Genomic DNA, 57671 nt, shown 5'->3' with positions numbered 1-57671 from the left:
GCTACCCGGCTGACGTGCTGACGGCCACGCTGGATGTGGCCCAACGCTGCGCATTCAGTCTGGATGAACTGAAGTACGAATACCCCGACGAAGTCGTGCCGGACGGTCTCACCGCTGCCGAACACCTCTGCCAGCAAGCCCACGAAGGACTGGCCCGGCGCTACCCCGCCGGCATTCCTGCCGAGGTGCAAATGCAGTTGCACAAGGAGTTGGCGCTGATTGCCGAGTTGCGGTACGAAAAGTACTTCCTCACGGTGTATGACATCGTGGCCTTTGCCCGCTCACGTCACATCCTCTGTCAGGGGCGAGGCAGTGCGGCCAACTCGGTGGTTTGTTATGCGCTGGGTATCACCGAGGTCAATCCTCAGGAAGGGCATCTGCTTTTCGAACGCTTCATCTCGAAAGAGCGCAACGAACCGCCCGACATCGATGTGGATTTCGAGCATGAGCGCCGCGAAGAAGTCATCCAGTACCTCTATGCCAAATATGGCCGAGATCGTGCGGCATTGACCGCCACCGTCATCACATACCGCACCCGCAGTGCCTTGCGCGACGTGGGCAAGGCACTGGGATTCAGTCTGGACGACATTGAACGCGCCAGTGGCAACCTGCAATGGTGGGACAGCCGAGAAGCACTGGCCCAGCGACTGGCAGAAGTCGGCCTGGCCCCGCAAGACCAGCGCGTGCAGCAGTGGATGGAGCTGACCCGCAACCTGATCGGCTTTCCCCGACACCTGAGCCAGCACACGGGCGGTTTTGTCATCTCGCGCGGCCCCTTGTGTCGCATGGTGCCCATTGAAAACGCCGCCATGCCCGAGCGCAGTGTCATCCAGTGGGACAAAGACGACCTGGACGCACTGGGTTTGCTCAAGGTGGACGTGCTGGCGCTCGGCATGCTCACGGCCTTGCGCAAGACCATGGACTTCGTCAGCGATTGGCGGGGCGGCGCGTTCACGCTGCAAGACATCCCTCGCGACGATCACCCGACTTACGAGATGCTCACCCGCGCCGACACCATGGGTGTCTTCCAGGTAGAAAGCCGCGCACAGATGAGCATGTTGCCGCGACTGCGCCCCAAGAACTTCTACGACCTGGTGGTGGAGGTGGCGCTGGTTCGTCCGGGACCGATCCAAGGGGGCATGGTCCACCCCTATCTGAAACGACGACAGGGTCTGGAGCCCATCTCCTACCCGCGCGGCTTGTCTGCGGCACTGGAGCGGACGCTGGGCATCCCCATTTTCCAGGAACAGGTCATGCAGATCGCCATGATTGCGGCAGGTTTCACCGCCGGAGAGGCCGACGATTTGCGACGCTCCATGGCGGCATGGCGACGCAAAGGCGATGTGCACAAATTCAAGGATCGCATCCGCGCAGGCATGCGGGCCAATCAATACCCCGCCGAATTTGCCGAACAGATCTGCCAACAGATCGAAGGCTTTGGCTCATACGGCTTCCCCGAATCTCACGCTGCCAGCTTTGCCATCCTGGTGTATGCCAGCGCCTGGCTCAAATGCCATGAGCCGGCGGCCTTCCTGGCCGGATTGCTCAATGCCCAGCCCTTGGGCTTCTATTCACCCAGCCAATTGGTGCAAGACGCCAGGCGCCATCAGGTCGAAGTGCGCCCTGCCGATGTCATGCACAGCACGTGGGATTGCAGTCTGGAAACCGCGTTTCCCCCAACCTCATCACAACCCGCCGTGCGACTGGGACTGCGGCTGTTGACCGGCCTGTCTCCCGAAATCGCCCTGCGAATTCAGCAAGCACGACAACAAGCCCCGTTCAACGACGTCGATGACCTGGCGCGCCGAGCCGACCTGGATCAACGCACCCTGCGGGCTCTGGCTTCGGGCGATGCCCTGCACAGCCTGTCCGGACATCGACGCCAACAAGTCTGGGACGCTTCGGCACTGCACCGCGCCCCACCTTTGCTGCGTGAAGCACCGATCGAAGAGGACTGGTTGACCTTGCCCGAGGCGCCGGAAGGTGAAGAAATCGTGTTTGACTACGCCTCGCAAGGCCTGACGCTCAGGCGCCACCCCTTGGCCTTGCTGCGCCCCCAACTGGCCGCACAGCGGCTGCTGAGTGCCGCCGAACTCCATGACTTCCCAACAGGGCGACTGGCTCGAGCTTGCGGCATTGTCACCGTGCGCCAGCAACCCGGAACCGCCTCCGGCGTGGTGTTCGTCACCCTGGAAGATGAAACCGGCACGGTCAACGTGATCGTGTGGCCAGCCCTGAAAGAACGCCAGCGGCGCGAGCTGGTGCACTCACGGCTGCTGGCGGTCTATGGGGTGTGGCAGCGCGAAGGCGAAGTACGCCATTTGGTGGCGCACCGCCTGCGCGACATGACGCCCCTGCTGGGGCGCCTGAGCACCCACAGCCGGGACTTTCACTGACGAGGGTCAGCGCTTGCGGGCGGGGGGCAAGTCGGTGCAACTGCCGTGAGCCGCTTCGGCACACAGGCCGATGCTTTCACCCAGGGTGGGATGCGGGTGGATCGTCTTGCCGATGTCGATCTCGTCGGCCCCCATCTCGATGGCCAGCGCGATTTCACCGATCATGTCGCCCGCATGGGTGCCGACGATGCCGCCACCCAGGATGCGACCATGGCCGTTGGCCTCGGGGCTGTCATCGAACAGCAGCTTGGTGAAGCCTTCGTCGCGACCGTTCGCAATGGCTCGGCCCGAAGCCGACCACGGGAACAGTCCCTTCTTGACCTTGATGCCCTGGGCCTTGGCCTGGTCCTCGGTCAAGCCCACCCAGGCCACTTCCGGATCGGTGTAGGCCACGCTCGGGATCACGCGGGCATCGAACTGCGCCTTGGCCAGCTTCTCGTCGCCCAGCAATTCACCCGCCACCACCTCGGCAGCCACGTGCGCTTCGTGCACAGCCTTGTGCGCCAGCATGGGTTGCCCCACCAGGTCGCCAATGGCGAAGATGTGCGGCACGTTGGTACGCATCTGCACATCCACGGGAATGAAGCCACGGTCGGTCACGGCCACACCGGCCTTGTCTGCATCCAGCTTCTTGCCATTGGGCGTGCGCCCCACGGCTTGCAGCACCAGGTCATACGTCTGCTCGGACACGGTGCCATCGGCCGCCTCGAACTTCACCTTGATGCCTTCGGGCGTGGCCTCGGCCCCCATCGTCTTGGTCTTCAACATGATGTTGTCAAAGCGCGGCGCATTCATCTTCTGCCAGACCTTGACCAGATCCCGGTCAGCACCCTGCATCAGGCCGTCCATCATCTCGACCACGTCCAGACGCGCGCCCAGCGTGGAATACACCGTGCCCATTTCCAGACCGATGATGCCGCCGCCCACAATCAGCATGCGCTTGGGCACTGCCTTGAGCGCCAGCGCACCCGTCGAGTCCACGATGCGCTCATCCTGCGGGAAGAACGGCAAACGCACGGCCTGCGAGCCCGCCGCAATGATGGCGCGCTTGAAACGCACCACCTTGGCCGAGCCGGTCTTCTCCTGCCCCGTGCCAGTGGTCTCTTCGACCTTCAGGTGATACGGGTCGAGGAAGACACCGTAGCCGCGCACGGTTGTGACCTTGCGCATCTTGGCCATGGCCGCCAGACCACCCGTCAGCTTGCCAATGACCTTTTCCTTGTGGCCACGCAGCTTGTCGATGTTCACGCTGGGCTCGGCGAACGCCACGCCGGCATCGGCCAAGTGACGCACCTCGTCCATCACCGCTGCCACGTGCAGCAGCGCCTTCGACGGGATGCACCCCACGTTCAGGCAGACACCGCCCAAGGTGGCGTAGCGCTCGACGATGACGGTGTTCAACCCCAGGTCGGCCGAGCGGAACGCCGCGGAATAACCGCCAGGCCCACCACCCAAAACCAGCACGTCGCACTCGACATCCACGGGACCGCTGTAGCTGCCTGCTGGCGCCGCCACAGGCGCGGGCGCTGCCGCCAACGGAGCCGCAGCCACTGGCGTCGCAGCCGGTGCCGCAGCAGACTCAGCAGCCACGCCATTGGCCACTTCCAGCGTCAGCAGCAAAGAACCCTCGCTGACCTTGTCACCCAAGGCCACCTTCAACTCCTTGACCACGCCGGCGTGCGAACACGGGATCTCCATCGACGCCTTGTCAGACTCGACGGTGATCAAGCTTTGCTCGGCCTTCACCGTGTCACCCGGCTTGACCAGGATCTCGATGATGGCCACTTCCTTGAAGTCCCCAATGTCAGGGACTTTGACGTCAATCACTGCCATGATGACCTCCGATCACAGCACGATGCGGCGGAAGTCCGCCAGCAAAGACGCAAAGTAGACATTGAAGCGCGCCGCCGCCGCACCATCAATGACACGATGGTCATAAGACAGCGACAGCGGCAACATCAGCCGAGGCTCGAACGCCTGGCCGTTCCACTTGGGCTCCAGCGAACTCTTGCACACCCCCAGAATGGCCACTTCTGGCGCATTGATGATGGGCGTGAAGTACTTGCCGCCGATCCCGCCCAGTGAGCTGATGCTGAAGCAGCCACCTTGCATGTCTGCCGGGCTCATCTTGCCTTCACGGGCCTTCTTGGCCAGCTCAGCGGTCTCCTGGCTGATCTGCAAGATGCCCTTCTTGTCCGCATCCTTGATCACCGGCACCACCAGGCCATTGGGCGTGTCCGCCGCAAAGCCGATGTGGAAGTACTCCTTGTAGACCAACTGATCGCCATCCAGCGATGCATTGAACTCGGGAAACTTCTTCAACGTCACCGCTGCAGCCTTGATCAGGAACGCCAGCATGGTCACCTTGACGCCTGCCTTCTCGTTTTCCTTGTTCAACTGCAGGCGGAAGGCTTCCAGCTCAGTGATGTCAGCATCGTCATGGTTGGTGACGTGCGGAATCATGACCCAGTTGCGATGCAGGTTCGCACCAGAAATCTTTTTGATGCGCGAAAGATCCTTGCGCTCGATGGGGCCGTACTTGGCGAAGTCGACCTGCGGCCACGGCAACAAACCCGGCAAACCACCACCCACCGATGCGGCAGTCGGCGCCTTGGCCTTTTGCGCGGCCGTTTGCGCGTCACCCGCCATCACCTGCTGGACAAAACCTTGCAGGTCATCCAGGGTGATGCGGCCTTTGAAGCCGCTGCCTTTGACTTCGGCCAGTGGCACACCCAATTCGCGCGCCGCCTTGCGGATGCTGGGCGACGCATGCGGCAAGCTGCCCGACGGCGTGCCCGGCTGATGCGCCGGCAGTGCAGCTGGTGCGGCCACCGCAGGGGCGCTCGATGCCACGGACACCGCCACCGGTGTCGCTGCGGGCGCGGGAGCCGCGGCAGGCGCCGGCACCGAAGCAACAGGCTCCGCTGCTGCGGGTGCCGCTTGAGCAACACCTGCCGCATCCGCGGTTTCCAGCATCAGCACCAAGGAGCCCTCGGCCACCTTGTCACCCAAGGCCACCTTCAACTCCTTGACCACCCCGGCGTGCGAGCACGGAATTTCCATCGACGCCTTGTCCGACTCGACGGTGATGAGGCTTTGCTCGGCCTTCACCGTGTCACCTGGCTTGACCAGCACTTCGATGACGCTTACTTCCTTGAAATCCCCGATATCGGGAACCTTCACTTCAATCAATGCCATGTTGTGCTCCCATCAGGCGTACAGCGGGTTGACCTTGTCGGCCTTGATGCCGTACTGCTGAATGGCCTCGGCCACCTTGGTACGCGCCACCTTGCCGTCATCAGCCAGCGCCTTGAGGGCCGCCACCACGATGTAGTGACGATTGATCTCGAAGTGTTCACGCAACTTGCTGCGGAAGTCACTGCGTCCGAAGCCATCCGTGCCCAAGACCTTGTAGCTGCGGCCACGCGGAATGAAGGGGCGAATCTGCTCGGCGTAGTTCTTCATGTAATCGGTCGATGCCACCACAGGCCCATCGAATGGCTGCAGCTGCTGCGTCACAAACGGCACGGCCGGTACGGCTGCCGGATGAAGCATGTTGAAGCGCTCCACGTCATGGCCATCCCGGGCCAGCTCGTTGAAGCTAGGGCAACTCCACACATTGGCAGACACGCCCCAGTCGGCTTCCAGCAGCGCCTTGGCTGCCATCGACTCACGCAAGATCGAGCCGGAACCCAGCAGGTTCACGCTGTGGGCCATGCCCTTTGCACCCTCTTGCAACAGATACATGCCCTTGAGAATTTGCTCTTCCGTGCCTTGCTTGAGGCCCGGCATGGCGTAGTTCTCGTTGAGCAGCGTCAGATAGAAGAACACGTTCTCCTGGTTCTCGACCATGCGCTTCAGCCCATGGTGCAGGATCACGCCCACTTCATGCGCAAACGACGGGTCATACGACACGCAGTTCGGAATGGTGCCCGCCAGGATGTGGCTGTGGCCATCTTCGTGCTGCAGCCCTTCGCCATTGAGCGTGGTGCGCCCGGAAGTGCCGCCCAGCAAGAAGCCGCGAGCCTGCATGTCACCCGCCGCCCAGGCCAGATCGCCAATGCGCTGGAACCCGAACATCGAGTAGTACACAAAGAACGGGATCATGATCCGGTTGCTGGTGCTGTAGCTCGTCGCTGCGGCAATCCAGCTCGACATGCCACCGGCCTCGTTGATGCCCTCTTGCAGGATCTGACCGGCCTTGTCCTCGCGGTAATACATCACCTGGTCCTTGTCGACCGGGGTGTACTGCTGGCCCGCCGGGTTGTAGATCCCGATCTGACGGAACAGGCCTTCCATCCCGAAGGTGCGCGCCTCGTCCACCAGAATCGGCACCACACGCGAACCCAGTGAAGGGTCACGCAGCAACTGCGTCAGGAAACGCACGTAAGCCTGTGTCGTGGAAATCTCGCGGCCCTCGGCCGTGGGGTCCAGAATGGCCTTGAACGTGTCCAAAGGCGGGATGGTGAACTGCTCGTCGGCACGCTGGCGACGGTGCGGCAAATACCCCCCCAAAGCCTGACGTCGTGCATGCAGGTACTTCATTTCCGGCGAATCGTCCGCCGGCTTGTAGAACGGGATCTTGGGCAGTTCGCTGTCCGGGATCGGAATGTTGAAGCGGTCACGGAAGTACTTGATGTCTTCGTCCGTGAGCTTCTTGGTCTGGTGAACGGTGTTCTTGCCTTCACCGGCCTTGCCCATGCCAAAGCCCTTGACCGTCTTGATCAGCAAGACGGTTGGCTGCCCCTTGTGGTTCACGGCGCGGTGGTAGGCGGCGTACACCTTTTGCGGATCGTGGCCGCCACGACGCAAGGCCCAGATCTGCTCGTCCGACATCTTCGAGACCATCTCGGCCACACGCGGATCGCGCTCGAAGAAGTTCTTGCGAACGAAGGCGCCGTCGTTGGCCTTCATGGCCTGGTAATCACCGTCCGGGATGTCCATCATGATCTTGCGCATGAGGCCTTCCTTGTCTTTCGCAAGGAGGGGGTCCCAGTCACTGCCCCACAGCACCTTGATCACGTTCCAACCGGAACCCCGGAATTCACCTTCCAGTTCCTGAACAATCTTGCCGTTGCCGCGCACCGGACCATCCAGACGCTGCAAGTTGCAGTTCACGACAAAAATCAGGTTGTCGAGCTTTTCGCGTGCAGCCAAGCCAATGGCGCCCAGAGATTCGGGCTCATCCATCTCGCCGTCACCACAGAAGACCCACACCTTGCGGTTGCTGGTGTCTGCCAGACCCCGTGCGTGCAGGTATTTCAGGAAACGCGCCTGATAGATGGCCATCAGTGGGCCCAAGCCCATCGACACGGTCGGGAACTGCCAGAAGTTGGGCATCAACTTCGGATGCGGGTAGCTCGACAGACCTTGACCATCGACTTCCTGGCGGAAATGCAGCAACTGCTCTTCGGTCAGTCGGCCTTCTAGGTACGCCCGTGCATAAATGCCAGGAGACACATGCCCCTGGAAATAAATGCAGTCGCCACCGTGATGCTCATTCTCGGCATGCCAGAAATGGTTGAACCCTGCACCAAACATATGGGCCAACGATGCAAAGGAGCCAATATGCCCCCCAAGATCGCCGCCATCTTCCGGGTTATGTCGGTTGGCCTTGACGACCATCGCCATGGCGTTCCAGCGCATGTAGGCGCGTAAACGTTCCTCGATGTCGATATTGCCCGGACAACGCTCTTCGTCTTCCACCGGAATGGTGTTGACGTAAGCCGTGTTGGCCGAAAACGGCATGTCGATGCCCGCCTGTCTGGCGTGATCGAGGACGTTTTCAAGGAGTTGGTGGGCACGCTCTCGGCCCTCAGCGTCGATCACGCCGGACAAGGCGTCCAGCCACTCGCGCGTTTCTTGAGGATCCAAGTCCGATGGGACAGACTTCTGCGGATCTTGAGCAGACATGGGTAAGTCTCCAAATTGTTGATAGCGGCTCGCATCCAGTTTGGACGAGAGCCCAAGTCCTGGCCCGTGGATAAACGGCAGAACCCCGGCACTATGATTTGCTTCAACACCCGGTAGGGTGAGGAAACAGTCCAAAATATACGCCATCAATTCAAAGCCTCAGGAACGAGTCCGTATTCGGACAATCCCCATATGGACTTCTCTGCATCGCCAGACACAGCACCCATGCCTCCCACGCCGCCTGCGCGCCCCAGTGCACGACTGTTCTGGCGTTGGTGGCAGAAAAAGAGCCCCAGCCAACAAGATCGCTACGCCACACTCGGCCCGCTGATCTCGGTCCTGCTGTTTTTGGCCGCCATCATTGCGGCCTTCTGGTACCTCCGCAACGAAGAACTGGAGCGTGCGCAAGAGTCGGTCAAGCGCGACACTGAAGTCGTGCAACAACAGATCCGTTTGCGACTGGTAGAGAACCAGGAACAGTTACAGCGTCTGGCCCGAGACATCAGCCTGAAGTCCGTTGCCCCGGAAGCATTCATGCGGCAAGCCGGCGACTTTGTCCGTGCACGGCCAGAAATTCTCAGCTTGTCATGGATACAGGCCAACGGCACAGTGAAAGCAGCGCGCACGGCGCTGACACTGCCGCTTGACCCGGGTGTCACAGAAGACATTGATCCTTCTGGCAACCCCGCAGACAATTACAACCCGCTCATTGAAGGCAAGCTGCCACTTCAAGCCTTCCAGTTGGCGCACGATCGCAACCAACCCGTCTACTCCCACCCTTTTCCCAACCAGACCGGCGCCAGCATTGTTCAGGTGCATGTCCCCATGGTGGATCGGAACGGCTTCCAAGGCACGCTGGTTGCGGAGTACTCGCTTGAATCCATGCTCCGCTACCTCGTTCCGCGCGAGGTCGGCAGTCGCCACGCCATGGGGTTGGCCAACCCCAGCGGTCAGTTGCTGACCAGTACCTTCGGCGGCAACAGCAAAACCACGTCGCACCCCACCTTCGTCCACGACGTCATGGTCACACCGGTGGGCAATGGCCTGATGTTGCGTGGCATGGGCTACAAGACCTCGGGTGATCTGGTCGGGAACACGCTGTTCTGGATGGTGATTGCGCTGTCCACCCTGACGGTGTGGACCCTGATGGGCACGCTGCGACACATGCGCCGCCGCTCTCAAATCCAGAAGACCCTGGTGCAGGAAACCAACTTCCGTCGGGCCATGGAAAACTCCATGCTCACCGGCATGCGCACCATCGACCTGGAAGGCCGCATCACCTACGTGAACCCGGCGTTCTGTGCCATGACCGGCTTCTCGGAAGACGAACTGCTGGGTTGCGTCCCCCCCTACCCTTACTGGCCCAAAGACCGCCTCGACGAGTTCCACCGCATCTTTCAACAAGAGTTGCTGGGCCGCAGCCCCATGGGCGGCATCGAGGTGCTGATGCAGCGTCGCGACGGCACCCAGTTTGATGCGCGGATGTACGTGTCTCCCCTGATCGACGCCCAAGGCGACCAGACCGGCTGGATGACATCGGTGACCAACATCACCGAAGCCAAGCGCGTGCGGGACCAACTCACTGCGGCCCACGAGCGCTTCACCACGGTGCTGGAGGGGCTGGATGCGGCCGTGTCCGTGGTGTCCGTGCAGCGTGGCGAGTTGCTGTTTGCCAACCGCTCGTACCGCATCTGGTTTGGCGCCAACCCCGACGCCCACACCCAGTTGACAGGCGGTGAAATCATGCCCGACGAGGTCATCGACAGTGACGAATCGGTCGACAACTTTGGCGGCATCCCAACCCAGGCACTGACCAACGCCGGCAGCGACACGCGCGAAGTCTTCGTCGACAGCATCCAGAAGTGGTTTGACGTGCGTGCCCGGTACGTACAGTGGACGGACGGCAACCTTGCCCAGATGCTGATTGCCACCGACATCACAGCACGTCGTCAGGCTGAAGAAGCCGCGGCCCGACAAGCCGAGAAAGCGCAGTTCACCAGCCGCCTGATCACCATGGGTGAAATGGCCTCGACCGTGGCGCACGAGCTCAATCAGCCACTTGCAGCCATTGCGAACTACTGCAGCGGCATGATGAGCCGCATCCAATCTGGCACCATCGATCAGGAACAACTCCTGGGGGCACTGGAAAAGACCACACGTCAGGCGCAGCGGGCCGGCCAAGTCATCCACCGCATCCGGCAGTTCGTCAAGCGCAGCGAACCTCAGCGCCAACCGTGCCGTGTGCGCGACATCACCGACGCCGTGCTCGACCTGGCTGTGTTCGAAATGAAACGCCGCCGCGTCACGCTCAACACCACCGTCGCAAACCGCCTGCCCATCGTGATGGCCGACCCCATCCTGATCGAGCAGGTACTGCTGAACCTGCTGAAAAATGCAGCCGAAGCCATCGACTCGTCGCAAATGCCACAATCACGTCGTCATATCGACCTTCGCGTGCAACAACGCCGCACCGACGACCAAGGCGAAGTGGTGGAGTTTTCGGTCTCTGACAGCGGCCCGGGCATGAAAGAAGAGATGCTGGAGCGCCTCTTTGAAGCCTTCCACTCCACCAAGGCGGAGGGACTGGGCATTGGCCTGAGTTTGTGCCGCTCGATCATTGAGTCACACCATGGTCGGATCAAGGCCGAGAACATCTACAATGGGACATCGATCACAGGTTGTCGTTTCACGTTCAACCTCCCGATCGATAGCAGTGGGGAGGTCGACTTCGCCGATACCGGCACTCCCCCTTCCAACGACTTACTTGCCGATAACCCATGAGCTTGATCCCGAAAAAAGGCACTGTGTATGTGGTTGATGACGACGAGGCCGTGCGCGACTCGTTGCAGTGGCTTCTGGAAGGCAAGGACTACCGTGTCCGCTGCTTTGACTCGGCCGAATCGTTCCTCGCCCGCTTTGACCCCCGTGAAGTCGCCTGCCTGATCACCGACATCCGCATGGATGGCATGAGCGGCCTGGAACTGCAAGACAAGCTGCTGGAGCGCAAGTCGCCTCTGCCCATCGTGTTCATCACGGGTCACGGCGACGTGCCCATGGCCGTGAACACAATGAAGAAGGGCGCGATGGACTTCATCGAGAAGCCTTTCAAGGAAGACGCACTGGTGTCCTTGGTAGAACGCATGCTCGAAGAAGCGCGTGCGGCCTTCTCGCAATCGCAAGAAGCTGCCAGCCGCGAGGCTCTGCTGTCGCGCCTGACCACCCGTGAAGCGCAAGTGCTGGAACGGATTGTGGCCGGCCGCCTGAACAAACAGATCGCCGACGATCTGGGCATCAGCATCAAGACCGTTGAAGCCCACCGCGCCAACGTGATGGAAAAGCTCAACGCCAACACCGTGGCCGACCTGCTCAAGATTGCACTCGGCGCCAACGCCCAACCGGCAGCCAACCAGGCCAAGTAAGGTCTAGTGGAGGCCAGTCTGCTGATTGGCCTTCCGTTTATCGCCATGCCGAAAGGCCGCCGCTCCTGAGCGTGGCGGCCTTTTCCGTTTTTCAGTTCTGTCCTTTTTCTCTCTGGAGCAGCCCATGACCGCACAACTCATCGATGGCAACGCCCTGTCCAAACAATTGCGTGGCGAAGTCGCACAACGCGCAGCCGCCCTCACCGCCAAGGGTACCAAGCCTGGTCTGGCCGTGATCTTGGTGGGTGACAACCCCGCCAGCCAGGTCTACGTGCGCAACAAGGTCAAGGCCTGCGAAGACGCCGGCTTCAAGTCGGTGCTGGAAAAGTACGACGCCACCCTGACCGAGGCTGAACTGCTGGCCCGCGTCGATGCATTGAACAACGACCCCAGTATCCACGGCATCCTGGTGCAACTGCCCCTGCCCAAGCACATCGACGACCACAAGGTCATCGAAGCCATTTCGCCCCTGAAGGACGTGGACGGCTTCCACGTTGCCAGCGCAGGCGCCCTGATGGTGGGCGAAGTGGGCTTCAAGGCCTGCACACCCTACGGCTGCATGAAGATGCTCGAGTCCATCGGCATGAAGGACCTGCGCGGCAAGCACGCGGTGGTCATCGGCCGTTCCAACATCGTGGGCAAGCCCATGGCCATGATGCTGTTGCAAGCCAACGCCACGGTCACCATCACCCACAGCGGCACCGCTGATCTGGGCGCCATGACCCGCCAGGCCGACATCGTGGTGGCCGCCGTGGGCAAGCGCAATGTGCTGACCGCCGACATGATCAAACCCGGTGCCGTGGTCATCGATGTGGGCATGAACCGCGACGACGAAGGCAAGCTCTGCGGTGACGTGGACTTCAACGGCTGCAAGGAAGTCGCAGGCTACATCACCCCCGTCCCCGGTGGGGTTGGCCCGATGACCATTACCATGCTGCTGGTCAACACCATGGAAGCAGCCGAGCGCACCTCAGGTCAAGCCTGATGCGCTGCGCAAGGCCGATGCCACCCGGCACTGGCCTTGCATTCCATCGGTGACGCCTCATTTATCCGCCCAGGACTCTCTGTCACACCCCATGAGCACCAACCCCTTGCTTGACACCACCGGCCTGCCCCTGTTCGATCAGATCAAGCCTGAACACGTGACACCCGCACTGGACGTGCTGCTGGCCGATGCCGACGGCGCGCTGACCCGGGTCACTGGCCCGGAGGTTCCTGCCGACTACGATGCGCTGTCGCTGCTGCTGGACGTGGCCACCGAGCGATTGGGTCGCGCATGGGGTACGGTGGGGCACCTCAACAGTGTCGCCGACACGCCTGAGTTGCGCGCAGCCTACAACGAGAACCTGCCCCGCATCACCGAGTTCTACACCCGCCTGGGTGCCGACGAGCGTCTGTACGCCAAGTACAAAGCGTTGGCAGAAGCCCAGCACAACCTACCAGCGCATGATCTGCTGAGTGCGCCCCGCCAACGTGCGCTGGACAATGCCTTGCGTGGCTTCGTGCTGGGTGGCGCCGAACTGCAAGGCGCCGCCAAGGATCGCTTTGCAGCCATCCAGGAAGAACAGGCGGCCAAGTCGCAAGCCTTTTCCGAGCACGTGATGGATGCCACCGATGCCTACGCCTATTACGCCAGTGCCGACGAACTGGCTGGCGTGCCGCAAGACGTCATCGATGCCACCCGTGCTGCGGCACAAGCCGAAGGCAAAGAGGGCCACAAGCTGACACTGCACATGCCGAGTTACTTGCCGGTCATGCAGTACGCCACCCACCGTGGTCTGCGCGAAACCCTTTACCGTGCGTACACCACCCGGGCCAGCGAATTGGGCGCCGCCGAGCGTGACAACTCGCCCCTGATGCGTGACATCGTGGCCCTGCGCCAGGAAGAGGCCCAACTGCTGGGCTACGCCAACTTTGCCGAGGTGTCGCTGGTGCCCAAGATGGCCCATGACCCACAGCAGGTGATGGATTTCCTGCGCGATCTGGCCAAGCGCGCGCGCCCCTTCGCCGAAACCGACATGGCCGAGTTGCGCGCGTTCGCCAAGAGCGACTGCGGTCTGGACGATTTGCAAGCCTGGGACGTGTCCTTTGTGAGCGAAAAGCTCAAGGAGGCCCGCTACGCGTTCAGCGACCAGGAAGTCAAACAGTACTTCACCGAGCCCACCGTGCTCAAGGGACTGTTCAACCTGATCGAAACGCTGTTTGACGTGCAAATTCAGTCGGACATCGCGCCGGTGTGGCATGAGTCGGTGCGCTTCTTCCGCATCGAACGTGACGGCAAGCTGGTAGGCCAGTTCTACCTCGACCCCTACGCTCGCCCCGGCAAGCGCCCAGGCGCCTGGATGGACGACGTTCGTGGCCGCTGGAAGCGCCCTGACACCCACACCACCCAAACACCCGTGGCGCACCTGGTGTGCAACTACGCCAAGGGTGTGGGCGACAAGCCCGCCCTGCTCACCCACGACGACGTGACCACCCTCTTCCACGAGTTCGGCCACGGCTTGCACCACATGCTCACCCAGGTCGATGACATCGGCGTGGCGGGCATCAGCGGTGTCGAATGGGACGCTGTCGAGTTGCCCAGCCAGTTCATGGAGAACTTCTGCTGGGAATGGGACGTCGTTCAGAAGCTGACCTGCCACGTCGACACGGGGGCCTCCCTGCCCCGTGAGTTGTTCGACAAGATGACCGCTGCCAAGAACTTCCAAAGCGGTTTGATGACCCTGCGCCAGATCGAGTTCTCGCTGTTCGACATGCGACTGCATGCCGAACCCGGCAACGAAAGCCGCATCCAGGCCGTGCTCGATGAGGTGCGCCAGGAAGTTGCGGTAAACATTCCGCCAGCGTTCAATCGTTTCCAGCACAGCTTTTCACATATCTTTGCAGGCGGCTACGCTGCGGGCTACTACAGCTACAAGTGGGCTGAGGTACTCTCTGCAGATGCTTACGCCGCCTTCGAAGAGGCAGCGACGCCCGAGTTCGGTGTGCTCAACCCCGAAGTCGGTCGTCGTTACCGTGAAGCCATTCTGGAAGCGGGCGGAAGCCGCAGCGCCATGGAAAACTTCAAGGCTTTCCGCGGTCGTGAGCCTCAAATTGATGCCCTCTTGCGCCATCAGGGCATGAGCTGAAGACAGACAAGGATGACGAAGATGAAGCCGAGCGTTGTTGCGACAACTTTGATCACCAGCCTGACCTTGGTTGGCATGAGTTCGTCGGCATGGGCCCTCTATAAGGTCGTGGAGCCAGACGGCCGCATCACCTACACCGATCGTGAACCCGTCAACCAGACGGCTCAAACGATCAAGGCCAACGGCGCCACCTCATCCACTGAGAACCTGCCATTTGAATTGCAGGCGTCCGTCGGACGTTATCCCGTCACGCTTTACACCAGCAAAAGCTGCTCGCCTTGCGATGCAGGCCGAGACCTGTTGCGCAGCCGCGGTGTGCCTTTTACCGAGAAAACGGTCAACACCCCTGATGACGTGCGCCAATTCCGCGCCTCTGAAAAAACCGATCAGTTGCCAGTGGTTCGCATCGGTGCCAAGCAGATCCTCGGGTTCAGCCAAGGTGAATGGACCGAGTACCTGAATGCAGCGGGCTACCCCGCCACGTCCATGCTGCCCCGCAATTATCGCCAGGCTAGCCCATCACCGCTGGTGCCACCGCCTGCCGCCAAGGCCAGCGAGCCCGCACCATCGTCGAGCCAGTCTCCTGACACTTCTCCAGCCTCGCCTGCGGGCAACGCTCCATCCGGCTTCCGTTTCTGATCCTTGACTGATACCACTGTTCCCGCCGCAGCCGGTGCTGCACCCGCGTCCGTTGTCATTGTTGGCGGGGGCCCGGCCGGTCTCATGGCAGCCGAAGTGCTGTCTGCCCACGGCGTGCCCGTTGATCTGTACGACGGCATGCCTTCGGTGGGCCGCAAGTTTTTGCTGGCAGGCAAAGGCGGCCTCAACCTGACCCATTCCGAGCCGTTTGAGCGCTTCACCACACGATTTGCTGAACGTGAAGCGGCGCTGAAGCCTGCTGTCGAGGCATTTTCACCCGACGCCATGCGTGCTTGGGCTGCCGACTTGGGTGTCGACACCTTCGTCGGCACGTCCGGACGGGTGTTCCCAACCGACATGAAGGCTGCCCCTTTGCTGCGCGCCTGGCTGCATCGCCTGCGCGAAGCGGGCGTGCGCTTTCACATGCGTCACCGCTGGACGGGCTGGACCGATCAAGGCGCACTGCGTTTCACCACACCCGATGGTGAAATCAACAAGGCAGCGGCCTGCACCATCCTCGCTTTGGGAGGCGGCAGTTGGGCTCGACTGGGGTCAGACGGCAGCTGGATGCCGTTGCTGCAGGCCAGAGGCGTAGACACGGCCCGCTTGCAATCGGCCAACTGTGGCTTTGATGTGGCACCTACAGCACCTGATCGTGCAGGCTGGAGCGATTTCCTACGGCACAAGTTTGCGGGACAGCCCATCAAACCTGCGGCCATCACCGTGACCGATGTTCAGGGGCACACGCAGCGCCAGCAGGGTGAGTTTGTGCTGACCGACACCGGCATCGAAGGCAGCCTGATTTACGCCTTTTCCAGCCGCATCCGTGAGCGCATCAATCAAGATGGTGCGTGTACCCTGCACTTGGACTTGCTGCCCGCGCACACGCCAGAACAGGTGCTGGCCGAGGTCAGCCGCCCACGTGGACCACGCAGCCTGTCCACCCACCTGAAGAGCCGACTGGGTCTGCAAGGTTTGAAGATGGCCTTGCTGCACGAGTGCCTGTCACCCGAGCAACTGGCCGATGACGCCAGCCTTGCTCAGGCCATCAAGGCTCTGCCCCTCACCGTGACGCGCACACGCCCCATGGACGAGGCCATCAGCACGGCCGGTGGCGTCAAGTTTGAAGCGATGGACGAGCACCTCATGGTTCGTTCATTGCCCGGCGTGTTTTGTGCAGGCGAGATGCTGGATTGGGAAGCCCCCACCGGCGGCTACCTGCTCACAGCGTCCATGGCCACGGGTCGACAAGCGGGCTTGGGCGCGCTGGCCTACGTTCGGCCAACACAGGCGTAAAAAAACCAGCCTCGGCGAGGCTGGTTCGCAGAGAGGCTGATCACTCAGCCTCCAAAGCGCAGCGCGCGCTCAGAACGTCATGGTCTTGACGCCTTGGGCCGTACCCAACAAGCACACCGAAGCCTTGTTGCGCGCGAACACGCCCACGGTCACAACGCCGGGGATCTGGTTGATGTCGGATTCAAACTGCGCGGGCTTCGTGATGCTCAGGCCCGTCACGTCGACCACCACGTTACCGTTGTCGGTGGTCACGCCTTCACGCACCTTGCCCACGCCGCCCAGCTTGGCAAAAGCGCGGATCACCTGTGCGGCGCCCATGGGAATCACTTCCACAGGCAGAGGGAACTTGCCCAGCGCCTGAACCAGCTTGGATTCGTCGGCAATGCAGACAAACTTGTCGGCCAGATCGGCCACGATCTTTTCGCGCGTCAGGGCTGCGCCGCCGCCTTTGACCATGTTGCCGGCGTGATCGATTTCGTCAGCGCCATCGATGTAGACACCCAGGGCCGTCACCGACTCTGCGGGCAAGACCTTGATGCCCAGCGCTTCGAGGCGCTGCGTGCTGCGGACCGAACTGGACACGGCGCCGACCACGCGGGCAGGATCGGCCTTCAAGGCTTCGCCCAAGGCGTCGATGAACTTGTCCACGGTCGAGCCGGTGCCCACCCCCACGATGCTGCCGGGTTGCACATAGTCCAGCGCCGCGCGGCCAACCAGGGTCTTGAGTTCGTCTTGGGTCATCTGTGGGGTTCCGTTGGTTTGGGCATCGAGCGGCTCAGAAGGGGCGTCCGGTCAGTGTCATCCACGCCAGCAGCCCGCCGATCATCACCGGCTGATGCACCATGTAAAAAGTCAGGCTCCAGCGTCCCAGCACCGCCAATTTGCTGCGCGCAGCGGCGATGAAACGCGGCAAGCCGGCATTGTCACCCGAACCGAGGGTTTGTGCCGAGAGCCAGTGTCGGCGGTGTGACAGGATCCACTGTGTCGCGGCCATGCCCCACCACATCACCCCGAGCCACGGCAGGATGGGGACGTAATCTTCGGTGATGGGCTTGTGCGTGACCAGCCCCACCCAGTTGGTCAAACGTGTGTCAAAAAACGGATGCTGAATGAGTTGCGGCAAGGCCAGTGCCACACCGCCCAGCCCCCACAGCCGGCTTCGCAAAGGCGCACTCAAGCGGGCCACGATGAGCATGACAGCCATGCCATGCAGCACACCAAAGCTGATGTAGCTGTGAGGAAACATGAACCAGCTGCCGGCGCTGACCAGCAGCGCGCACCCCACGATTTGCGCCCACCGGCGCCAGAAACGTGCCAAGGTCTGCCCTTGCTCGGTGGCCACAGCCTGCCCGGCGCCTGCGCAAATCAGGAACAGCGAGAGGATGCAGGTGCGCTGCACCGTCCACAGCGGATCGGCGTAGAAATTCGCGTCCAGCAGGCGGTAGTTGCTCAGGTCAAAACAGAAGTGAAACACCGCCATCCAGATGAGCGCGAAGCCTCGCAAGGCATCCAGCCGGTCAAAACGGCCTGAATTCCCACTGGCTTGAAGTGACGATTGAAGGTTTTGAGCTTTTTTCGAGCGCATGGCGCTAGTATCGGCGGTTTGCTCTTTTGCAGTTGCCTGCGCTTGCCCCATGTCTCTCGCCCGCCACCAAATTGAATTGCTCGCGCCCGCCAAGACTGCCGACATCGGCATCGAGGCCATCAACCACGGCGCAGACGCTGTCTACATCGGCGGACCGTCGTTTGGCGCGCGCACCAACGCCAGCAACGAGGTCAGTGACATCGCCCGTCTGGTGCAGCATGCGCACCGCTACAACGCCAAGATTTTCACCACGCTGAACACCATCTTGCGCGATGACGAACTGGAGCCTGCCCGCAAGCAGATCTGGGAGCTTTACGACGCCGGGGTGGATGCCCTGATCGTGCAGGACATGGGTTTGCTGGAATTGGACCTGCCCCCGATTCAGCTGCACGCGTCCACGCAAACCGACATTCGCACGGTGGAGAAGGCCAAGTTTCTGCAGGATGTGGGTTTCAGCCAGATCGTGCTGGCGCGTGAACTCACACTCAAGCAAATTCGCACGATTGCGGTCAACACCCACTGCGCGATCGAGTTTTTCATCCACGGTGCGCTTTGCGTGGCCTACAGCGGCCAGTGCTTCATCAGCCACGCCCATACCGGCCGCAGTGCCAACCGCGGTGATTGCTCTCAGGCTTGCCGTCTGCCCTACAACGTGATGGACGACAAAGGCCAGATGGTCGCGTTCGAACAGCACGTGCTGTCCATGAAGGACAACGACCAGAGCGCCAACCTGCGAGCACTGATTGATGCCGGCGTGAGTTCGTTCAAGATCGAGGGCCGCTACAAGGACATGGGCTATGTGAAGAACATCACCGCCCACTACCGCATGCTGCTCGACGAGATCCTCGAAGAGCGCCCGGAGCTGGCCCGTGCGTCGGCCGGTGAGTGCACGTTCTACTTCCAGCCCGAACCCGAGCGCAACTTCAACCGAGGCAGCACCGACTACTTCGTGAACGGCCGCAAGGAAGACATCGGCGCCTTTGAGTCACCCAAGCACCTGGGCTTGCCGGTGGGTGAAGTCACCAAGGTGGGTGACAAGTGGTTTGACGTGCTGATCGAAGATGAGGCTGTCAAAGAATCGGGCGGCATCCACAACGGTGACGGCCTGAACTACCTGACGCTGACCAAGGACATCGTAGGCGTGCAGGCAAACACCGCCGAGCCCGTGGGCAAGTCGGGCCGCATCTGGCGCGTGTTCCCCAATGAAGACATTGAAACGCTGAAGGACTTGAAGGCGGGCGTGGCCATCAACCGCAACCGCGACCGTGCGTGGGAAAACCTGCTGTCGAAGAAGTCGTCCGAGCGCCGCATGGGCCTGTGGATGAACCTGACTGACACCGACGATGGTCTGGCGCTGACCGTGACCGACGAAAACGGCCACACCGGTAAAGCCCGTGTGGTTTGTGACAAGCAGCCCCCTCAGTCGCCCGAGAAGGCGGAAGCCAGCCTGCGCGACAACCTGACCAAGCTCGGCGCCACGCTGTACGCTGCGCACGACCTGATGCTGTCGACCCAGCAACCCTGGTTCGTGCCCGCCTCGGCCGTCAATCAATTGCGTCGGGACGCCATCGCCAACCTGGAGGCGGCCCGCGCAGCGGCCTACGAGCGCCCTGTGCGCGCCAAGGCTGTCGAACCGCCTGTGACGTACCCCGAGGACTCGTTGAGCTATCTGGCCAACGTGTTCAACCACAAGGCGCGCGACTTCTACGCCAAACATGGCGTCAAGGTGATTGAAGCCGCCTACGAGAGCCATGAAGAGTTGGGTGAAGTCAGCCTCATGATCACCAAGCACTGCGTGCGTTACTCGCTGAGCATGTGTCCCAAGCAGGCCAAGGGCGTGACCGGTGTGCAAGGCCAGGTCAAGGCCGAGCCGCTGCAGTTGGTCAATGGCAAGGAAAAGCTCACCCTGCGCTTTGACTGCAAGCCCTGCGAGATGCATGTGGTCGGCAAGATCAAGAAATCGGTGCTCAACCAGATCCCGGCAGCCCCCGTTCAGTTCTACCGCACTCGACCCACAGCCTGACCGCCGCCGGCCTGCATGATTTCGTCATGCGGGCGTCTCGCTACTGTCATATCTGGTCATCAACATGGTCGCCATGCGGCCATGGATCAACGACCCACTCTTGCGAGCCTTGTCGACACCCACTGGTGAACGTCCCACCGGTGGAGTGCACGGCATGCCGCGCTCATCGACCACGCCCGATGTGCCCCTTGACCACGGTGCATCGTCGGAAGGTAGCTACCGGGTTCGCACCGTCTGGATTTCAGATGTGCATCTGGGCACGCCCGGGTGTCAGGCCAACGCCTTGCTGGAATTTCTGAAGCAGGTGGAGTGCGACACGCTGTATTTGGTCGGCGACATCATTGATGGCTGGCAACTGCGTCGCAACTGGTACTGGCCGCAGGCCCACAACGATGTGGTCCAAAAGCTCTTGCGCAAGGCACGCAAAGGCACCCGGGTGATTTATGTGCCGGGCAATCACGACGAGTTTGCGCGGCACTTTCTGGACCACGCTTTTGGCGGCATCGAGCTGGCGGAAGAATGCCTGCACACCACAGCCGATGGCAAGCAACTGTGGGTGACCCATGGTGACCTGTACGACGGCGTGATTCAGTGCGCGCGCTGGCTGGCGCTGCTGGGCGATTCGCTTTATGAATTCACGCTCAAGCTCAACCGGCATTTGAACTCGTGGCGTGCACGTGTTGGCCTGCCTTACTGGTCTTTGTCCAAGTACCTCAAGCTCAAGGTGAAACGCGCAGTCAGCTATGTCGCCGACTTCGAGCAAGCCTTGGCACGTGAAGCCCGCAAGCGCGGCGCCGATGGCCTGGTGTGCGGCCACATCCACCATGCCGAGATGCGTTCGATTGACGGCACCCTGTACTGCAACGACGGTGACTGGGTCGAAAGCCTCACCGCCTTGATCGAGCACCCGAACGGTGAGTTGGCCATCGTCGACTGGTCTCGTGTCATGGCGGGCAAGGCCGATGCGTGGCCTGTGCCCCGCGAGTCGGAGCGGACTGCGGCACAATAGCGCCCGTTTTGCCCGACTCCCGGGCCCTCGCTGGAGCGCACCCTATGGCATTCGCCGACAACCTCAAACAATTGCCCCCCGTGGCCCATCTGTCTGGCCTGAAGCTGATCGACGGCGCAGGCAACGTGGCCGCCACCATTGAAAACAAGCCGGGCCAGGCTGGCTCGCTGGCTGTGTATGCAGCGTTGGCCGCCAAGCACGGCAGCATCAACGTGGCGGCGGCGCAAGAAGGCATCGAGATCTACGCCGAGCACACCGCCGACTCGCGCGCCAACCCCGGCAAGCACCCCAACATCGACCGCCTGCTGGCCGTCATCGAATCCGGCAAGGGATTCACTGTGGAATTGATCCAGACCTGATCCCTCTTGCCGTCATGGGGGTACGATTAAGGAAACATCGTACAAGTCCCCATGACGACTGCTGATTCTGTTTCTTCGCCTTCAGAGACCCCGAACGACACGCCCTTGCTGCGTTTGAAGCGGGTCGCCATCGACACCTATCGCGAGAACGTTGCCTACCTGCACCGGGATTGCGCCATCTATCGCGCAGAAGGCTTTCAGGCCTTGTCCAAGGTGGAGATTCGCGCCAACGGCCGCCGCATCCTGGCCACGCTGAACGTGGTCGATGACGCCTGCATCGTAGACCGTGACCAACTGGGCCTATCCGAAGACGCCTTTGCGCAATTGGGCGTGGCCGACGGGCACCCGACCCGCGTCAGTCAGGCCGAGCCGCCTTCCTCCATTCCTGCGCTGCACCGCAAGATTGCTGGTGAGCGCCTGAGTCACGACGACTATCACGCCATCGTCAAAGACATCGCCGAGCACCGTTACTCCAAGATCGAGCTGACGGCTTTTGTGGTCGCCACCAATCAAGGTGAGATGGACCGCGAAGAGATCTACGGTCTCACGGACGCAATGGCCGCGGTGGGCCGCAAGCTGGACTGGTTGGCCCACCCCGTGGTGGACAAGCATTGCGTCGGTGGCATCCCGGGCAATCGGACCTCGATGCTGGTCGTGCCCATCGTGGCAGCGCATGGCATGTTGTGCCCCAAAACCTCGTCCCGGGCTATCACCTCGCCTGCCGGCACCGCCGACACCATGGAGGTGCTGGCCAATGTGGAGCCGCCTTTCGAGCGTCTGAGCGAGATCGTGCGTGAGCACCGAGCCTGTCTAGCCTGGGGGGGCACCTCCGACCTGTCACCTGCCGACGATGTCCTGATCTCGGTGGAGCGCCCCTTGTCCATTGACTCGCCGGGCCAGATGGTGGCGTCCATCATCTCCAAGAAAGTCGCGGCCGGTTCCACGCACTTGTTGCTGGACATCCCGGTGGGGGCAACCGCCAAGGTACGCACCATCCCCGATGCGCAGCGACTGCGCAAGCTGTTCGAATTCGTGGCCAAGCGCATGGGCCTGACCATTGACGTGGTCATCACCGACGGCCGTCAGCCCATTGGCAACGGCATCGGGCCGGTTCTGGAAGCCCGAGACGTGATGTGGGTGCTGCAAAACGACCACCGTGCCCCCCATGATCTGCGCCAGAAGGCCTTGCGTCTGGCTGGGCGCATGCTGGAATTCGACCCAGATGTCCGCGGGGGCGACGGCTACGCCATTGCCCGTGACATTCTGGAATCCGGGCGCGCCCTCGCCAAGATGAAAGCCATCATCGAAGCGCAAGGCGCCAAGCCCTTCAACCCCGACGCCCCCGAACTGGCACCGCTCAGCTACGAAGTGCTGGCCAAGCGCGACGGCATCGTTACCAGCATCGACAACCTGCAACTGGCGCGCATTGCACGCCTGGCAGGGGCACCCAAGGTTCAGGGCGCGGGTGTCGACATGCTTCACAAGCTGGGCGACAGCGTGCGCGCCGGTGAACCGCTGTACCGTGTGTATGCCGCGTACTCGGCTGACCTCGCCTTTGCCCAACAGGCCAGCGAACGCAGCAGCGGCTTCATTTTGGGTGAAACCGTGACGGAAACCCGCCAGTTTGTGGAGTTCTGATGACTGCTCATCTGCTGTACCTCGACGACGAGCAAGCCCCCGCACTGCGATTGGCCGAGGCCTGCGGGCTTCCCGAACTGTGTGTCGAACGACACCGTTTCCCTGACGAAGAGTTGCGACTGCGATTGCCGGTCGATGCCAGCGGCCGCCTGCCAGAGACATTGGTGATTTATCGCAGCCTCGACCGGCCTAACGACAAATTGGTGGAGTTGCTGCTCATCGCCCGTGAAGCTCGCAAGCTGGGGGCTCGCCACCTGCTGCTGGTCACGCCTTACCTGGCTTACATGCGCCAGGACATGGCCTTTCACCCAGGTGAAATCGTCAGTCAGCGCATCGTCGGTGCATTTCTGGCAGACCTGTTCGATGGCGTCATCACGGTCGACCCCCACCTGCACCGCATCGACACCCTGCAAGAGGCCATTGACTCACCCTATGCCATCAGCCTGTCCGGCGCCCCGGCCTTGGCCGAATTGATTGCCCGCGAAGTACCCGACGCCATCCTCATGGGGCCCGATGCCGAGTCCGCACAATGGATCGCCTCGGCGGCGGCCGTGGGTGGTTTTGCGCATGGCGTGTGCACCAAGACACGCCACGGTGATCACGATGTTCGCATCACCCTGCCGGACGTCAACGTGCAAGGACGCGCCGTCGTATTGCTGGACGACGTGGCCAGCTCGGGGCGCACCTTGGCCGTGGCCACCCGGCTCTTGTTCGATGCTGGCGCGGCCAGCGTGGACGTGGCGGTCACCCACGCCTTGTTTGCGCACGACGCCCTGCAAGTCATTCGAGACGCTGGCGTTCGCCACATCTGGAGCACGGACTGCATTGTTCATGAGAGCAATGCCATCGAGATGGCCCCGATGCTGGCGCGCAGCGTCAACACTTGGCTGGTTCAGGCCTGATCCGGCTCGTGCACACCAAGCAAAAAGGCGTGCATTTTTTTCATATTGCCCGGATTAGAGCCGGCGACAGTGTCATGTCAAGACTACGCTGTGAGCTTGGTCGATCGACCAGCTTTCAACGGAGAACAACATGAAACCCGCTGTCCGCAACGCCCTGATCGGTTTGGGCGCCTGTGGTGCTGCCGCCGTTGCAGCATTGCCTTGGTTCAGCTCACGCGCCCTGGACAAACAACTGGCCGAAATGGCGGCCAAGCCATCGGGCCAGAGCGACATCATTCTGCGCAACCTGCAGCACAAAGCGGGCTACCTGAGCTCCAGCGGGACCGTGGACGTCGTTCTGCGCGACCGCTGCCATGAAAGTGATGCCGGCGGCAACACCACGTTCCGCGTGAGTTACGAAGCCCATCATTTCCCGACCCCCGCAGCCGCGACGCGATTTGACTGGAAGCTCACCCCCACGGGCGACGCGAGCGCCGCCTTCGCCAAGGTCTTTGGCACCGACAGCCCCCTGTCTGGGCAAGGCGCGGTGAGTTGGCGCGGCACGGTGCAGTCCGAGATGAAGCTGCCGGCCATTTCGTATGGTTCGGAAGGCAGTCGGTTCGAGACCGAACCGTCACAAGGCCGCATCGCCGCCAACGACAAGGCACTCCAGTTCAACTGGAACCTCGATCGTGCGGTGCTGCGTGGGCATGGGCGAGCGCTGGAGCTCAAGCAACTCAGCATCGACATGGATCTGCAGGATCGCCACCGCGGCATCGGTGACATGGCGTTGCGCATCGCCACATTTGGCACGCAAGACGCCAGCGGGGAAGGCTTTGAGCTGAAGTCTGTGGCCGCAGAGCACGACGGCAAGATCGACTCGACTTTCACCCAATCCCTCAAGCGTGTTCAGTTTGCGGACCAGAATCTCCAGGACTTGGTGCTGGAGGCCTCCCTCAAGGGCTTGCATGCCGCCAGTGTTGAAACGCTCACCACGGTCCTGAGCAACTCGTGCGGCATGGACACGCTGACGCGAGACGAGTCCACGCGGGTTCGCGATGCGATCAAGACGCTGTTGAGCAGTGGCATGACCGCCGGCATCAACAAGTTGAGCGGCAAGGGACAAAGTGGTGCCATTGAAGGCCAATGGCACCTCGCGCTGGCTCCTGTTCAGACAGGCCAATCTGTGAGCCTTGACCAGCAAGTCAGCTCGGAAGGGCAAGTACTGATCAAGGGGCAAGTCCTCAATGCGGCCCAAAAGGAAATGCTTGTGGCCAGCGGCTTTGCGGTCACCACTCCTGAAGGCATCCAGTCATCGTTCAAGTACGGCAAGGGGACGTTGACCATCAACGGCAAGCCTCGCGATGGCAGTGGCATCCAGCACATGCTTGCCTCTCTGGACGAAAAGCTGATGATGGTGCTGCAAGGCAAGGTGGACACCCAGGTTGCAGACAACGAACCAGAGCAAGAAGTGGCCGTAGACGAGCCTGCTGAAGCGGCCCCAGCCGATGCAGCCGCTCCGGCAGCACCTCCTTCCGATGAGGCCCAGCCACCCGCTCAACCAGCGCCCGCCCCAGCCCCTGCACCGGTGTCCAACGCCTGCGCGGACGTGGCGAGCTGCGCACGTCAGACCTTGCTGGCTGCCACACGCGAGGACCTGGATGCGATTCGGCAGGCCGCCACCCGCATCGATGGTTTCAACAAGCCCGATCTGGGCAACAAGGCGCAAGCGCGCAAGCTCAACAACGATGCCTTGGCTGCCCTGCAGCAGGGGGATGCCCAACAAGCTGTCACCTTGCTCCAGAACGCACAGCGTGAGAACCCACGCGACATCGAAGTGGCCAGCAATCTGGGCTACGCCCTGATCAAGGCGCAACGCCCCAAGGAAGCGGTGACTGTGCTGACCAACGCCTTGCTGCTGGATCCACGCCGCACCTCGACCTGGGCGCCCTTGGGTGAAGCCTACGCTCACCTTGGGCAATCGATCGAAGCGGCAGCTGCTTTGTGGACCGCATGGCAATGGTCAGGCAACCGTGACCGCACGCTGTCTGCATACATGGACAAAGTACAGCGCGAGGCGGCCGCTCGTCCGCCCCTGGCCGATGCCTATCAAACCGCTGTGCTGTGGATCCGCGACGGCCAGCGCCCTCGCTTCACCAAGTGACACGCTGAATCCGCGTTTTATTTCTGGCGATAGCCGGAGGGGGCCACACCCTCCCATCGCTTGAACGCTCGGCGAAAATTGGCCATATCGGTGTAGCCTAGGGTGTAAGCAATCTCTTGCACCGACAAATGCCCGGCAGTCAGGTGTGCCACAGCCAGCTTGTGGCGCACGCTCTCCAGAATCTCCTTGTAGGACGTTCCTTCGTCCTGCAGGCGACGGTGCAAGGTGCGGGGCGTCAAATGAAACAGGCGGGCCGTCACCTGCAGTGACGGAAAACCGTTCTGCTTTTCCAGCATGATGCGACGCACCTTGTTCGCCAGCGATGCGTTTTGCTGAACCTTGTCGAGCTCTCGCTCACAAATGGCTGCGGCCTGCGCAAAGGTGGCCGCATCGGCCATGGTCAAGGGTTGATCCAGCACCTCAGCCGGAATCGTGAACCCCGCCCACGTCTGCCCATAGCGCACCTCACACCCAAGCATGTCAGTGGCCAGTTCTGAGTAATCGGGTTGCGCAAACGGAAAGGCCACCCACTGCACATGGCGTGAACCCATGGTGATGTAGTCCAGCACGTTCTTGACCGTCAGCACGATGGCCTCCAGCACCGTGCGCTGGATGTCGCCCAGGGGGATCGGCTCCTGAAACTGCACCCTGACCTCTGCGCCCTGCACCTCATGGCTCACCGCCACCAAGTTGGTCCGCACGCCGATGTAGCGCTCAAACAGGTCCAATGCCTGGCGCAAGGTGCCGCTGTTCATGGCGGCATAGCCCAGGATGCCATGGGTGTTCACCACCAGCCGCTCGCCGACCAACAAGCCCAGTGCACGCTCACCCGAGCAGGACAGCGCGTCAACGATGAGCCGGTATGCCACATCGAAAGACGCCGCGCGCTGTGCGTCGAGCAAGTCTGATTCAGACAAGCCGCTCTTCGCCAACCACGCTGGCACATCCGTACCCAAAGCGCGTAACAGATCGGCGATCTGCCGCACGTAGTGCATCGGGAGGGTGAAGTCTTGCTGTGGCATGGCGGCGCATTGTCAATAAATGACCCATAAATGTCAATTTGCAACCTACCCTGATACGCCGCAAATTTTTACGATGAGGTCACTTTCTTGATCTGTCTTTGGATTTGCCGGAGAACGCATGTTTTCTTTCCTTTCTAAAAAAAAACCGACCACAGCAGCGATCAACGGGCTCGCCATTACCGTACAGCCCAAGGAGACCTTGCTGCAGGCCGCACTCCGACAAGGCATCGATTTCCCGCACAGTTGCCGCGTCGGTGGCTGCGCAGCTTGCAAGTGCAAGCTGCTCAACGGCAAGGTCAAGGAACTGACGGAGGCCAGCTACATCCTGTCGGACGCCGATCTGGACCAAGGCTACATCCTGGCCTGTCAATCGGTGCCCACCACCGATGTGACCATTGAGGTGGACATCAGCGCGCAGCAGGCGCGTCGCCAAGTCCAAGGCCGCGTAATCGGCCAAGAGCGCCTGACCCACGACATCACACAGTTGCGCGTGCAACTGGACGAGGCACTGACGTACAAAGCCGGTCAATACGCCAACCTGAGCTTGACCACCCTGCCCGGCGTCGCGCGCAGCTACTCATTTGCTACGCCGATGCAACCCGAAGCGCAGGTCAGCTTCTTTGTGCGCAAGGTCCCGGGCGGCACGTTCTCCAGCCGAATCAACGAGCAAGACGTCATCGGCCAAGCCATCACCGTTGACGGCCCCCTGGGTGACTTCTGGCTACGCCCCGGAGACGCCCCATTGTTCTTGGTTGCGGGCGGCAGCGGCTTGGCCCCCATCCTGGCTCTTCTGCAAGACGCGCTCGCCAGCCAATCCCGCCGCCCCGTGACCTTGCTATTTGGCGCACGGCAGGCTCGCGACCTCTACGCACTCGATCAAATCCAGGCCCTTGAGCGCCAATGGCCTGCGGCCTTCCACTTCGTGCCGGTGCTGTCGGCCGACGACATCGAGCCCGGCTGGACCGGCGCACGCGGCATGGTGATCGAACACATCCCGACCCACCTGCCCGTTGGTGCCCAGGCCTACCTCTGCGGCCCGCCCGTGATGATCGATGCGGCTGTGCCTCTGTTGAAAAAGCTGGGCGTGGCCCCCGATCACATCTTCACCGACCGGTTCACCACGCTGCACGACCCGCTCTGCGCGGCAGCCTGATCGCCCTCTCACCCACCACAACAAGAGACAACATGATCATCCTTCACTACCTCAAGTACTTCCTCTTCCATGCGATTGGTTTGCTGTCGATGGCCGCGATCGTGGCTGGAGGCGGCTACACCACCGCAGGGCTGCTCACCGTCCTCGTGGTCTACCTGATTGGCGATGCCGTCTGTGGCGACGACACCTCCACTCCACAGTTCAAGCATCCCGGCATCCTGACGGTGCAGTTGTGGCTGGCGCTGCCTTTGTTGATGATGATCGTGTTCTCGGCCGTGTGGACCGTGTCCTCCGGTGACCCGCTGGGCTTCGGCGCCTGGCTGACACAACTCACTGGCTATGACGTCCTCGCGGCGCGAGACGCTACCACCTGGCCGCACCACGTGTCAGGCATCGTCATCACAGGTCTGATGATCGGGATGGTGGGCACGATCACGGCCCACGAGCTCACGCACCGCACCTGGGACCCGGTGTCCATGTTCATCGGCCGCTGGTTGCTGGCCTTCAGTTTTGACACCATTTTCTCGATCGAGCACGTTTACGGGCACCACCGCTATGTGTCGACCATTGATGACCCTGCCACCGCACCGCGCGGTCGCAACGTGTACTTCCACATCGTCGCCTCCACGATCAAGGGCAACATCAGCGCCTGGCACATCGAAGCCAAGCGTTTGGCGCGAAAGGGGCAGGCCCTCTTCTCATGGCACAACGCGGTCATCCGCGGGCACCTCATGAGCGCATTGCTGGTCGGTGTGGCATATGCCATAGGCGGCTGGGCGGCAGCAGGCTTCTTTGTGGCGTGTGCGCTGTGGGGCAAGTCACTGCTGGAGATCGTGAACTACATGGAGCACTACGGCATGGTGCGCAACCCTGCGACGCCGGTGCAACCCCGCCATTCCTGGAACACCAACAAGCGCATCAGCTCGTGGGCCATGTTCAACCTGACCCGCCACTCGCACCACCACGCCCAAGGCGAGGTGCCCTATCAGGACCTCAAGCCCTTCCCTGACGCCCCCATGATGATTGGCGGCTACCTGACCACCATCATGGTCGCCATGATCCCGCCGCTGTGGCACAAGCTCATGACACCCAAAGTGCAAGCCTGGGATCGCGACTACGCCTCAGGCGAAGAGCGCAAGCTTGCCGCACAAGCCAATGCACGCAGCGGCATTGCAGCCCTGCAAGGCCGCTGACTGACACCAGCAGCCAAGCACCCATGAAAAAAGGCACCTGACGGTGCCTTTTTGTTTGCCGCATCATCGGCAAGGGGGCCGGTCACCCCACCCACTTGCGGGCGTTGCGGAACATGCGCAGCCAAGGGCTGGCATCGCTCTTGTTGCCGCTGGTCCAGCTCATCTGGATGTTGCGGAACACGCGCTCAGGGTGCGGCATCATGGCCGTGAAGCGACCGTCGGCCGTGGTCACGCCAGTCAAACCGCCAGGCGAACCGTTCGGGTTGAACGGATACACCTCGGTGGCCGCACCGGTGTTGTCCACGTAACGCAGGGCCTGCTGCACCTTGGCGATGTCGCCGCGCTGCGAGAAGTTGGCGAAGCCTTCACCGTGCGACACGGCAATCGGCATGCGGCTACCAGCCATGTCCTTGAAGAACAAGGAGGGGCTTTCCAGCACTTCGACCAGGCTCAGGCGGGCTTCAAAGCGAGTGCTCTGGTTGTGCGTGAACTTGGGCCAGTCTTGCGCGCCAGGAATGATCGGGCTCAGGGCAGCCAGCATCTGGCAGCCGTTGCACACACCCAGCGCGAAGGTGTCCTGGCGACCGAAGAAGGCCAGGAACTGCTCTTCCAGCTTGGGGTTGAACATGATCGAACGCGCCCAACCTTCACCGGCACCCAGGGTGTCGCCGTAGCTGAAGCCACCGCAGGCGATGAAGCCCTGGAACTGATCCAGGCTGACGCGGCCGGCTTGCAGATCGCTCATGTGCACGTCAAAGGTGTCGAAGCCACCTTGCGCCACGGCATACGACATTTCCACATGCGAGTTCACACCCTGCTCACGCAGGATGGCGACCTTGGGGCGCGCCTTGTTGATGAATGGTGCCGCCACGTCTTCCAGCGGGTCGAAGGTCAGGGCCACGTGCATGCCGGGGTCAGCGGCCTTGCCGATGGCTTCGTGTTCGCTGTTGGCGCAAGCGGGGTTGTCACGCAGTTGGGCAATGCGCCAGCTCACGTCGTCCCAGGTCTTGTGCAGCTGCTCCACCGGAGCGGCGAACACGGCCTTGGCATCGCGCCACACTTCCAGCGTGTGCTTGGTGTTGGGCTTGCCGATGACGTGGCTGTGCTTGCTCAGGCCATGCTCGCGCAGGGTTTGCAGCACGGCGTCGCGGTCAGCGGTGCGCACTTGCAGGACCAAGCCCAGCTCTTCGTTGAACAGCGCCTTCAGGGTCAGCTCGTTGCGGCGTTCGCCCACTTGGCCGGCCCAGTTCTTCGAGTCACCGAAGTCGGCACGGCTGTCGTCCACGCCGGTGCCCTCGGTCACCAGCATGTCCACATTCAGGCTCACACCGGTGTTGCCCGCAAAGGCCATTTCAGCCACGGTCGCCCACAGGCCACCGTCACCACGGTCGTGGTAAGCCAGCAGCTTGCCTTGGGCGCGCAGGGCGTTCACGGCATTGACTGCCGACTTCAGCATCTCGGGGTTGTCGCAGTCAGGCACTTCGTTGCCGAACTGGTTCAGCACCTGCGCCAACATCGAACCGCCCATGCGGTTCTTGCCCTCGCCCAAGTCCACCAGAATCAGGCTGGTGTCCAGTGCCTGGCCGTTGTCAGCGGTCACGAGTTGAGGCGTCAGGGTGCCACGCACGTCGGCGATCGAGGCAAACGCCGTCACGATCAGCGACACCGGGGCAGTCACCTGCTTGGTCTGGCCCTTGTCGCTCCACTTGGTGCGCATGGACAGCGAGTCCTTGCCCACAGGGATGGACACGCCCAGTGCAGGGCACAGGTCCATGCCCACGGCCTTCACGGTGTCGAACAGCGCCGCGTCTTCACCGGCTTCACCGCAAGCAGCCATCCAGTTGGCCGACAGCTTCACGCGAGACAACTCAATGGGCGCCGCCAACAGGTTGGTGATGGATTCGGCCACGGCCATGCGGCCGGAGGCAGGCGCGTTGACCGAGGCCAGCGGGGTGCGTTCGCCCATGGCCATGGCTTCACCGGCAAAGCCCTTGAAGTCAGCCAGGGTCACGGCCACGTCGGCCACGGGCACTTGCCAGGGGCCGACCATCTGGTCGCGGTGGTTCAAGCCGCCCACGGTGCGGTCACCGATGGTGATCAGGAAACGCTTGCTGGCCACGGTGGGGTGACGCAGCACGTCCAACGCCACGGTGTCCAGCGACACGCCGGTCAGATCCAGCTTGCCGCCATCCCACTGCACGCGCTTCACATCGCGGTGCATCTTGGGTGGCTTGCCCAGCAGCACTTCCATGGGCATGTCCACGGCCTTGTCAGCGTCGGGCTTTGTGGTGTCTTCCAGCACCAGCTCCAGCGCTTCGGTGGCCACGCCGATCACACCAAACGGGCAGCGCTCGCGGTTGGCCATCTCGGTGAACATGGGCAACGATTCGGGCGCAATCGCCAGAACGTAGCGCTCCTGACTTTCGTTACACCAGATCTCCTTGGGCGCCATGCCGGACTCTTCCAGCGGCACCTTGCTCAGATCGAAACGCGCGCCCTTGCCCGCGCCGTCCACCAGTTCCGGGAAGGCGTTGGAGATGCCACCAGCACCCACATCGTGAATCGCCAGAATCGGGTTCTTCGCGCCCAGGCCCCAGCAGTGGTTGATCACCTCTTGCGCGCGGCGCTCGATTTCCGGATTGCCACGCTGCACGGAGTCAAAGTCCAGCACTGCAGAGTTGGTACCGGCCGCCATGGACGAAGCCGCCGCACCGGCCATACCGATGCGCATGCCAGGGCCGCCCAACTGGATCAGCAGCGTGCCCGCGCCGAACACGATCTTCTTGGTCTGCGTGGCGTCGATGGTGCCCAGGCCACCGGCGATCATGATGGGCTTGTGGTAACCACGGCGAATGGCCTTGTCGCCCTCCCCCACGTTCTGGTCGAACACGCGGAAATAACCACCCAGGTTGCTGCGGCCGAATTCGTTGTTGAACGCGGCGCCGCCCAGCGGGCCTTCGATCATGATCTGCAGCGGGCTGGCAATGTGCTCTGGCTTGCCAATGGGGTTTTGCTCCCAAGGCTCGCTGGTGCCGGGCAGGTGCAGGTTCGACACCGAGAAACCGGTCAGGCCTGACTTGGGGCGCGAACCACGACCGGTCGCACCTTCGTCACGAATTTCACCGCCCGCACCCGTCGAGGCACCGGGGAACGGCGAAATGGCGGTAGGGTGGTTGTGTGTTTCCACCTTCATCAGCACATGGGCCAGCTCTTCACGGGCCTTGTACTGAGGGGCGTTGGTATAGCCATCGGGCATCCAGCGCTCGATTTGATGGCCTTCCATGATGGACGCGTTGTCCGAGTAAGCCACCACGGTGTGCTGAGGATTCAGCTTTTCAGTGTTGCGGATCATGCCGAACAGCGACAAGTCCTGCTCCTCGCCGTCCACGGTGAACTTGGCGTTGAAGATCTTGTGGCGGCAGTGCTCCGAGTTCGCCTGGGCGAACATCATCAACTCCACATCGGTCGGGTTGCGCTTCAGGCCGGTGAAGGCATGGACCAAGTATTCGATTTCATCATCCGACAAGGCCAGACCGAAGGTCACGTTGGCCTCTTCCAGGGCGACACGGCCACGGCCCAGCACATCCACGTGCTCCATGGGTGCGCCCTGTTTCTCGTCGAACAGGTGGCGGGCTTCATCGCGGGCCAGCATCACGCTTTCGGTCATGCGGTCGTGCAGCAGCGCGGCGCAGGCTTGCAGGTCTTCGGCTGCCAAGCCCTTGGCACCCCCCATCAACGCGCCGATCACACCGGCCTTGACCGTCAGACGGTACTCGGTCACGCGCTCCACACGGCGAATCGCCATGCCGCAGTTGTGCGCGATGTCGGTAGCCTTCGACGCCCAGGGAGACACGGTGCCGAGTCGCGGCGCCACCACAATCAGATCACCTTCGGACGGACCTTCGTAGGCGTCGCCATACGTCAGCAACGCAGCCAGCTTGTCCAATTGCGCATGGTCAAGCGACTTGTCCATGGCCACCCAGTGCACATGACGCGCATGGATGCCAGCAATCCGGGGATTGATGGCTTGGAGCTTGGGCAGGAGTGCCTGGACTTGGTGAGGGGCCAGGGCATTGCCGCCCTCAAAGTGCATCAGAGTGGACATCACAGAAGTGGTGCGTTCGGTCGGGGCGCAAGCGCCGTATGGGGGACAGTCGCACGCAAAGGCATGCAACTGACAGGCGAAAAAGCGAATTTTACCGGCCCCTGACACCAAAAGACCGCCTCGCGTGTGGAAACTGAAACCCATGTGACAGCACAAGGCACGCGAATTGCGGATAATTTCGTCCCATGACGATCACCATCAAGACCGGCGCCGACATCGACGCCATGCGCATCGCGTGCCGACTGGCCTCCGAAGTGCTGGATTACCTCACGCCCTTTGTCAAACCTGGTGCCACCACCGAAGAGCTGGACAAGCTTGCACACGACTACATGGTCGACGTTCAAGGCTGCGTTCCCGCGCCCCTGAACTACGCACCCGGTGGACACAAGCCCTATCCCAAGTCGATCTGCACCTCGATCAACCATCAGGTCTGCCACGGCATCCCGAACGATCGCCCCCTGAAGGATGGTGACATCGTCAACATCGACATCACCGTCATCAAAGACGGTTGGCACGGTGACACCAGCCGCATGTTCATCTGCGGCAACGGCTCCATTGCTGCCAAGCGTCTGTGCGCCTTCACCTACGACGCCATGTGGAAGGGCATCGCCAAGGTCAAACCCGGCGCGCGCCTGGGCGACATCGGCCACGCCATTCAGACCTTTGCCGAAAGCAATGGCTTCTCGGTGGTGCGCGAGTTCTGTGGTCACGGCATCGGCCAGAAGTTCCATGAAGAACCCCAGGTTCTCCACTATGGCCGCCCCGGCACGCTGGAAGAACTCAAGCCCGGCATGATCTTCACAATCGAGCCCATGATCAACGCCGGCAAGAAGGACATCAAGTCCATGGGCGACGGCTGGACCATCGTGACCAAGGACCGATCCTTGTCCGCCCAATGGGAACACACCGTGCTGGTGACGGAGACCGGCTACGAAGTGCTGACCCTGTCAGCTGGCAGCCCACCGCAGCCCGACTTCATCACGTCGACCAAGACCTGATCGCACCCCACACAAGCCCTGCCCTCTCTCCGGCGGGGCTTGTCGCATCTAAGCCTCCTACCCCATCGAGCACACCATGTCCCTGGACATCGCCGCCCTGCGCCAGCAGTTCCGCACAGCAAAGGCTGAGATCCTCGATCAATTTCAGCAAAGCCGCCCCACCACGGCCTCAGCCAGTCGCTTGCTGACCAGGCTGGCCAAGCTGGTTGATCAGACGCTCAGTCAACTCTGGGAAGCGCAATCGCTACCTCGTGGCGCAGCCCTGGTCGCTGTGGGTGGATACGGGCGGGGTGAGCTCTTCCCCCACTCCGACATTGACGTGCTGTTGCTGATGCCCGTCACGCCATCGGTGGCAGGAGAAGACAGCCTCGCCCCCGCTGTCGAGCAGTTCATCACCGCGTGCTGGGACATCGGGCTGGAGATTGGCTCCAGCGTCCGCACCGTGGACGAATGCAGCGAGGAAGCCAAGCAGGACATCACCGTTCAAACGGCCTTGCTGGAAGCTCGCTACCTGTGCGGCAGCAAGTCGCGCTTTGAAGAACTGCACCACGCCACCTACCGCAACATGGACGTGCGCGCGTTCATGACCGCCAAGACGCTGGAAATGCGCCAGCGCCACACCAAGTACGAAGACACGCCCTACTCGCTGGAGCCCAACTGCAAGGAAAGCCCCGGCGGCTTGCGCGACCTGCAAGTGGTGGTGTGGCTGGCCCGCGCAGCACGCCTGGGCCGCAACTGGCACGAAATGGCCCGCAACGGCCTGCTGACACCGTTCGAGGCTCGGCAACTGCAGCGCCATGAAGGCACTCTGAAGCTCATCCGCGCCCGCCTGCATGTTCTGGCGCGCCGGCGCGAGGACCGCCTGGTCTTCGACCTGCAAACCGCCGTCGCCGAGTCCTTCGGCTACACCAACACCCCTGCCCTGCGCGCCAGCGAAGTGCTGATGCGCCGCTACTACTGGGCTGCCAAAGCTGTCACCCAGCTCAACCTGATCCTGATGCAAAACATCGAGGAGCGGGTGCTGGGCTCCCAAGACGCCCCCATGCGCGTCATCAACGAACGCTTCCTGGACAAAGGCGGTTTGCTGGAAGTTGTCAGCGATGACCTGTACGTTCGTGACAAACACGCCATCCTGGCCACGTTCCTGACGCTTCAGCAAGAAAACACGCTCAAGGGCCTGTCTGCGCGCACGCTGCGTGCCCTGTACAACGCCCGCACGGTCATGGACGGTGCCTTCCGCAAGGACCCCGTCAACCGCGCCACCTTCATGGCCATCCTCAAAGAGGACCAGGGGCAGACCCGCGTCATGCGCCTGCTCAACCAGACCTCGGTGCTGGGCCGCTACCTTTGGGTGTTCCGCCGCATCGTCGGCCAAATGCAGCACGACCTCTTCCACGTCTACACCGTGGACCAGCACATCCTCATGGTCGTGCGCAACATGCGCCGCTTCGTCATTCCGGAGCATGCGCACGAATACCCCTTCTGCACGCAACTGGCCGCACAGTGGGAAAAGCCTTGGCTGCTTTACATCGCTGCCCTGTTTCACGACGTGGCCAAGGGCCGCGGCGGCGATCACTCCGAACTGGGCGCCGTAGAAGTGCGCCGTTTCTGCAAAGACCACGGCATTTCGGGTGACGACGCTGAACTGATCGAGTTCGTCGTGTCAGAGCACCTGACCATGTCGCGCATCGCCCAAAAGGAAGACCTCTCGGATCCCGATGTCATCCAGGCCTTTGCCAAGCGTGTTCGCAACGAGCGCCACCTCACCGGTCTCTACCTACTGACCGTGGCCGACATCCGTGGCACCAGCCCCAAGGTCTGGAACGCCTGGAAAGGCAAGCTACTGGAGGACCTGTACAAGCTGACGCTGCGTGCGCTCGGCGGGTCCAAACCTCACCTCGATGCAGAAATCGAGGCCCGCAAGGAACAAGCCCGCAGCACACTGGCGCTGTACTTCATGCCCCCCGGCATTGAAACCAAGTTGTGGCAAACCTTGGACATGAGCTATTTCGCTCGCCACGACGCAGCAGACATTGCCTGGCACACCCGCATGCTGTTCCGGCATGTTCAAACCGACAAGCCCGTCGTGGCCGCTCGCCTTTCTGCCATCGGCGAAGGCTTACAAGTGCTGGTTTATGCGCCAGACAAGGCGGACGTGTTCGCACGCATCTGCAGCTATTTCGCGCAGACCGGCTTCACCATCCAGGACGCACGCATTCACACCACGGCCAGCGGTTACGCGCTGGACACCTTCCAGGTCATGGAGGGCGACAACTTCAAATTCGAAGGTGTGCACTACCGCGACATGATCGCGCTGGTCGAAACTCAATTGGCGGAAACCGTGGCCAGCGACAAGCCGCTGCCAGAACCGATCCGCGGACGCCTGTCTCGCCGCGTGAAGTCATTTCCCATCCAGCCTCGCGTCAGCCTGCGCCCGGATGAACGCGCGCAGCGCTGGCTGTTGAGTGTGTCAGCGAGCGACCGATCCGGCCTGCTGTACTCGATTGCCCGCGTCCTCGCCAAACACCAGGTCAGCGTTCAACTCGCCAAGGTCACCACACTGGGCGAGCGGGTGGAAGACACGTTCCTGGTCACCGGTGACGTGCTCCGCACCGACCGCAAACAACTTGAAATCGAAACCGAAATGCTGAGCACCCTGTCAGCGTGACGCAACCATCGAGCCCGCCGCGGTCAATGCGGCCCTCAGGCCGGCTCTTTGGGATCCAGCAACAATTCCAGCGCAGCAATCTGGTCCCGCAACAACAAACGACGCTTCTTCAGGCGCCGCAAGGACAGCTCATCCACCGGCGATTGTTCGGCTGCCCGGTCAATCAAGTTGTCCAGATCCGCATGTTCCATGCGCAGTTCGATGAGTTGACGTTGGGGCGAATGAAGGTTTTCTGACATCGTGGTGGCCGACTGATGCCGTCCCTGGACGCGTGAACAAGGGATCACCCGAGCTCGGATCGTCCCAGAAGGAATGCTTTTCGGCATTATAGTTTTCCCATGAATGCAGCAACTTCCAGTTTTCGACTGGTTGCCGCCACCGGCATCCACCGAGGAGACAGGCCTTACCAACAAGACCAACTCGTCCTGCTCCCACACCCACGCACAAAAGGTTGTGTCATGGGATTGGTGGCCGACGGCATGGGTGGCAAAAGTGGTGGCCGCAAAGCAGCGGATCAGGTTGTCATGACCGCGCAGCAGGTCTTTGAACGATACGTCCCCAGCAAGGACATCCCAGAGCAAATGCTGGCGCAGTTGATCCATGAGGCCCACCTCATGATCAAACTCACCGCCATTGCCTCAGAAGAAGAGCCTCACAGCACCATCGGCACCTACGTGATCCATCCTGATCGCACAGCGTGTGTGGCTTGGGCAGGTGACACGCGGGTGTACCATTTCCGCGGTCCCGAGATGGTGTTTCGCACGAAGGATCACTCCTTCGTGCAGCGCTTGGTCGACGAAGGCCAGATCACCGAAGAAGAAGCCAATGTGCATCCCCAGTCCAACCTGCTCACAGGCTGCCTGGGCACACAAACCGACCCACCCGTTGGCGTACACTTCATCAATCAACTCCAGACCGGCGACACGCTGATGGTGTGCTCGGACGGGCTGTGGCACTACTTCACACCCAAAGAACTGGGCGCCATCGTGCACACCCTGCCCCCGCGTGAAGCGGCCGAAATGCTGGTCAGCAAGGCCCGCCATCGCGCACGCGGAGGTGGTGACAACCTCTCCATCGTCATCGTCCGCGTCGAGGGCTAAGCCCGGCAACGCATCAAGTCAGCGAGGTGTCGACAATACGGCGCTCCTCGCTGAGGTATTCCTTCGATTGCATCTCGTTGAGCCGAGATACCGTCCGCGGAAACTCGTGCGAGAGCGGCCCCTCGGTGTAAAGCTGCTCAGGAGACACCTCAGCCGAAATCACCAGCTTGACGCGACGGTCGTACAACACATCCACCAGCCAAGTAAAACGTCGAGCCTCGGACGCCATTTTGACCGGCATGTGAGGCACATCACTCAGCAAGATGGTGTGAAACTGGTTGGCCAACTCCAGATAGTCGTTCTGCGAACGTGGGCCGCAGCACAGCGTCTGGAAATCAAACCAGACCACGCCACCCGCCTTGCGTTTGGCCTTGAGCACACGGTGCTCGATGTTCAGGGCCGCGTTCTCGTCGGCCACCTCGGCCAGCTTGTCAAACACCTCATGCATTTGCTGCTCGGTGTCAGCATTCAGCGGGGTCAAGTACAAATTGGCCAATTCCAGCGTGCGACGACGGTAGTCGGTCCCGTTGTCCACATTCACCACTTGCAACTGGCTCTTCAACAGCTCAATCGCAGGGAGGATACGGTCGCGATGCAGACCATTCGGATACAACTCATCCGGATGGAAATTCGAGGTCGTGACGATGCTCATGCGATTGCGGAACATCGCATCCAGCAATCGGTGCAAGATCATCGCGTCCGTCACATCGGCCACGTGAAACTCGTCAAAGCAGATCAGGCGGTACTTGCGCGACATGCGCTGGGCCAGCACATCCAGAGGGTTGGCCACCCCTTTGAGTTCATGCAACTGGCGATGCACTTCACGCATGAACTCGTGGAAGTGCAGGCGCGTCTTGCGCTGCAGGGGCACAGCATTGAAGAAGCAATCCATGATGAAGCTCTTGCCGCGCCCCACCCCACCGTACATGTACACGCCTTTGGGCAAGGGCGGATAACGCAGCATCTTGGTCAACGCATTGGAGCGTTGCCCCTTGTAAGCGCCCCACTCGTCCTGACAGCGCTGCAATGCCGCGATGCCCTTCAGCTGGGCTTCGTCGGCCTTGTAGCCACGCTCGGCCAGGCTCTGCTCGTACATTTGGGTGACTGAGATGGCAGGCTTGCTCATGGAAAGAACTGGATAAAACAAAGAAAAGGGGCAGCGATGCTGCCCCTGATTGAGAGTGCCGCAGCAAACTCAGAAGTTTAAGGTGCGCTTGTCAACCGCGAGCGCCGCTTCCTTCGTCGCCTCACTCAGGCTGGGGTGAGCGTGACAAATGCGTGCGATATCTTCCGCGCTGGCCTTGAACTCCATGGCCACGACGGCTTCGGAAATCAACTCGCTGGCAAACGGACCCACGATGTGCACACCCAGGATTTCGTCGGTCTGCGCATCAGCCAGGAACTTCACGAAACCGGTGGTGTCGCCCAGGGCACGCGCACGACCATTCGCCATGAACGGGAAGGAACCGGCCTTGTAGGCACGGCCCTCCGCTTTCAACGCCTGCTCGGTCTTGCCGACCCAGGCGATCTCTGGGCTGGTGTAAATCACCCAGGGAATGGTGTTGAAGTTGACGTGACCATGCTGACCAGCGATACGCTCGGCCACAGCCACGCCCTCTTCTTCTGCCTTGTGCGCCAACATCGGACCACGCACCACATCACCGACCGCCCACACATTGGGCAGGTTGGTCTTGCAGTCGTCGTCCACCACGATGGCACCACGCTCGTCCAGCTTCAAGCCAACGGCTTCGACATTCAAACCGTTGGTATTGGGCACCCGGCCGATCGACACGATCAGCTTGTCCACTTCCAGCAGTTGTGCTTCACCCTTGGCATCGGCGTACGCCACGCTGACGCCTTGTGCCTTGCCCTTCTTGGTGGTCTTGATCTCACCGATCTTCACGCCCAATTGCAGCTTCAGGCCTTGCTTGGTGAACGCCTTCTGTGCTTCTTTGGCAACCTGCTCGTCCACGGCAGCCAGGAAGGTCGGCAGCGCTTCCAGCACCGTGACTTCCGCCCCCAGACGGCGCCAGACCGAGCCCATTTCCAGGCCGATCACGCCAGAGCCGATGACACCGAGCTTCTTCGGCACTTCGCCGATGGCCAGTGCACCTTCATTCGACAGAATCAGCTTCTCGTCGAACTCGGCGCCGGGCAACTGACGTGCGTTCGAGCCGGTTGCCACGATGATGTGCTTGCCAACCAGGGTTTCAGCCTTCTCGCCAGCCACCGCGATCTCATAACCACCGTCTGCTGCCTTCACGAAAGAACCGCGGCCGTGGAAGAAACTGACCTTGTTCTTCTTGAACAGGTACAAGATGCCGTCGTTGTTTTGCTTCACGACGGTGTTCTTGCGGCCAATCATCTTGGCGACGTCCATCTTCAGGCCATCGACCGTGATGCCGTGATCGGCAAAGTGGTGCGAAGCCTGCTCGAAGTGCTCGGACGACTGCAGCAAGGCCTTGGAAGGAATGCAACCCACGTTGGTGCAAGTGCCGCCCGGTGCGGGGCCGCCCTTGTCGTTCTTCCACTCGTCAATGCAAGCGGCCTTGAAGCCCAGTTGAGCGGCGCGAATGGCTGCGATGTAGCCGCCAGGGCCACCGCCGATGACGATAACGTCGAATTGATTGGACATGGTGTGTTTGGCTAGTTAATGCGTGTTCATTCGTGCGGGACGAAGATCCACAGCAGGATGTAGAGCATGAGGCCTGCGCCCCAGAACAGGAACAACAACGCAAAGGCAAGACGCCAGACCCAGGACTCGGTGTCAGTCAGGACGGCGATACCGCCACAGACTCCACCCAGCCAGCGATCGGCTTGTGACCGACGCAGGCGATTGACCGCTGCGGGCTCCCGACTCACTGGGGAGAGGATCTGCCCTCCATCAATGAGCTTGGATTTGAGCCGCTGGAATTCCTCGTCGGTCAACACGCCTCTCTCGTGAAGAGACGCCAGTTTGACGAGTTCATCCGCAACGGACATGGGTGGCTCCTGGAAATCCGGCTGAATGCAGGTCCGGAGCGGGCCCTTGTGAGGCCCGTCCGGCCGCAAAACTCAAAATCAGATGTCGAACAGCAGGCGTGCTGGATCTTCCAGCGCTTCCTTCATGGCCACCAGACCCAGCACGGCTTCGCGACCGTCGATGATGCGGTGGTCGTACGACATGGCCAGGTAGTTGATCGGACGAATCACGATCTGACCGTTCTCCACCACCGCGCGATCCTTGGTGGCATGCACGCCCAGGATGGCCGATTGAGGTGGGTTGATGATGGGGGTCGACAGCATCGAACCGAACACACCACCGTTGGAGATGGAGAAGGTGCCGCCGGTCATTTCTTCAATACCCAGCTTGCCGTCACGCGCCTTGACACCGAACTCCGCAATCTTCTTCTCGATCTCGGCAAAGGTCATCTGGTCAACGTTGCGCAGCACGGGCACCACCAAGCCACGGGGCGAGCCCACGGCCACACCGATGTCGAAGTAACCGTGATAGACGATGTCGTTACCGTCCACCGACGCATTCAACACGGGGTACTTCTTCAGTGCATGCACGGCAGCTTTGACGAAGAAGGACATGAAGCCCAACTTGCAGCCGTGTTCCTTCTCGAACTTCTCCTGGAACTTCTTGCGCATTTCCATCACCGGCGCCATGTTCACTTCGTTGAACGTGGTCAGGATGGCATTGGTGGCTTGCGACTGCAGCAGACGCTCGGCCACACGGGCACGCAGGCGGCTCATTGGCACGCGCTGCTCAGGGCGGTCAGCCAGGTTGTTCGGTGCCACGGGAGCCTGAACGGCGGGCAACGAATTGGTGGGCACACCGGTCGGGATACCGGCGGTCGGTGCCACAGCAGCAGGCGCTGCGGGCTTGGCACCGCCCGCGACGGCGGCCAGCACGTCACCCTTGGTCACGCGGCCATCTTTGCCCGTGCCGGCCACTTGCGAAGCGCTCAGACCGTTGTCAGCCAACAGCTTGGCGGCGGCAGGCATGGCCACATCAGCCTTGCTACCACCTGTTGCGGCCGCAGCGGCTGCGGGCGCAGCAGCAGGAGCCGCTGCGGGTGCTGCTGCCGGAGCAGCCGCTGCACCTGCAGATGCTTCGGTGTCGATGCGAGCGATCACCTGGTCAGAGACCACGGTGCCGCCGTCACCCACCACCAACTCGGCCAGCACACCGGCGCTAGGTGCGGGCACTTCCAGAACGACCTTGTCGGTTTCGATCTCGATGAGGATTTCGTCCGCAGCGATGGCCTCTCCAGGCTTTTTCTTCCACTGCAACAGGGTGGCTTCTGCCACCGACTCAGACAACTGAGGAACCTTGACGTCAATGATTGCCATGATGTGTATCTCCTGTTGCGATCGCAGCTCGGTCTGCCGGGGCGCCCACCTACGTCAATCGAGCAGATGAACTCGGCGCCACACCGGCGAGCCGCGATCGCCTAAACCTTACTTGTTCAGAACGAAGCCCTTGAGCTTGGCGAATGCCTGGTCCAGCAGTGCTTTTTGCTGGTCCTGGTGCAAGTGGGCGTAACCCACTGCCGGCGAAGCGGATGCCGGACGACCGGCATAACCCAGCTTCTGACCATCGGCCATGTTCTCGTGGATGTAGTGCTGCACGAAGAACCAAGCACCTTGGTTCTGAGGTTCGTCCTGACACCACACGAACTCGGCAAGGTTCGGATACTTCTTCAGTTCGGCCGCGAAAGCCTTGTGAGGGAACGGATAGAGCTGCTCAACACGGATGATGGCCGTGTCGGTGGCCTTCTTCTCTGCACGCTTCTTGACCAGGTCGTAATAGACCTTGCCAGAGCAGCAGACCACGCGCTTGACCTTGCTGTTATCGATGCTCTCGTCCACCTCACCGATCACGGTGCGGAATTCACCGCGGGTGAACTCGTTCAGTGGCGAAGTCGCGTCCTTGTTACGCAGCAAGGACTTCGGTGTCATCAGCACCAGAGGCTTGCGGAACTGACGCACCATCTGACGACGCAACACGTGGAAGATCTGGCTGGCCGAGGTGGGCTGCACGATCTGCATGTTGTTGTCAGCGGCCAGCTGCATGAAGCGCTCCAGGCGAGCCGAGCTGTGCTCGGGGCCCTGACCTTCGTAGCCGTGCGGCAGCATCAGGGTCAGACCATTGGCACGACCCCACTTCACTTCACCCGAGGCGATGAACTGGTCAATCACCACCTGTGCGCCGTTGACGAAGTCGCCGAACTGCGCCTCCCAGATCACCAGGCTGTTGGGGTCAGAGCCGGCGTAGCCGTACTCAAAGCCCAGCACAGCCTCTTCAGACAGGATGGAGTCGATGACCACAAACGGGGCCTGGTTCTCACCGATGTGTTGCAGTGGCACAAACGTGCCTTCGTCGAACTTTTCACGGTTCTGATCGTGCAGCACGGCATGACGGTGGGTGAAAGTACCGCGACCGCAGTCTTCACCCGACAGACGCACCGGATAGCCCGAAGCCACCAGCGAGGCAAAGGCCATGTGTTCGCCCATGCCCCAGTCCACATTGATCTCGCCACGGCCCATGGCAGCGCGGTCGTCAATGACCTTCTGCACCAGAGGATGGGGCTTGAAGTTGGCGGGAATGGTCGTGATGCGCTCAGCCAGACGACGGAACTCCGCCAGTGGCAAAGCGGTGTCAGCCGAGTCGGTCCACTTCTTGTTCAGGAAGGGCGTCCAGTCCACCGCGTACTTGCTCTTGAAGTTGGTCAGCACAGGATCGACCGTGTGCTTACCGGCTTCCATCGCCGCACGGTACTCCTTGACCAACTGGTCAGGGCCATCGGCAGGCATCGAGCCACCGGCCACCAAGCGGTCGCCATAGACCTTGCGGGTGCCAGGGTGCTGACCGATCTTCTTGTACATCAGCGGCTGGGTCATGGCAGGCGTATCCTGCTCGTTGTGGCCCAGCTTGCGGAAGCAGACGATGTCCACCACCACGTCCTTGTTGAACTGCTGACGGTAGTCCATGGCCAGCTGCGTGCACAGCACGACGGCTTCCGGATCATCGCCGTTCACGTGCAGCACAGGGGCTTCGATCATCTTGACCACGTCAGAGCAATACAGCGTCGAGCGGGTATCGCGTGGATCAGAGGTCGTGAAACCGATCTGGTTGTTGATCACGATGTGCACCGTGCCGCCCGTGTAGTAGCCACGGGTCTGGGCCAGTGCCAGCGTTTCCATGACAACGCCCTGCCCTGCGAAGGCAGCGTCACCGTGCACCTGCACCGGCAACACTTGCGAGCCCTTGGTGTCGCCACGGCGATCCATACGCGCTTTGACCGACCCCTCGATCACCGGATTCACGATTTCCAGGTGAGACGGGTTGAACGACAGCGACAAGTGAACTGGGCCACCGGCTGTCGACACGTCAGACGAGAAGCCTTGGTGGTACTTCACGTCACCGGCGGGAAGGTGCTCGGGTGCTGTGTGCTCGAACTCGGAAAACAGATCCTTGGGCTGCTTACCCAGGGTGTTGACCAGCACGTTCAGGCGACCACGGTGGGCCATGCCAATCACGATTTCCTGCACGCCGCTTTCGCCAGCGCGCTGGATCAGTTCATCCATGGACGCGATGAACGACTCACCCCCCTCCAGAGAGAAGCGTTTCTGCCCCACATACTTGGTGTGCAGGAAACGCTCCAGACCTTCGGCAGCAGTCAGGCGCTCGAGGATGTGCTTTTTCTTCTCGGCGCTGAATGTGGGCTTGGAACGAATGGATTCCAGACGCTCTTGCCACCAACGTTTTTCACCTGGATCGGTGATGTGCATGAACTCGGCGCCGATGCTGCCGCAGTAGGTTTCACGCAGAGCCTGCACGATTTCGCGCAGGGTCATGTGCTCAGCCTTGGTGAAGTACGTGTTCGTGGCGCTGAACGTGATGTCCATGTCGGACTCGCTCAGATCGTAGAACGCAGGCTCCAGTTCAGGAATCTTGGGGCGTTCCTGACGCTTGAGCGGATCCAGATCCGCCCAGCGGGAACCGAGGAAGCGATAGGCAGCAATCAGAGATTGAACGTGCACCTGTTTACGCGCCACGGCCAGATCAGCGGAGCTGGTCTTGACCATGAAGGCATTGGCCTTGGCACGCTGGGCAAACGACTCGACAACCGGCGCATGCGCCACGTCACGATGATCGGTGCCATCCGTTGCGGGAACGTTCTGGAGGGCGTCGAAGTAGGCGCGCCAGTTATCTGGCACAGAACCGGGGTTGTCGAGATACGCCTCGTACAACTCTTCAACGTAGGGGGCGTTACCCCCGAACAGGTACGAATTCGACCTGAACTGCTGCATCATTTCGCTCACCTCACTCCCAGGTTTCCTGGGACATTGGCTGGTTAAAAACCTTCCGCGACACGGCTTGACCGGTTGGCGGATTGCGGACCCGCCTTGCTGACTGCCGAGAACAAAATCCAGCAAGGGCGACGGGAAGGGCCGTAAACGAAGTCACTGTAGCACCGTTATCCAGCCCTGCGCGCCCAAAGTGTCAATTTTTCGAGCCCATCCTCAAAACCTAGGGAAATTCACCATTACAGGCAAAATCAAAAAAAGCCGAGCAAAAAAACAAAAGGCCGAGCAGTGCTCGGCCTTTCAGTGCTGAGAGAAAAAACGCGACGATCAGCCGAAGTTCTTCTCAGCAAATTCCCAGTTCACCAGGCTGTTCAGGAACACTTCCACGAACTTGGGGCGGGCATTGCGGTAGTCGATGTAGTAAGCGTGCTCCCACACGTCGATGGTCAGCAGCGCGGTGTCGCCAGTGGTCAGAGGCGTGCCAGCGGGGCCGAAGTTGGCGATGTCCACCGAACCGTCAGCCTTCTTCACCAGGAAGGTCCAGCCGGAGCCGAAGTTGCCCACAGCAGACTTGGTGAAGGCTTCCTTGAACGCGTCATAGCTGCCGAACTTGGCGTTGATGGCATCAGCCAGCTTGCCAGAAGGAGCGCCACCGCCGTTCGGCTTCATGCAGCTCCAGAAGAAAGTGTGGTTCCACACCTGAGCGGCGTTGTTGTAGACGCCACCGCTGGACTTCTTGACGATCTCTTCCAGCGACAGGGCTTCGAACTCCGTACCGGGGATCAGGTTGTTCAGGTTGGTGACGTAGGCTTGGTGATGCTTACCGTAGTGGTACTCAAAGGTCTCCTTGCTGATGTGAGGAGCCAGGGCGTCTTGAGCGTACGGCAGAGGAGGAAGCGTGTGAGCCATGGTGCAGTGTTCCTGATAGGTGTTAAGAATCGACGGTCGATTGTAGGCATGTGGAATTTACACGCCCCCATCGCACTCGACATATCCGGATCAGATCTGGGGCTTATCGCGAACCGGACATCTCTACACCGGTGACGTTCAACTGCAACACACCATCGCGCAAAACACCCTGCAAAGGCTGCCCCACCGCCACCTCCGCGGCGCTGACCACAGGATGTCCCTGCTCGTTTTGCAGCCACGCATAACCTCGCTCTAGCACACGCGCAGGACTCAGCGACTCCAAGCGCTCATGACTGGACTGCAGTTGTCGCGCAGCACGCTCCAGCGTCAAGGCCACCGATCGCTTCATGCGAGCGTCGAGTGCGGGAAGATTCTGCCCAGCCCAACGCGCGCGATCACGACATGCCGCCAACAGGCGGTGCTCCAGCAACGCCAATTGCTGCCGCTGCCTGCCCAGCACTTGCGCAGGCCGACTCAAGCGAAATGCAGCCTGATCCAGGCGCTGCGCTGCAGCGTCCAGCCGCTGCTGAACACGAAGGGTCATGTGCCGTTGCAACCCATCCAGCTGGCTCAGCAGCTCCGCACGATCTTTGGCGACCAACTCTGCCGCAGCAGTCGGCGTGGGCGCACGCAAGTCCGCAGCAAAGTCAGCCAGCGTCACGTCGGACTCATGCCCAACGCCACAAATCACCGGGACCGCACAGGCCGCTACGGCGCGCACCACGCGCTCATCGTTGAAGGACCACAGATCCTCCAGAGCTCCCCCGCCCCGCACGAGAAGCACCGCATCGATCGATTGCCCCGCATGGTGTGCCATGGCGACTTTGGCCAACGCTGACACGATCTGCGCAGGTGCCTCCCCCCCCTGCACTGACGTTGGCGAAATCCATACCTCGACGTGAGGCGCTCGGCGCGCCAAAGCAGTCAACACATCACGCAAGGCGGCCGCGGCAAGAGATGTCACCACCGCCACACGCCTGGGGTACGCAGGAATCGCACGCTTGCGCTCGGATGCAAACAGGCCTTCGGCTTCCAGCTTGGCCCTCAAACGAAGGAACTGCTCATACATAGCCCCGGCACCAGCACGCCGCATGGACTCGATCACCATTTGCAACTCGCCGCGCGCCTCGTAAACCGCCAAGTTGCCCCGCACCTCGACCAGCATGCCCTCCGATGGCGTGAAATCGACTTGAGACAGCGCCCGACGAAACATGGCACATCTCAATGCTGCCTGCCCGTGCTCGTCTTTGAGTGTGAAGTAGCCATGCCCACTCGCGGCACGGGTGAACCCACTGATCTCACCTCGCACCACACACCCACCAAATCGCGCACTCAAGCTGTCACCGACGGCCTGAACCAGCGCCTGGACACCCCAGACACGCGGCGAATAGTCTTCACGATCACGTTGCCACACAGCGAATTACCCTTTGCCACCCTCAAACACGACCAAACAAGTCCACAGATTTCAGGACAGTCGCCACACAGCGCATCAATACGCCACACAGCTTGCTAATCGTCGTAAGTGGTTGATTTATATAGAAAAACAAATGCTCAAAAATGAGGCAAACAAAGCAAAATCCAGATTTCACCTAGGCTAACGCCCAGCAAAACCGTCTTACCCACAAAGTTATCCACAGAAAAAGTGGATGACTTCAGAACGCGCCCTCGGGAAAACACTGGTTTTGCGACAAGGCGTGACAAACCCCACAGCACACGAAATTCAGGCCCATAATCTGAGGCTTGGTCCTACAGGCCGGACTCATGTTGACGTACCGGCCGTGCCGTTCAGATCTCGCCCACAGGGAGTCCTTCTTTGCTGTCGATCTTACAAGCTGCTGGCTGGCCCATCATTCCGCTGGTCTTGTGCTCCATCGTCGCGCTCGCGCTGGTTGTCGAACGTTTCTTGAGCTTGCGTCAAGCCCGCGTCGTACCCGCGACCTTGGTCGACGAGGTGCTGACGGTCGCCCGCACAAACGTCCCGCCAGCCGACACCATCGATAAGCTCGCGGCGAACTCGATTCTTGGCTTGGTGCTCGCGCAAGGCTTGCGTGCTGTGGCTGCCGACAACCGCATCTCTGAAGCCAACCTGCGAACTGCCGTCGAAACTGCGGGGCGCGATGCCGTTCACCGCATGGAGGCTTATCTGAATGCGCTCGGCACCATCGCCAGCGCTGCTCCGCTGATGGGCCTGCTCGGCACGGTAATCGGCATGATCGAGATCTTTGGCTCCACGTCGACTGGCGGTGGTGCCACCGGCGCCAATCCCGCAGATCTGGCGCATGGCATTTCGGTCGCGCTTTACAACACCGCGTTCGGTCTGATTGTCGCCATTCCGTCGCTGATGTTCTACCGACATTTCCGAGCCAAGGTTGAAAGCTACACCTTGGCAATGGAACAAGCATCCGAGCGTCTGGTCCAGCATCTGCTGCGATTGACATCCACTCGCCGCTGAACTTGGCTGGAGCACGCAGCCATGGCGATGAACTTCCGCAAGCGCACTCAGCCCGAAGAACCCGAGATCAATCTGATCCCGTTCATCGACGTGCTACTGGTCATTCTCATCTTTCTGATGCTGACGACCACGTACTCTCGTTTGACAGAACTGAAGATCAATCTCCCGACGGCCAACGCCAAATCGGCTGACTCTCGTCCCAGAGAACTGCTCGTCCTGATCACGGCTGATGGTCGTTACGTGGTCAACCAGCGACTGCTGGAGGGGCGCAGCGTCGATGTGCTGGCTGCAGCACTGTCTCGCTCAGCGGGGGCCGACAAAACGATTGTGGTCATTTCTGCAGACGCTGCGGCCACACACCAAAGTGTCATCAACGTCATGGATGCGGCACGCCGAGTAGGCTTGACTCAACTGACCTTTGCCACGCAAGGACAGGCAGACTCAACACCATGAGTGGTTTGGCGCAGCGCTTGACACAAGCCTGGCTGACTCGGGGGCCCATTGCCTGGGCGCTGAGCCCCGTTGCGCTGCTCTTGTGGCTACTCGTCAGCATCAGACGCTGGGCGTACGCCAACGGCTGCATACAGTCTCAACGACTCCCTCGTCCGGTCATCGTGGTCGGCAATCGAATTGCGGGGGGTGCGGGCAAGACGCCCACCACCATCGCACTCTTGCAGCACCTCCAGGCAAGAGGCCTTCGGCCAGGGGTTCTGACGCGCGGCTACAAGGCGCCAAACTCGGCTGAGTTTGGCGGCGTGCTGTTGGACGAGTTGTCTGCTCACAAGCTGGATACTCTCACCACAGGCGATGAACCGATGCTGATCTGGCGACGCACAGGTGTGCCGACCCTGATTGATCGCGATCGCGCCAAGGGGGGCGCCAAGCTCCTGCAGGCTCACCCGGAAATCGACGTTCTGGTGTGCGACGACGGGCTACAGCACTTGAAGCTAAAGCGTGACATCGAGATCGTGGTATTCGATGCCCGCGGACAAGGCAACGGATGGCTGCTTCCCGCAGGCCCGCTGCGCGAGCCCATCTCGGTGATACCCACCTGTGAACTCAGCACGCCTCCCATCGTGCTTTACAACGCCAGCCAACCAAGCACGACACTACCGGGTTTTGTCGCCAGCACACGCACCAAGCCGCTGCAGACACTTCAATCCTGGTGGTCGGGTGCCGCCGTATCTCCGGAATTGCTCGACCCGCAGATGACACCTGTGGTGCACGCATTGGCGGGCATTGCGCAACCCCAGCGTTTTTTTGATGCATTGACCCAAATGGGCTACCTTGTTCAGGGCATCCCCCTGGAAGACCATGCAGACCTCCGCGATTTGCCGTGGCCGCTGGCATGCCGGCATCTGGTCGTGACCGAAAAAGACGCTGTCAAGCTCGACCCACAGCATGTGGCGCAGGCACGGCCTCATACAAAGGTGTGGGTAGCGGCACTAGACTTCAGCCCTGAAGCCCGCTTCTGGCACGAACTGGACGCGGCATTGGACCGTGCGCAACGTTTGCGCCGCCAACACTAGACAGAGAATCACATGGACACCCGCCTAGCAGAACTCCTGGTTTGCCCCGTTTGCAAGGGCCCTTTGCATCGACAACCACAAGGTCAGCACCTGATCTGCCGCGCTGATCGCCTCGCGTTTCCGATCCGAGACGGCATCCCGCTGATGCTGGAAAACGAAGCCCTGACTGTTGATGAAAACGATCAAATCGTTTCGACCAGCACACCCACCGCTTCGCCGGAGGCTTGACATGGACTTCACTGTCCTGATCCCCGCGCGACTCGCATCCACCCGCCTCCCCGATAAGCCATTGGCGGACATCGCGGGCCTGCCCATGGTGGTCCGGGTAGCACAACGTGCCGCGCTCAGTCGTGCCAAACAGGTGGTCGTGGCCACCGATGACCAGCGCATCCACGACGCTTGCAAAGCCCACGAGATTGCCTGCGTCATGACTCGCGCAGACCACCCTAACGGCAGCGACCGACTGGCCGAAGCCTGTACGCTGCTCGGCCTGGATGGGCAAGATGCCGTGGTCAACGTTCAGGGCGACGAGCCCCTGATTGACCCCGAATTGATCAACGCGTGCGCCGATCAACTGGAGGCACGCCCAGACTGTGTCGTGAGCACGGCTGCTCACCCCATCGAGGCAGATGCACACTTCACCAATCCCAATGTGGTGAAAGTGGTGACCGATATTCAGGGGCGTGCGTTGTATTTCTCCCGTGCGCCCATTCCATGGTGGCGCGATGCGCCTACGGCAGGACAGCCGCCACAGGGCGCCCACACCCCGCTGCGTCACATCGGCATTTACGGCTACCGCGCAGGTTTTTTGCGCCGCTACCCGACCTTGGCCGTGAGCCCGCTGGAATCCATCGAGTCACTGGAGCAACTTCGCGTGCTGTGGCACGGAGAACGAATCGCCGTACACGTTACGCAACATGCCCCAGGGGCAGGTGTCGACACGCCTGAGGACCTGGAGCGGGTGCGCGCACACTTCGCCGGCCAGAAATGACCATCCGGCGCATCCCCCTCTCGACCGAAGGGGTGCGCATGTTATCCTCCGAGGCTTGCAAAGCTGAGCGCGACCACATGTGCTCAGTCACTATCGGATACCGAGGACTTACATGAGACTGATCCTGTTGGGCGCACCCGGCGCCGGAAAAGGCACACAAGCTGCATTCCTGTGCGAGAAGTACGGCATCCCCCAAATTTCGACCGGTGACATGCTGCGCGCTGCCATCAAGGCCGGTACGGAGTTGGGCTTGGCTGCCAAGAAAGTGATGGACGCCGGCGGTCTGGTCAGCGACGACATCATCATTGGCCTCGTCAAGGAACGCATCGCTCAGGCCGATTGCGCCAACGGTTTCCTGTTTGACGGTTTCCCCCGCACCATCCCTCAAGCCGAAGCCATGAAGGTGGCCGGCGTAAAGATCGACTTCGTGCTGGAAATTGACGTACCTGACTCGTCGATCATTGAGCGCATGAGCGGTCGTCGCGTTCACGTGGCTTCCGGCCGCACCTACCACGTCGTGTTCAACCCACCCAAGGTGGCCGGCAAGGACGACGCGACAGGCGAGGATCTGGTTCAGCGCGACGACGACAAGGAAGAAACCGTTCGCAAGCGCCTGGACGTCTACCACCAACAGACCCGTCCGCTGGTGGACTACTACGGCCAATGGGCGTCGACCGGTGACGCCGCTGCCCCTCAGTACCGCAAAATTGCCGGCTTGGGTTCGGTGGACGAAATCACGGCTCGCGCCCTGGAAGCTCTCTCGCAGTAAGCTTCGCTCAGCCTGACTTTGGCTGACCCCAACGGCCCCGTCGTGTCACAGCGCCGGGGCCGTTGTACTCTCTCCCCGCCCTTTCGAATTTCTCGCTCTTGACGTGATTCCGCAGTCGTTCATTCAGGATCTGCTCGCTCGCACCGATGTCGCCGACATCGTGGGTCGGTACGTCACCCTGAAAAAGGCAGGCATCAACTTCAAGGGACTGTGCCCCTTCCACGGCGAGAAGACCCCCAGTTTCATCGTCAGCCCCTCCCGCCAGACTTATCACTGCTTTGGTTGCGGCGTGCATGGCAACGCGCTCGGCTTTTTGATGGAGTACGGAGGGCTGGGCTTTGTGGATGCCATCAAGGATCTGGCCCAAATGCAGGGCATGCAGGTTCCGGATGACAACATCAGCCCTCAGGAGCGGGACCGCCAAAAGCAAGTCAGGGAAAAGCAGGCGTCACTGACCGATGTGATGGCCAAGGCTGCACAGCACTGGAAGCAGCAACTGAAAAAGAGCCCACGCGCGATTGCCTACCTCAAAGGGCGGGGACTAACGGGAGAAGTCGCGGCGCGCTTCGCGCTGGGCTATGCCCCTGACAGTTGGCGCGGTCTGGCCAGCGCCTTCCCACAGTACGACGATCCCCTCCTGGTGGAATCCGGACTGGTCATCGCACACGAAGCGCAATCGGGTGATGAAGAAGGCAAGCGCTATGACAGGTTCCGCGATCGGATCATGTTTCCCATCCGCAACCCGCAAGGCCAGGTCATCGGCTTTGGTGGACGGGTTCTGGATAAAGGTGAGCCCAAGTATCTGAATTCACCCGAAACGCCGGTCTTCGTCAAAGGGCGCGAGCTCTACGGATTGTTTGAGGGGCGCTCGGCGCTGCGCAACAAGGGCTACGCCATCGTGACCGAGGGCTACATGGATGTCGTCGCACTGGCGCAATGGGGCTTTGGCAATGCCGTGGCCACATTAGGTACAGCCTGCACAGCCGACCATGCACAAAAGCTGTTCCGCTTCACAGACCAAGTGGTCTTCAGCTTTGATGGGGATGCTGCGGGGAGACGTGCTGCGGGGCGCGCACTGGAAGCGGTCCTCCCACACGCCACCGATACACGACGCATCAGCTTTCTGTTTTTGCCAGCAGAGCATGACCCCGACAGCTACATTCGCGAGCATGGCCCAGCCGCGTTTGAAGAATGCGTCAAGAAGGCGGTGCCGCTGTCACGGCAACTGATCGAGCACGCCAGCGCAGACTGCGACCTCGACAGCGCCGAAGGCCGAGCACGCCTGCTTGTCCAAGCGGTTCCGCTCTTGGCGCAATTCCCGGAAGGGGCACTTCAAGGCCTGATTGCCGACGAATTAGCCCAAACCGCGAGAACGTCGCCAGACGAGATTCGCAGACGTTTGAGCGAACATGCCGCACAGCAACAGGCCCGTCAGGCGGGCGGAGGCTTTCGCGCTGAGCGTGGGGCAGGCACACGCGAACGCCGGCAAGACGACAACGCCAACCCCGATTGGGGGGTAGATGGCCCGCCCGACGACAGCCACATTCCTCACTTCGAACCTGATGGTACGAATGAGGCCTGGGCCGATGTGTATTCGGAGCAGGACGTCGCCCCCTACGTCCCACCAGAAAGTTCAACGTCTTTCGCCAAGCGCCCCAGGAAAAAGAATTGGGAACCACGTGGCAACACGCGCTGGCAAAGTCGCGGCACGCCGGCTGCGGTCAGGCCACCGCCTCAGGCCGCCACCCCCCTCGATCGCATTGTCTGGGCACTGGTTGCCAACAGCGCGTTCTGGGAGCACTTGCCCGCATCCACGCATGACCTGCTTTGCGATCAACCGGCGCCCTATGGCGACTTTTTCCGCTGGCTGGACCGCCTTCTGCTCGACCAAGGGCTCATCGACACCGAGTCACTGACCCGAATGATGAAGGGCGACACCGAGGACCCCGAGCATCCCGGCGAGTCAGGACACTTTCAGGCACTGGCACGACGCATCGCCCACTTTCATGACGTACCGGACGACAAAGACACGGTGGAGAGCCTGATCGGCCTCATCCGCCCGCTCGAATTGGTCGCCCTGCAAGAAGAGCTCAAGATGCTGCTTCAATCTGGCGATGAACTCTCCGAGGCCGCTGAAGCACGAAAGATCGAGCTGATTCGCCAGACAAACCAAATGAAACTTGAAATCAGTCAGAGTCGCCCCATTTCCGGATAAGAATTGGCGGCAGTCCGACAACACCCTTTTTGACGCCCTCCTTCGCTTCGGCGATAATGGAGGGTTCGACAAGCCCCCTGCAATCTCTCTCGAGGAAGCGCATGACCGCGAAAAAAGCCGCGAAATCCGCTGTGACGACAGCCACTACCGATGCCGACGTGACCGAAAAGAAGGCCACGAAGGCCCGTGCCGCCAAGGCCGTGGAAGCCGACACTGTTGAAGCCGTCGCCGCTGAACCCAAGAAGCGTGGTCGCAAGCCCAAGGCCGCCGCCGCTGGCGAAGACAAGCCCGCAGCCAAGAAGGCCGCCAAGAAGACCGCTTCCTTTGACGAAGACGATGCCGCCGACATCGAAGCCGATCTTGAAGGCGAGGTCGAGACCAGCGAAGCTGACACTGGCGGCGACGAAGGTGGCGACGACAAGCCCAAGGCCAAGCCCCTGCGCATGAAGGTTTCGCGCGCCAAGGAGCGTGCGCTGATGCGTGAGTTCGGCATTGACGACACCACGTTGACGGAAGAGGAAGTCAACAAGCGTCGTCAGGACCTGAAAACCCTGATCAAGATGGGTAAGACCCGTGGTTTCCTGACCCATCAGGAAATCAACGACCACTTGCCCGAAAAACTCGTCGAGGCTGAAATCCTCGAGGCCATCATCTCCATGTTGAACGACATGGGCGTGGCCGTTTACGAGCAAGCGCCTGACGCGGCCACGCTGCTGATTTCGAACAGCGCTCAAGCCACTGCGACCGAAGAAGAAGCCGAAGAAGCCGCTGAAGCCGCGCTGTCGACCGTGGACTCCGAATTCGGCCGTACGACCGACCCTGTCCGCATGTACATGCGTGAAATGGGTACCGTCGAACTGTTGACCCGCGAAGGCGAAATCGAAATCGCCAAGCGCATCGAAGGCGGTCTGCAGGCCATGATGCTGGCCATCTCGGCCTCGCCCACCACCATCGCCGAAATCCTGACACTGGCGGACAAGATTCGTGCCGGTGAGCTGCCCATTTCCGATGTCGTGGACGGCTTTGTGGCCGAAGACGAAGCCGACGATTACGTGGCCGAAGAAGACTTCGACGAATTCGACGAAGAGGACGACGACGACGGCAACGGTGGCTCCAAGGCCATGAGCAAGAAGCTCGAGGAAATGAAGAACCAGGCCATGGTCAAGTTCGACGCCCTGCGCGCCAACTTTGACAAGATGGCCAAGTCCTTCGAGAAGGATGGCTACAAGTCTGCGCCTTACAACAAGGCCCAGGACGCCATCAGTCACGAGCTGATGACCATCCGCTTCACCGTCAAGACCATTGAGCGCCTGTGCGACGTGTTGCGCTCACAAGTCGACGACGTCCGTCGCTACGAACGCGAACTGCGCAAGATCGTGGTGGACCGTTGCGGCATGCCTCAAGAGCAGTTCATCAAGACCTTCCCGCCCAACATCCTGAATCTGGACTGGGCCGTGAAGGAATCGCAAGCCGGCAAGGCCTATTCCGCCGTGATGGGCCGCAGCCTGCCCGCCATTCAGGAACTGCAGCAAAAGCTGATCGACCTGCAGGCCAAGGCCGTGGTGCCCATTGATGACCTCAAGACCATCAACAAGCGCATGAACGAAGGCGAAAAGGCCTCTCGTGATGCGAAGAAGGAGATGATCGAGGCCAACTTGCGTCTGGTGATTTCGATTGCGAAGAAGTACACCAACCGTGGCCTGCAGTTCCTGGATCTGATCCAGGAAGGCAACATTGGCCTCATGAAGGCGGTGGACAAGTTCGAATACCGTCGCGGCTACAAGTTCTCGACCTACGCCACCTGGTGGATCCGTCAGGCCATCACGCGCTCGATCGCTGACCAGGCCCGCACCATCCGTATCCCGGTTCACATGATCGAAACGATCAACAAGATGAACCGCATCTCGCGCCAACACTTGCAGGAATTCGGCTTCGAACCCGATGCCCCAACCCTGGCTGCCAAGATGGAAATGCCGGAGGACAAGGTCCGCAAGATCATGAAGATCGCCAAAGAGCCGATCTCCATGGAAACGCCGATCGGGGACGACGACGACAGCCATCTGGGCGATTTCATCGAGGACACCAACAACACCGCCCCGATCGAAGCTGCGATGCAAGCCGGTCTGCGCGACGTGGTGAAGGACATTCTCGACAGCCTGACCCCACGCGAAGCCAAGGTGCTGCGCATGCGCTTCGGTATCGAAATGTCGACCGACCACACGCTGGAAGAAGTCGGCAAGCAGTTCGACGTCACCCGCGAACGCATCCGCCAGATCGAAGCCAAGGCCATCCGCAAGCTGAAGCACCCCAGCCGCTCGGACAAGCTGCGGACCTATCTGGACAACCTGTGACCCTGAGCTTCACGTAAGCCCTGTGTCGACATGACCACACAACCCGGCCTTCGCGCCGGGTTTTTCATGTCCGAAACAGACATAATGGCACCAGAGCAAGGTGTGCAATTCATCACACATCTGAGTCCACCTAAGTGTTCGTCTAGCGCGATGGCCCAAACCACCGAACGAGCGATTCTGTTTGCCGACTTGAGAGGCAGTACCGCTCTCTATCTGAAGCTTGGCAACAAGGAAGCGGCGACCGTGGTGACGCACAGTTTGGCCATGCTGGGGCAGATCATCGTGCGTGGCGGCGGCCGGGTGGTCAAGACCTTGGGTGACGGCCTGATGGCCGTATTTGACGATGCCGAGCGTGTCGTGGCTTCGGCGACCGAACTTCAGGACTCCCTTGAAAAAATTGCCCCGGTCGGAGAAGGGCTGCCCACCAAGGCACCAGCCATCAAGCTCAAGGTTGCGATTGCTTGGGG

42 protein-coding genes (2 of these 42 running past the window's edge) are annotated in these 57671 nt (G+C 61.1%); 27 read left to right on the top strand and 15 right to left on the bottom strand.

The window, feature by feature from the left end:
* A protein-coding gene (locus tag ACOYNB_RS07790; protein WP_422838535.1) for an error-prone DNA polymerase crosses the window boundary here: on the top strand, nucleotides 1-2396 show its 3' portion. The gene continues 739 nt to the left of window position 1, outside the view; the window shows 2396 of its 3135 coding nt (coding positions 740-3135); its start codon lies off the left edge, out of view; its stop codon occupies nucleotides 2394-2396.
* A gap of 6 nt (nucleotides 2397-2402) precedes the next feature.
* Here ACOYNB_RS07790 and lpdA (ACOYNB_RS07785) read toward each other — a convergent pair whose 3' ends face one another.
* From lpdA (ACOYNB_RS07785) to aceE, 3 genes are read right to left on the bottom strand one after another with little or no spacing between them, the layout of a single operon-like run.
* A complete protein-coding gene (gene lpdA / locus ACOYNB_RS07785; protein ID WP_422838534.1) occupies nucleotides 2403-4229 on the bottom strand; it encodes a dihydrolipoyl dehydrogenase in 1827 nt (608 codons plus the stop codon).
* Between the two features lie 12 nt (nucleotides 4230-4241).
* Nucleotides 4242-5594, bottom strand: a complete 1353-nt coding sequence (aceF, locus tag ACOYNB_RS07780) for a dihydrolipoyllysine-residue acetyltransferase (protein ID WP_422838533.1) — start codon at nucleotides 5592-5594, stop codon at nucleotides 4242-4244.
* Nucleotides 5595-5606: 12 nt separating this feature from the next.
* Nucleotides 5607-8309 (bottom strand): pyruvate dehydrogenase (acetyl-transferring), homodimeric type, encoded by a 2703-nt coding sequence (gene aceE, locus ACOYNB_RS07775; protein WP_422838532.1) that lies wholly within the window; start codon nucleotides 8307-8309, stop codon nucleotides 5607-5609.
* Nucleotides 8310-8501: 192 nt separating this feature from the next.
* Here aceE and ACOYNB_RS07770 point away from each other — a divergent pair, with 192 nt between their 5' ends.
* The 6 genes from ACOYNB_RS07770 to ACOYNB_RS07745 all read left to right on the top strand — a co-directional run bounded on the left by ACOYNB_RS07770 (nucleotide 8502) and on the right by ACOYNB_RS07745 (nucleotide 16791).
* Nucleotides 8502-11090 (top strand): PAS domain S-box protein, encoded by a 2589-nt coding sequence (locus tag ACOYNB_RS07770; protein ID WP_422838531.1) that lies wholly within the window; start codon nucleotides 8502-8504, stop codon nucleotides 11088-11090.
* Nucleotides 11087-11728: a response regulator transcription factor gene (locus ACOYNB_RS07765; RefSeq protein WP_422838530.1), complete on the top strand. Its 642-nt coding sequence runs from the start codon at nucleotides 11087-11089 to the stop codon at nucleotides 11726-11728. The genes ACOYNB_RS07770 and ACOYNB_RS07765 overlap by 4 nt, the downstream gene beginning before the upstream one ends.
* Before the next feature lie 124 nt (nucleotides 11729-11852).
* Nucleotides 11853-12713, top strand: a complete 861-nt coding sequence (folD, locus tag ACOYNB_RS07760; protein WP_422838529.1) for a bifunctional methylenetetrahydrofolate dehydrogenase/methenyltetrahydrofolate cyclohydrolase FolD — start codon at nucleotides 11853-11855, stop codon at nucleotides 12711-12713.
* A gap of 91 nt (nucleotides 12714-12804) precedes the next feature.
* Nucleotides 12805-14856: a M3 family metallopeptidase gene (locus ACOYNB_RS07755; protein WP_422838528.1), complete on the top strand. Its 2052-nt coding sequence runs from the start codon at nucleotides 12805-12807 to the stop codon at nucleotides 14854-14856.
* Between the two features lie 21 nt (nucleotides 14857-14877).
* Entirely contained in the window at nucleotides 14878-15495 is a 618-nt protein-coding gene (locus ACOYNB_RS07750) for a glutaredoxin family protein (RefSeq protein WP_422838527.1), read from the top strand.
* A 3-nt stretch (nucleotides 15496-15498) separates the two neighbouring features.
* Nucleotides 15499-16791 carry a TIGR03862 family flavoprotein gene (locus ACOYNB_RS07745; protein WP_422838526.1) on the top strand — a complete coding sequence of 431 codons (1293 nt, stop codon included), beginning with the start codon at nucleotides 15499-15501 and terminating at the stop codon, nucleotides 16789-16791.
* A gap of 69 nt (nucleotides 16792-16860) precedes the next feature.
* Here the strand turns inward: ACOYNB_RS07745 and rpiA are convergent, their stop codons facing one another.
* Both rpiA and ACOYNB_RS07735 read right to left on the bottom strand, forming a co-directional pair.
* On the bottom strand, nucleotides 16861-17532 hold the full coding sequence (gene rpiA, locus ACOYNB_RS07740) for a ribose-5-phosphate isomerase RpiA (protein WP_422838525.1): 672 nt from the start codon (nucleotides 17530-17532) through the stop codon (nucleotides 16861-16863).
* Nucleotides 17533-17566: 34 nt separating this feature from the next.
* Nucleotides 17567-18376, bottom strand: coding sequence for a DUF1624 domain-containing protein (locus ACOYNB_RS07735; RefSeq protein ID WP_422838524.1), 810 nt, complete (start codon nucleotides 18374-18376; stop codon nucleotides 17567-17569).
* Nucleotides 18377-18425: 49 nt separating this feature from the next.
* Between ACOYNB_RS07735 and ACOYNB_RS07730 the strand changes: the two genes are divergently transcribed.
* The 6 genes from ACOYNB_RS07730 to ACOYNB_RS07705 all read left to right on the top strand — a co-directional run bounded on the left by ACOYNB_RS07730 (nucleotide 18426) and on the right by ACOYNB_RS07705 (nucleotide 26450).
* Entirely contained in the window at nucleotides 18426-20399 is a 1974-nt protein-coding gene (locus tag ACOYNB_RS07730; protein ID WP_422838523.1) for a peptidase U32 family protein, read from the top strand.
* A gap of 154 nt (nucleotides 20400-20553) precedes the next feature.
* Nucleotides 20554-21408 carry a UDP-2,3-diacylglucosamine diphosphatase gene (locus ACOYNB_RS07725; RefSeq protein ID WP_422838549.1) on the top strand — a complete coding sequence of 285 codons (855 nt, stop codon included), beginning with the start codon at nucleotides 20554-20556 and terminating at the stop codon, nucleotides 21406-21408.
* A gap of 44 nt (nucleotides 21409-21452) precedes the next feature.
* Nucleotides 21453-21767 carry a DUF2322 family protein gene (locus ACOYNB_RS07720; RefSeq protein WP_422838522.1) on the top strand — a complete coding sequence of 105 codons (315 nt, stop codon included), beginning with the start codon at nucleotides 21453-21455 and terminating at the stop codon, nucleotides 21765-21767.
* Between the two features lie 51 nt (nucleotides 21768-21818).
* Entirely contained in the window at nucleotides 21819-23405 is a 1587-nt protein-coding gene (locus ACOYNB_RS07715; RefSeq protein ID WP_422838521.1) for a thymidine phosphorylase family protein, read from the top strand.
* Complete coding sequence (locus ACOYNB_RS07710; RefSeq protein WP_422838520.1) at nucleotides 23405-24307, top strand: ribose-phosphate diphosphokinase; 903 nt, start codon at nucleotides 23405-23407, stop codon at nucleotides 24305-24307. Before ACOYNB_RS07715 ends, ACOYNB_RS07710 begins: the two co-directional genes overlap by 1 nt.
* Before the next feature lie 130 nt (nucleotides 24308-24437).
* Nucleotides 24438-26450, top strand: a complete 2013-nt coding sequence (locus ACOYNB_RS07705; protein WP_422838519.1) for a DUF945 family protein — start codon at nucleotides 24438-24440, stop codon at nucleotides 26448-26450.
* 17 nt (nucleotides 26451-26467) lie between these two features.
* On the opposite strand, the gene ACOYNB_RS07700 is transcribed toward ACOYNB_RS07705, so the two are convergent.
* A complete protein-coding gene (locus tag ACOYNB_RS07700; protein ID WP_422838518.1) occupies nucleotides 26468-27472 on the bottom strand; it encodes an AraC family transcriptional regulator in 1005 nt (334 codons plus the stop codon).
* 118 nt (nucleotides 27473-27590) lie between these two features.
* Here ACOYNB_RS07700 and ACOYNB_RS07695 point away from each other — a divergent pair, with 118 nt between their 5' ends.
* Together ACOYNB_RS07695 and ACOYNB_RS07690 are read left to right on the top strand one after the other, a co-directional pair.
* Complete coding sequence (locus tag ACOYNB_RS07695) at nucleotides 27591-28625, top strand: 2Fe-2S iron-sulfur cluster-binding protein (RefSeq protein ID WP_422838517.1); 1035 nt, start codon at nucleotides 27591-27593, stop codon at nucleotides 28623-28625.
* A 32-nt stretch (nucleotides 28626-28657) separates the two neighbouring features.
* Nucleotides 28658-29818 (top strand): alkane 1-monooxygenase, encoded by a 1161-nt coding sequence (locus tag ACOYNB_RS07690; RefSeq protein ID WP_422838516.1) that lies wholly within the window; start codon nucleotides 28658-28660, stop codon nucleotides 29816-29818.
* Nucleotides 29819-29900: 82 nt separating this feature from the next.
* Here ACOYNB_RS07690 and purL read toward each other — a convergent pair whose 3' ends face one another.
* Nucleotides 29901-33923 carry a phosphoribosylformylglycinamidine synthase gene (gene purL, locus ACOYNB_RS07685; protein WP_422838515.1) on the bottom strand — a complete coding sequence of 1341 codons (4023 nt, stop codon included), beginning with the start codon at nucleotides 33921-33923 and terminating at the stop codon, nucleotides 29901-29903.
* A 185-nt stretch (nucleotides 33924-34108) separates the two neighbouring features.
* Between purL and map the strand changes: the two genes are divergently transcribed.
* Entirely contained in the window at nucleotides 34109-34921 is an 813-nt protein-coding gene (gene map / locus ACOYNB_RS07680; protein ID WP_422838514.1) for a type I methionyl aminopeptidase, read from the top strand.
* A 76-nt stretch (nucleotides 34922-34997) separates the two neighbouring features.
* Entirely contained in the window at nucleotides 34998-37589 is a 2592-nt protein-coding gene (locus ACOYNB_RS07675) for a [protein-PII] uridylyltransferase (protein ID WP_422838513.1), read from the top strand.
* Nucleotides 37590-37624: 35 nt separating this feature from the next.
* Here the strand turns inward: ACOYNB_RS07675 and ACOYNB_RS07670 are convergent, their stop codons facing one another.
* Nucleotides 37625-37828 carry a YdcH family protein gene (locus ACOYNB_RS07670; protein WP_374257363.1) on the bottom strand — a complete coding sequence of 68 codons (204 nt, stop codon included), beginning with the start codon at nucleotides 37826-37828 and terminating at the stop codon, nucleotides 37625-37627.
* Nucleotides 37829-37927: 99 nt separating this feature from the next.
* Between ACOYNB_RS07670 and ACOYNB_RS07665 the strand changes: the two genes are divergently transcribed.
* Complete coding sequence (locus tag ACOYNB_RS07665; RefSeq protein ID WP_374257365.1) at nucleotides 37928-38689, top strand: PP2C family protein-serine/threonine phosphatase; 762 nt, start codon at nucleotides 37928-37930, stop codon at nucleotides 38687-38689.
* Between the two features lie 13 nt (nucleotides 38690-38702).
* On the opposite strand, the gene zapE is transcribed toward ACOYNB_RS07665, so the two are convergent.
* From zapE to xseA, 7 genes are all read right to left on the bottom strand, one after another.
* A complete protein-coding gene (gene zapE, locus ACOYNB_RS07660; RefSeq protein ID WP_422838512.1) occupies nucleotides 38703-39815 on the bottom strand; it encodes a cell division protein ZapE in 1113 nt (370 codons plus the stop codon).
* Between the two features lie 69 nt (nucleotides 39816-39884).
* Complete coding sequence (gene lpdA, locus ACOYNB_RS07655) at nucleotides 39885-41324, bottom strand: dihydrolipoyl dehydrogenase (RefSeq protein WP_422838511.1); 1440 nt, start codon at nucleotides 41322-41324, stop codon at nucleotides 39885-39887.
* A 26-nt stretch (nucleotides 41325-41350) separates the two neighbouring features.
* On the bottom strand, nucleotides 41351-41671 hold the full coding sequence (locus ACOYNB_RS07650; protein WP_422838510.1) for a PspC domain-containing protein: 321 nt from the start codon (nucleotides 41669-41671) through the stop codon (nucleotides 41351-41353).
* A gap of 78 nt (nucleotides 41672-41749) precedes the next feature.
* Nucleotides 41750-43027, bottom strand: coding sequence for a 2-oxoglutarate dehydrogenase complex dihydrolipoyllysine-residue succinyltransferase (gene odhB / locus ACOYNB_RS07645; protein ID WP_422838509.1), 1278 nt, complete (start codon nucleotides 43025-43027; stop codon nucleotides 41750-41752).
* Between the two features lie 108 nt (nucleotides 43028-43135).
* Entirely contained in the window at nucleotides 43136-45994 is a 2859-nt protein-coding gene (locus ACOYNB_RS07640) for a 2-oxoglutarate dehydrogenase E1 component (protein ID WP_422838508.1), read from the bottom strand.
* Nucleotides 45995-46315: 321 nt separating this feature from the next.
* Complete coding sequence (gene sodB, locus ACOYNB_RS07635) at nucleotides 46316-46897, bottom strand: superoxide dismutase [Fe] (protein WP_422838507.1); 582 nt, start codon at nucleotides 46895-46897, stop codon at nucleotides 46316-46318.
* A 103-nt stretch (nucleotides 46898-47000) separates the two neighbouring features.
* Nucleotides 47001-48311, bottom strand: coding sequence for an exodeoxyribonuclease VII large subunit (gene xseA / locus ACOYNB_RS07630; protein ID WP_422838506.1), 1311 nt, complete (start codon nucleotides 48309-48311; stop codon nucleotides 47001-47003).
* 399 nt (nucleotides 48312-48710) lie between these two features.
* Here xseA and ACOYNB_RS07625 point away from each other — a divergent pair, with 399 nt between their 5' ends.
* The 9 genes from ACOYNB_RS07625 to ACOYNB_RS07585 form a co-directional block, all read left to right on the top strand.
* A complete protein-coding gene (locus ACOYNB_RS07625; protein ID WP_422838505.1) occupies nucleotides 48711-49349 on the top strand; it encodes a MotA/TolQ/ExbB proton channel family protein in 639 nt (212 codons plus the stop codon).
* 27 nt (nucleotides 49350-49376) lie between these two features.
* Nucleotides 49377-49802, top strand: coding sequence for an ExbD/TolR family protein (locus ACOYNB_RS07620; RefSeq protein WP_422838548.1), 426 nt, complete (start codon nucleotides 49377-49379; stop codon nucleotides 49800-49802).
* Nucleotides 49799-50878: a tetraacyldisaccharide 4'-kinase gene (gene lpxK / locus ACOYNB_RS07615; RefSeq protein ID WP_422838504.1), complete on the top strand. Its 1080-nt coding sequence runs from the start codon at nucleotides 49799-49801 to the stop codon at nucleotides 50876-50878. Before ACOYNB_RS07620 ends, lpxK begins: the two co-directional genes overlap by 4 nt.
* A gap of 12 nt (nucleotides 50879-50890) precedes the next feature.
* On the top strand, nucleotides 50891-51106 hold the full coding sequence (locus ACOYNB_RS07610; protein WP_422838503.1) for a Trm112 family protein: 216 nt from the start codon (nucleotides 50891-50893) through the stop codon (nucleotides 51104-51106).
* Between the two features lies 1 nt (nucleotide 51107).
* A complete protein-coding gene (gene kdsB, locus ACOYNB_RS07605; protein WP_422838502.1) occupies nucleotides 51108-51869 on the top strand; it encodes a 3-deoxy-manno-octulosonate cytidylyltransferase in 762 nt (253 codons plus the stop codon).
* Nucleotides 51870-51981: 112 nt separating this feature from the next.
* On the top strand, nucleotides 51982-52638 hold the full coding sequence (gene adk, locus ACOYNB_RS07600; protein WP_422838501.1) for an adenylate kinase: 657 nt from the start codon (nucleotides 51982-51984) through the stop codon (nucleotides 52636-52638).
* A gap of 103 nt (nucleotides 52639-52741) precedes the next feature.
* Nucleotides 52742-54853, top strand: coding sequence for a DNA primase (gene dnaG / locus ACOYNB_RS07595; protein ID WP_422838500.1), 2112 nt, complete (start codon nucleotides 52742-52744; stop codon nucleotides 54851-54853).
* 101 nt (nucleotides 54854-54954) lie between these two features.
* Nucleotides 54955-57204, top strand: a complete 2250-nt coding sequence (gene rpoD / locus ACOYNB_RS07590; RefSeq protein WP_422838499.1) for an RNA polymerase sigma factor RpoD — start codon at nucleotides 54955-54957, stop codon at nucleotides 57202-57204.
* A 150-nt stretch (nucleotides 57205-57354) separates the two neighbouring features.
* Nucleotides 57355-57671 carry the 5' end (the start) of an FHA domain-containing protein gene (locus tag ACOYNB_RS07585; RefSeq protein ID WP_422838498.1) on the top strand. 616 nt of this gene lie beyond the right edge of the window, so the window shows 317 of its 933 coding nt (coding positions 1-317); the start codon lies at nucleotides 57355-57357; the stop codon falls past the right edge of the window.

This window comes from Aquabacterium sp. (genome assembly GCF_049317225.1).
In the GTDB taxonomy this organism is placed as follows: domain Bacteria; phylum Pseudomonadota; class Gammaproteobacteria; order Burkholderiales; family Burkholderiaceae_C; genus Aquabacterium.
Note: the sequence above shows the minus strand (reverse complement) of the source record. Positions and strands in the feature narration are given on the sequence as shown.

Bases quoted from the DNA above. Each gene is read 5' to 3' on its own strand.
- lpdA (WP_422838534.1), bottom strand. From the start codon at position 4,229: ATGGCAGTGATTGACGTCAAAGTCCCTGACATTGGGGACTTCAAGGAA.
- aceF (WP_422838533.1), bottom strand. From the start codon at position 5,594: ATGGCATTGATTGAAGTGAAGGTTCCCGATATCGGGGATTTCAAGGAA.
- aceE (WP_422838532.1), bottom strand. From the start codon at position 8,309: ATGTCTGCTCAAGATCCGCAGAAGTCTGTCCCATCGGACTTGGATCCT.
- ACOYNB_RS07770 (WP_422838531.1), top strand. From the start codon at position 8,502: ATGGACTTCTCTGCATCGCCAGACACAGCACCCATGCCTCCCACGCCG.
- ACOYNB_RS07765 (WP_422838530.1), top strand. From the start codon at position 11,087: ATGAGCTTGATCCCGAAAAAAGGCACTGTGTATGTGGTTGATGACGAC.
- folD (WP_422838529.1), top strand. From the start codon at position 11,853: ATGACCGCACAACTCATCGATGGCAACGCCCTGTCCAAACAATTGCGT.
- ACOYNB_RS07755 (WP_422838528.1), top strand. From the start codon at position 12,805: ATGAGCACCAACCCCTTGCTTGACACCACCGGCCTGCCCCTGTTCGAT.
- ACOYNB_RS07750 (WP_422838527.1), top strand. From the start codon at position 14,878: ATGAAGCCGAGCGTTGTTGCGACAACTTTGATCACCAGCCTGACCTTG.
- rpiA (WP_422838525.1), bottom strand. From the start codon at position 17,532: ATGACCCAAGACGAACTCAAGACCCTGGTTGGCCGCGCGGCGCTGGAC.
- ACOYNB_RS07735 (WP_422838524.1), bottom strand. From the start codon at position 18,376: ATGCGCTCGAAAAAAGCTCAAAACCTTCAATCGTCACTTCAAGCCAGT.
- ACOYNB_RS07730 (WP_422838523.1), top strand. From the start codon at position 18,426: ATGTCTCTCGCCCGCCACCAAATTGAATTGCTCGCGCCCGCCAAGACT.
- ACOYNB_RS07725 (WP_422838549.1), top strand. From the start codon at position 20,554: ATGCCGCGCTCATCGACCACGCCCGATGTGCCCCTTGACCACGGTGCA.
- ACOYNB_RS07720 (WP_422838522.1), top strand. From the start codon at position 21,453: ATGGCATTCGCCGACAACCTCAAACAATTGCCCCCCGTGGCCCATCTG.
- ACOYNB_RS07715 (WP_422838521.1), top strand. From the start codon at position 21,819: ATGACGACTGCTGATTCTGTTTCTTCGCCTTCAGAGACCCCGAACGAC.
- ACOYNB_RS07710 (WP_422838520.1), top strand. From the start codon at position 23,405: ATGACTGCTCATCTGCTGTACCTCGACGACGAGCAAGCCCCCGCACTG.
- ACOYNB_RS07705 (WP_422838519.1), top strand. From the start codon at position 24,438: ATGAAACCCGCTGTCCGCAACGCCCTGATCGGTTTGGGCGCCTGTGGT.
- ACOYNB_RS07700 (WP_422838518.1), bottom strand. From the start codon at position 27,472: ATGCCACAGCAAGACTTCACCCTCCCGATGCACTACGTGCGGCAGATC.
- ACOYNB_RS07695 (WP_422838517.1), top strand. From the start codon at position 27,591: ATGTTTTCTTTCCTTTCTAAAAAAAAACCGACCACAGCAGCGATCAAC.
- ACOYNB_RS07690 (WP_422838516.1), top strand. From the start codon at position 28,658: ATGATCATCCTTCACTACCTCAAGTACTTCCTCTTCCATGCGATTGGT.
- purL (WP_422838515.1), bottom strand. From the start codon at position 33,923: ATGTCCACTCTGATGCACTTTGAGGGCGGCAATGCCCTGGCCCCTCAC.
- map (WP_422838514.1), top strand. From the start codon at position 34,109: ATGACGATCACCATCAAGACCGGCGCCGACATCGACGCCATGCGCATC.
- ACOYNB_RS07675 (WP_422838513.1), top strand. From the start codon at position 34,998: ATGTCCCTGGACATCGCCGCCCTGCGCCAGCAGTTCCGCACAGCAAAG.
- ACOYNB_RS07670 (WP_374257363.1), bottom strand. From the start codon at position 37,828: ATGTCAGAAAACCTTCATTCGCCCCAACGTCAACTCATCGAACTGCGC.
- ACOYNB_RS07665 (WP_374257365.1), top strand. From the start codon at position 37,928: ATGAATGCAGCAACTTCCAGTTTTCGACTGGTTGCCGCCACCGGCATC.
- zapE (WP_422838512.1), bottom strand. From the start codon at position 39,815: ATGAGCAAGCCTGCCATCTCAGTCACCCAAATGTACGAGCAGAGCCTG.
- lpdA (WP_422838511.1), bottom strand. From the start codon at position 41,324: ATGTCCAATCAATTCGACGTTATCGTCATCGGCGGTGGCCCTGGCGGC.
- ACOYNB_RS07650 (WP_422838510.1), bottom strand. From the start codon at position 41,671: ATGTCCGTTGCGGATGAACTCGTCAAACTGGCGTCTCTTCACGAGAGA.
- odhB (WP_422838509.1), bottom strand. From the start codon at position 43,027: ATGGCAATCATTGACGTCAAGGTTCCTCAGTTGTCTGAGTCGGTGGCA.
- ACOYNB_RS07640 (WP_422838508.1), bottom strand. From the start codon at position 45,994: ATGATGCAGCAGTTCAGGTCGAATTCGTACCTGTTCGGGGGTAACGCC.
- sodB (WP_422838507.1), bottom strand. From the start codon at position 46,897: ATGGCTCACACGCTTCCTCCTCTGCCGTACGCTCAAGACGCCCTGGCT.
- ACOYNB_RS07620 (WP_422838548.1), top strand. From the start codon at position 49,377: ATGAACTTCCGCAAGCGCACTCAGCCCGAAGAACCCGAGATCAATCTG.
- lpxK (WP_422838504.1), top strand. From the start codon at position 49,799: ATGAGTGGTTTGGCGCAGCGCTTGACACAAGCCTGGCTGACTCGGGGG.
- ACOYNB_RS07610 (WP_422838503.1), top strand. From the start codon at position 50,891: ATGGACACCCGCCTAGCAGAACTCCTGGTTTGCCCCGTTTGCAAGGGC.
- kdsB (WP_422838502.1), top strand. From the start codon at position 51,108: ATGGACTTCACTGTCCTGATCCCCGCGCGACTCGCATCCACCCGCCTC.
- adk (WP_422838501.1), top strand. From the start codon at position 51,982: ATGAGACTGATCCTGTTGGGCGCACCCGGCGCCGGAAAAGGCACACAA.
- rpoD (WP_422838499.1), top strand. From the start codon at position 54,955: ATGACCGCGAAAAAAGCCGCGAAATCCGCTGTGACGACAGCCACTACC.